Here is a 56,429-nt window from a genome sequence, read left to right on the forward strand (position 1 = left end):
TACCGGCCTGTCACGCCGGGGGTCGCGGGTTCGAGTCCCGTCCGCTGCGCCATATCTGCCTCAAGGCCCACTGAACGCCTTGAAGCACAAAGAAAGCCTTTGGCTGACTTTGATCCGATAGCAAAGGCCCTGGTCGAAAGACCGGGGTTTTTTGTTTCTGCGATTTGGCTTTCTGCTGCAAGAGCCGGCAAGCCGGCTCCCACTGCGTAGTCAGAACCCCAGTTTGTCCCGCAACCCGTAATACCAGGCGCCCAGCGCCGCAAACGGCGTGCGCAACAGTTGCCCGCCCGGGAACGGGTAGTGCGGCAGGTCGGCAAACGCATCAAAACGCTCCGCCTGACCTCTCAGTGCCTCCGCCAGCACCTTGCCTGCCAGGTGCGTGTACGTCACGCCATGGCCGCTGCAGCCTTGTGAGTAATAGATGTTGTCGCCCAGACGACCCACCTGCGGCAAGCGCGACAGGGTCAGCAGGAAATTGCCGGTCCAGGCGTAATCGATTTTCACGTCCTTGAGCTGCGGGAAGGCCTTGAGCATCTTTGGGCGGATGATCGCTTCGATGTTGGCCGGGTCACGTGCGCCGTACACCACGCCGCCGCCGAAGATCAGGCGCTTGTCGCGGGTGAGGCGGTAGTAGTCGAGCAAGTAGTTGCAGTCTTCGACGCAATAATCCTGGGGCAGCAGCGTCTTGGCCAGTTCATCACCCAGCGGTGCCGTGGTGATGACTTGCGTGCCGCAAGGCATTGATTTGGCCGCCAGCTCCGGCACCAGGTTCCCCAGATAAGCGTTGCCCGCGACGATGATGAACTTGGCCCTGACCTTGCCTTCGGCGGTGTGCACCACCGGGTTCGCGCCGCGCTCGATGCGCACCGCGGCCGATTGCTCGTAGATCGTGCCGCCCAGGGATTCAACGGCAGCCGCTTCGCCCAGTGCGAGGTTGAGTGGGTGAATGTGCCCGCCGCTCATGTCGAGCAAGCCGCCGACATAGTTGTCACAGGCCACCACTTCGCGGATACGGCGTTCGTCCAGCAACTCGAGTTGCGTATGCCCGTAGCGTTCCCACAAGCGTTTCTGCGATTCCAGGTGGCCCATGTGCTTGCTGTTGAGGGCGGCGAAAACGCCGCCATCCTTCAAGTCGCACTGGATCTGATATTTGGCCACGCGCTCGCGAATGATCCTGCCGCCCTCAAACGCCATCTGCCCCAGCAGCTGCGCTTGCTTGGGGCCGACGCTGCGCTCGATCACATCGATGTCGCGGCTGTAGCTGTTGACGATTTGCCCGCCGTTACGGCCCGACGCACCAAACCCCACCTTGGCGGCTTCCAGCACGGTGACGCGAAAACCGTTCTCCAGCAGAAACAGCGCGCTGGAAAGGCCGGTGTAGCCGGCGCCAATCACACACACATCGGTTTCGACGTCACCTTGCAGTACCGGGCGTGGCGGTGCCGCATTCGCGGACGCGGCGTAATACGACTGGGGGTAGGGGGTGTTCGCCATCCTGGAACCTCTGTTTTATATTTTTTACGAGTGCGCCGATCCTACCTGAGTTGAAAATTGCCTGCCAGCCACCCGAAAATCACCGGTGCACCCGGCGCAAATAAATAATTCGCATATTCATAGGGTTAGCTGCAAAAAAGATGTTGACACCCCTCCGGAATTCCGTAGAATGCCGCCTCACAGCAGGCACGTAGCTCAGTTGGTTAGAGCACCACCTTGACATGGTGGGGGTCGTTGGTTCGAGTCCAATCGCGCCTACCAAACAAAATCCGCTCTGCTGGGCGGTCTAGAAGGGCTCACCGAAAGGTGGGCCCTTTTTTGTTGTCTGCCATTTACTCACGCCCCGTTCGGCGCCCGCCTTCTTGTTCAAATCGCCCCGAGTGCATCGGTGCTGATCACACGCTGCGCCGATGTGATTGAGGTTTACTCAAAATAGCCGATACCGGTGTGGGCTCGATTCCACCGACGCGGAAAAGCTCACCTATTTATCCATCTGGTTTGTCGTTGTCGGCTTTATTTTCGGCTTTCGCCTGTTTGTTGAGCTAGGCGCGCGTCTGGCCCGATACGCCAAGGCCTTGAATGGTCTGGCGGGGTGTTAAAGCCCTTGAGGCCTATTATTTAAGATCTTCAGCGCGAATGCGGCCCCCGCGCGGTTATACGCAGCGGTGGTTGAAAGGCAGGCAGTACTGATGGGTCAGCAGAACAGCGTGGCAACCGACAAAAGGCAGATGATTTGAACAACCATCTGGCAGCGTATTTCACCATTTGTTGTCGTCATATTCATTTGTCCTGCGTACATAGCGGCTACCTCTTGGTCGGCAATACTGCCGTGAGCGGTGCGCAAAACGCGCAACAGCTCAAGTGAGTATAGGTCTGGAACAGGATTCTTCACGGTCCCGTCGTTTTAGCGCGATTCAGCACGTTTTCGCCGGCGCCCATCGGTAAACGATACACGTCAATCAATCCCACGAGCCCAAGCAGCGCCACGCCCACGAAGGCCACCCGAAAGTCCCCGACGGCCGCGTGCACGGCGTGCCCTTGCACAGCCATCGACGCCCGTAACAATAGCGCCGCCATGGAGACCCCCAGACCCATCGCCAGCTGGAACGCCATGCTGAACAGCGCCGACGCCTCGCTCATCCGCGCCTTGGGGACGTCGGCGAAGCCGATTGAGTTGTAGCAAGTAAACTGCATCGACCGTGACAGCCCACCCACGAACAGCACGGCCGCAATCAGCGGTAAGGGCGTTTGCACCGTGAACAAGGCACAGGTTGCAACCAATGCGACGCCAATAGCGCCATTGACCAGCAGCACGGGGCGGAACCCGAAGCGTTGCATGATGGGCGTCGTGAAGGGTTTCATTACCAGGTTGCCGGCAAACACCGCCAGCACCAGCAAGCCGGCATCCACCGCAGAAAGGCCAAAACCCACTTGAAACAACAGGGGCAGTAGAAAGGGCAGGGCGCTGATGGCGAGACGGAACAGCGACCCGCCAAGAATACTCACGCGAAAGGTGCCGATGGACAGGGTCTGAAGCGGTAATAACGGTTCGGCATGCTGGCGGCAATGACGCACGGCCCATGCCGCGAGCAACGTGCCCGTGGCCACCAGTACAAAACCCGGGATCAGCGTTTCGCTGGTCTGGTTGCCCAGCCATTCCAGCCCGCCCAGCACTGCCACACACGCACCTGCCAGCAGCACAAAGCCTTTGGCATCGAATCGCCGTACGCTGGCCTCGCGCCCCTTGGGCACAAGCCACAATGCGGCAACCAAGGCCAGCACTCCCAGAGGCAGATTTACGTAAAAAATCCACGGCCACGTTGCGTGGGTCACGATCAAACCACCCACCAACGGCCCTAGAATCGGCGCGACCAGTCCGGGCCAGGTGATCACCGCAATCATGTTCACCAAGTCTTTTTTGTCGGTATTGCGCAGCACCGCCAGGCGCCCCACCGGCACCATCAGCGCGCCGCCTACGCCTTGCAGCACCCGGGCGATCACGAACATCTCAAGGCTTTGGCTCAACCCGCAAAGCAGCGAAGCCAGGGTGAAGATGATGATCGCACCGGCGAACACCCGGCGTGCGCCAAAACGGTCGGCGATCCAACTGGACAGCGGGATGAAGATCGCCACGGCAAGAATGTACGCGGTGATGCCGATATTCATGTCGACCGCCGTGACCCCGAACGCGGACGCCATGGTGGGCAAGGCGGTGGCGATGACGGTGGCATCGAGGTTCTCCATGAAAAAGGTCACGGCGACCACCAGGGCGATCAAACGGGTTTGCACGCTTGAAACAGGTGTAACGGATGAAGTCACCGGTGTTGGCCTTTTTTCAGTGAAGGTCGATCGCACTCGACAATACCGGGTCAGCCCTGGGCCCGCACGCTCGAATTACCGCGTCTGCGTCACCTTCTTCAAATACCGCGGCTGATCCGGATTGCGCCCGCGCGTCACAGCCAGCTGCGCTGCGCTCACATAGAACCCTTGGATCATCGTGAAGGGCTCCAGTAGCGCATGTGCGGTCGGCACGCTGGGCAACAGGCCTTCGCAAGCCGTGGCGCGCCGCGATCAATCACAATTGAACGCCTCTATTGCGTCGCCAGCGAGCTGACGAATTTTGTGCACCTGTCTATCGGCAGCGGTCTTGGTGCCGGTTTGTACCTGGTAACCGCCGGTATTCCGGCCACTGGCACAATGCTGGTGAGATCGGGCACATGATGGTGATTCCGGGTGGCAAGGCGTGTTCCTGGGGTAACCAAGGGTGTTGGAGCACCTGGGGCCGCTGGGCAGGACGCAGTGCCATTGGGGGCGGCAGCCTTGATGATGCTGGCGCAGATCAGCCCGGATTACGAGGCTGGTCAAGCCGCAGTAAGCCTGCATACTGGTCGCCGACTCAATTCATACCAGGGAGCACGCTATGGAAGTGTCAATGGAAGTGTCGTTCGACGTAACGGCGCAGGAGCGTGAGGCCATCCTCAAACCGCTGAGGGCGTACAACCTCGGTCACACGGGCAACATGGCGTTCGAAACCATCGGGATTTTGTTGCGAGACCCCGCTACACAAGAGGTTGTCGGTGGCCTTTATGGAAAAATTTCCTACGGATGGATGTTCATTGAGCTGTTGAGCATCCCGGATCAGATGCGTACCCAAGGTACCGGCACGCGGTTGATGCGCGCCGCCGAAGAGTTGGCCCGTGAGCGGCAATGTGTCGGGATTTGGCTAGACACCTTCAGCTTCCAGGCGCCGGGGTTTTATCGAAAGCTGGGCTTCAGTGAATTTGGCCATATCGCTGATTACCCGGCGGGTCACCAGCGGCACTTTTTCCAGAAACGCCTCGGCTGAATCTTCGTACGGCGCCGGATCGCCCGGCGCCAATCATCCACAAAATTTATTGGTTTGCAGCAACAATTTTTCTTGTTGGACACCTCCCGCCCCCAGGCAGCAAAGTTGCCGCCACTGACGCTCGACCTATCGGGTCAACAATAAAAACCGCGCCGGGCTGCATGCCACTTTCATGCTGTGAACCCTTTGTTCACATCCTGCTGTAATGGCGCCGCAGCGCGCATTCAAGGACCTCTTCGTCATGCAAACTGTTGTGAACCTATGGCCGTTGATCGGCGTACTTGTCATCGTGGTTGGCTTCGTCTTGCGCTTCAATCCGCTGTTGGTGGTCACCGCCGCCGCCATTGCCACCGGGCTGGCTGCCCACTTCCCGCTGGAAAAAATTCTCGCCAGCATGGGCGATGGTTTCCTTCAGACCCGCGCGCTGCAACTGATCCTGTTATTGCCCCTGGCTGTTATTGGCCTGCTGGAGCGCCATGGCCTGCGCTTGCATGCACAAAACTGGATCGCGCGTTTCGAGCGAGCCACGGTCGGGCGCCTGTTGATCATCTACCTGTTTGTACGCGAGTCCACCGCCGCCATGGGCCTGACCAGCCTGGGCGGGCATCCGCAAATGGTGCGGCCGTTGCTGGCGCCCATGGCCGAAGGGGCGGCGGAAAAGCGCTACGGCAAACTGCCGGATACGTTGCGCCACAAAGTGTTGGCCATGTGTGCGGCAACCGATAACGTCGGGCTGTTTTTCGGTGAGGACATCTTTGTCGCCTTTGGTGCGATCGCGTTGATGCACACCTTCCTGCTGGGTTCGGGGATTGATGTGGAGCCACTGCACATTGCGGTGTGGGGCATCCCGACGGCGATTTGCGCCTTTGTCATCCACGCCATTCGCCTGCACCGGTTTGATCGCAGGCTGACGCGCGAGATGACGCCCGCCGCCACGCCGGTGGAGGCTGCACAATGATCATCTCCATTGAGTACCTGTACTGGCTTGCCGGTGTTCTATTGCTGATAACTGCAGGAATGATCCTGCTGGATCGAACCCACCCTAAACGCTGGTCAACCGCGCTGTTCTGGCTCTTGTTTGCCGTTCCATTCCTGGTGGGGGAGCGCTTGCCGTCGGTGGTCATTGGTGTTGGCGTGGTGGTGATGGCGCTGATCGCAGGCTTGGGTGGCGTCGGCCGCGGCAAGCATGCCGAACTGCATGACAAGGCCTCCCGCGCGAGTGCCGGGCGCCTGGGGCATAAATTGTTTATTCCCGCGCTGGCCATTCCCCTGACCACCGTGATTGGTTCGGTGTTGCTCAAACACACCGAGATCGGCGGCGTACCGCTGCTGGACCCGAAAAACACCACCTTTGTATCCTTGGGCATCGGCTGTCTGATCGCCCTCGGCCTGGCTTGCTGGCTGACCCGCGATACTCCGGTGCAAGCCTTGCGTGAATCCCGGCGCCTGACCGAGGCCCTCGGCTGGGCCATGGTGTTGCCGCAGATGCTTGCAATGCTGGGGCTATTGTTTAATGAAGCCGGAGTGGGCACGGCCGTTGCGCATGTCACCACTACCTACATCAACCTTGATTTCAAGTTGGTGGCGGTGATGGTCTACGTGCTGGGTATGGCGCTGTTCACGGTGATCATGGGTAACGGCTTTGCGGCGTTTCCGGTGATGACCGGCGGTGTCGGCGTACCGGTGTTGGTGGGCGTGTATGGCGGCAACCCGGCGGTGATGGCGGCGATCGGCATGTTCTCCGGCTATTGCGGCACGTTGATGACGCCCATGGCTGCCAACTTCAATATCGTCCCGGCGGCGTTGCTGGAGTTACCGGACAAGAACGCGGTGATCAAGGCTCAACTGCCGACGGCGTTGATGATGCTGGTGGTCAATATCGTGCTGCTCTACCTGTTGATGTGAGGCCAAAAATGCAAACTGTGTTGCTGACGGGCTTCGAGCCCTTTGACCAGGACCTGATGAACCCGTCCTGGGAGGCATCGCGCCAGTTGGACGGCGTGCGACTGAGTGAAGATGTGCACATTGTGGCGCGTCGACTGCCCTGTGCGTTTGCCACGGCGGGGGCGTGCCTGACGCGGTTGATCGCCGAATTTGACCCGGTGATGGTGATTGCCACAGGCCTCGCCCCCGGCCGTAGCGATTTCTCCATGGAGCGGGTGGCGATCAACGTGAACGACGCACGCATCCCTGACAATCTGGGAGCCCAACCGGTCGATACCCCAGTGGTGGTCGGGGGGCCGGCGGCCTACTTCACGACCTTGCCGATCAAAGCGATGGTCAAGGCTGTGCGCGAGGCCGGGATCGCGGCGTCGGTATCACAGACGGCGGGGACCTTTGTGTGTAATCAGGTGTTTTACCTTTTGCAGCATGCCCTGGCCGGCACGGCGATACGCAGTGGCTTTATCCACGTACCCCCCAGCCTTCCGGATCAGGTCTCTGGTGCGGTGCAGCCCTCTATGGCACTGGTGACAATGGTTGAAGGTTTGCGGGTTGCGCTACAGACGGCGTGGGATACGCAGGTGGATATCGTGCAAACCGGTGGGCAGGTCAGTTGACCTGCCAGGCTTGCCTCAACCGGCCAACGCTCGGGTCAGCCCGAAGGTAATGGCGCAGGCCAACCCCGTCATCGCGAACGCAGTGGCCACATACCATTTGATCAGGTTCAGCTCTGTGGTTGCCAGGTCCGCGCGGGTTGCATAGTGTTTTTCATGGGTGGTGGAGTGCCTTTCAATGGCTTCTGCCCTGTTCGAAACGGCGATCAGCTTCTCTTTCATGTCAGCCAGCCCTTTTTCCAGTAAACCCAAGCGTTTTTCCATACCAGAATCTCCGTTATTACCTGCACCGGCTCTACCCTGAGCCAGCGTGTTCGTCCCGCCTGATTGATGCTGTTTGTTCTCCAAAGCGTGACACCTTTTTTGAATGATCTGAGAGAGCGCTCTGGGCAAGAGTAGAGGCAGATGGGAACGGCTGCGACCTACAAAACTTTGCAAAATAACACCAGGGTTCTGGCACGCACTGCTCAGTGTTCCCGCTTCGGAAAAATCAGCTCAAAACATGTCAATGCGCCTTCACTGGTGACGCTGTAGCGGCCGTTATGCAGCTGCATGATGGTCGCGACGATCGATAAACCCAGCCCGTTGGACTGGGCCGAGCGTTCCCGCGATTCGTCCACCCGATAAAACCGTTCGAACAGCCTGGGCAGGTGTTCGGCGGGGATGGTCTCTCCCTGATTGCTGACGCTCAGGCGGATGCCTTCGGCATTTGGCGTGGCTTGAATCACCAGCTCCGAACCGGGGGCGCCGTATTTGATGGCATTGGCACACAAATTTGCCAGCGCCCGGCGCAGCAGCATCGGTTCAGCCCAGATCACGCCTTCGCCTTGCGCGAGGATGCTGATATTCACATCGCTCGCCAACCCTTCGAAGTAATCAGCCATGCGTTGCACTTCATCCGCCGCACTGAGCTCCTGGCGCTGGCGCAAGGCGCTGGCCGGATCGGTGCGGGCGAGAAACAGCATGTTGTCGAGCATCCGTGCCAGGCGTTCGAGCTCTTCGACATTGGAGGCCAGCAATTGCTGATAGCTTTCGATGCTGCGGCTCTGCTGAAGCGCGACCTGGGTTTCGCCCAGCAGGTTGTTGATCGGCGTGCGCAGTTCGTGGGCCATGTCGGTCGACACCTGGCCCAGTTGCACAAAACCCTTGGCCAGCCGCTCGAGCATGGTGTTGAAAGAGTCGATCATCGGCAGAAGTTCTTTCGGCGCACCGTGGCTGTCGAGTCGTTCGGCAAGGTTACCCACGCCGATGCCTTGCGCGTGTGTGGCCAGGCGCCGCAGCGGCAGCAGGCCTCGGTACACCAGCAGGTAACCGACCAGGGCGAGGATAATCGCCGCGATGCTGGCCAGGATAAATACGCTCAGGCGATAGCTGGCAAGCATGGCGGTACGTTCGGTCATCAAGCGTCCCGTGGTGACTTGCAGGCTTCCCAGGTCTCCGGAATCAATGGAGGCGGCGACGGTGGCGAAGGGTACGCCGTTCACTCCAGGTAAGTGGTGCACGTCGGAAAAGCCCAGTTCATGGTCCTTTGGCACGGGCGTTACGTTCGGCATTTCAATGTTGCCCGGGTTGACCAGCAATAACGGCTTCTGCCCCGGCGCCGCGATACTCAGCACCGACTCGCTGTTGCCCAGCATGTTCCGGAACAGCTCCGGCTTGGTCTTGATCAGGTCCAGGGTGTTGCTGTCGTTGAGCAGGTTGCGCAGCTGGTCGGCGCGATAGATCAGCGCGGCATCGTCACGCTTGATCAGTTCACGCTCAAGTTCGCGGTACAGCGCCACGCCCAGGGTGGCCAGCAGGGCAAAGGCGAGCAGGGCGAAGATCAGCGCCAGTCGCAGGGTCAGCGAGTAGTGGCGGCGGTTGTTCATGGCTGAGTGTCGAAGCGGTAGCCAATGCCCCGCACGCTGTGGATCAACTTGAGCTGGAACGGGTCGTCGATTTTCAGGCGCAGGCGCCTCACGGCGACGTCGACTACATTGGTGTCGCTGTCGAAGTTCATGTCCCAGACGCGCGAGGCGATCATCGAACGTGACAGCACCTGGTCCTGATGGGTCGCGAACAGATGCAACAGGGCGAACTCTTTATTGGTCAGGGTAATGCGCGTGCCGGCGCGGGTGACGCGGCGTTTGAGCACGTCGATCTGCAGGTCGGCGATGTGCAGCTGTTCTTCTTCGCGGCTCGGGCCGCGGCGGGTCAAGGTGCGCAAACGCGCGACCAGCTCGGCGAAGGAGAACGGCTTGATCAAGTAATCATCGGCACCCAGTTCCAGGCCCTTGATGCGGTCGGCAATGTCGTCGCGGGCGGTGAGAAACAGCACCGGCGTGTCGGCCTCCTTGCGCAGGCGGCGCAGCACTTCCCAACCGTCCATTTTCGGCATCATCACATCCAGCACGATCACGTCGAATGACGTTTCCAGCGCCTGGTGCAACCCGTCCACACCGTCACGGGCAAGGCTCACGGAGTAACCCAGTTCCTGCAGCCCATTGAGCAGGTAATTGCCGGCCTTGGGTTCGTCTTCGACTACAAGGATATTCATGGGAAGTGCCCTGGTTCTGTGCGTGGCGCAAGTGTAGCCCGATCAATTGTCACTGGCGCAACCGATGCCCTGTACCTGGTAGTCCAGCACATGTTCGCGGCCCTGGTGGTCGAGGTAATCGAGGCGGGCAGGGACGATGCCGCACTGCCCGTAGGTGTCGGTGCTCGACAGCACTTTGTCGACGTCCAGGTGCACGAAGAAGCCGGTCTTGTCGTGGATCACGTTGTTGGCGGAAGAGGTGTCGGCGGCAAATGCGGAACCGGTGGCAAGCAGCGCGGCGAAGCCCAGGATAAACAGTTTCATGGCAGTAGCTCTCTTAAAGGGTCGGCTGCCGGGATTGGCAGTGAGTTCACAGTAACCAGGCGCCCCAAACAGCCAACCAACAGGATCATGACAAGTTCGTAATCAACGGATTCAAGGCTGGCGACCGGACGCTTCGAGGATCAGGTCGGTGATTTCCTTGGCGTGGGACACCAACGACAAGTGGCTCGAAGGCAGCTCGATGGTGGTGGCGTTCATGCGCTTGGCGAGGAAGCGTTCCAGCTCCGGGTTGATGGTCTGGTCATTGCTCGACACGGCGTACCAGGACGGCTTGGTGTGCCAGGCGGCATTCACTGTGCGACCACTGAACAGCGTCTTGGTAATCGGTTGTTGTACGGCGTACAGCTCCAGTGCCTTGGCGCGGGGCACGTCGGCGGCGAAGTACTTCAGGAAAGCGTCCTGGTTCAGGGTCAGGTAACCGTCTTGCTCTTCAACGCCGGCTCGCACCGGCATGCTCGGGTATTTGGCGGAGAGCGCGAGGAAGTCTTCATTGGCGTCCGGTGCGCGGGCTGCCACATACACCAGAGAGCTGACCTTCGGGTTCGCGCCGGCGTCGCTGACCACGGTGCCGGCGTAGGAATGGCCGACCAAGACGGTAGGACCGTCCTGTTGATCGAGTACGCGGTTGGTGGCGGCGACGTCATCGGCCACCGAGGTCAGCGGGTTCTGTACGGCGGTGACATGCAGGCCGGCGGCCTGAAGACGGGTGATCACCTCGGACCAGCTCGAGCCGTCCGCCCAGGAGCCGTGCACCAGGACCACGTTGTTGGCTTTGATCGGTGCGACGGTGCCGGCCATGGCGGTACCGGTGCCCAGCATCAACAAGCTGGCGGCGATCAGGCAGAGTGTGCTTGCAGGTTTCATCGTGCGGCCCTTCATCAGTGTGCAGGTGTGTCACCCGGTGGGGGTGACTGACGACGTCACTGTATGAAGTGAGGGTGCTGACAAGACTTACAGCTTCATTACATGCTTGTAATGCAAAGGGGGAGGGCAGTGCTCTGCAACGTTTACAAGTGTTGACGTGATCCGTAGATTGCATCGGAGTCAGCATTTGTCAGCGATAAAAAGGAAACCCCGCAGTGTCTATTCAAGGTCCAGCCGCATTTACCCAACGCTACCGCGCCTTTTTATTCGATATGGACGGGACCTTGCTCAACTCTATCGCCGCCGCCGAACGGGTCTGGGGTATCTGGGCTGAACGCCACGGCCTGGAGGTGGCGGCTTTTCTGAGTACCATTCACGGCGCACGAGCCATTGATACGATCACCCGACAGGCATTGCCAGGCGTGGACGCTGAAGTTGAAGCGCAGTGGATAACCGAGGCGGAAATCAACGATGTCGAGGGTGTCGTCGCGATTCCAGGCGCTGTCGAGTTTCTGAACAGTTTGCCTGGCGATCAGTGGGCGCTGGTCACGTCTGCCCCCAGGGAGTTGGCGTTGCGCCGCCTGCAAGCGGCGGGCATTGCGCCGCCGGCAGTGCTGGTAACAGCCGAGGATGTCGCCAGCGGCAAACCGGATCCGGCTTGTTATGTGCTGGGTGCGCAGCGTCTGGGCGTACCGGTGCAGGACTGCCTGGTGTTCGAGGATGCGACGGTGGGGATTCGCGCCGCGGAGGCGGCGGGGGCTGACGTGGTAGTCGTGACCTCGACGCACTTGCAGCCCATGGTCACGGTACATGCGTCGATTCAGGGGTATGAGCGCGTGTGCGTGCATCGTAACGATGACGGGTTGCTGAGTTTATCGGTCGTCGTGGCTTGATACACGAAAGCCAAACCCGTTATCGCTCCTGATTTCATCAGTTGCCGGGTCGGTCCGACTTACGCTGTTTTCCGGCAGGGCCTGCAGTCGGCTGCTGCGAAGGCCCTGTCGGGACATCACCATTTCTCTGAGGATTTCGTTCGCCAGCCGGGCTATCGCTTCTGCGCCGCGATAGTGCGCGCGCACGATACCGGTGATTGCAAAGTGGTCGGTTTCAGGGCCGCTGAGAACAGCCGACAATGTGCCGTCAGCGTGCAGTGTGCAGGCGATTGTGTAACTGGGCAGGCGGGCCGCCAGCGCAGTTTCAATTTCGGATTTACTCAGGGTATCCATCTGTTTCAGCCCTTAATACTGACCGTGCAAGCCCAAGCATAGGTCTTGCTGCGACACTGTAAATGCCGGTGATCTGATAGCCCGCAAGGAGGCGTCATCGTGCAGTTTTGTGGTGCGTTCGTTGAGCGGCGCGTTGACACAACTTGCGCAGAATCGCCTTCTGAATAGGCTTGAGGCAGAACGCAAACAGGTAACCGCACAGAAACAGCGCCAGATCAGGCCAAGAGCTACCATGGGAGGCGCTGCTACTTTCAATTTCGTATCTCAGGCCATAACCCAGCGTCACGAAGACCAGCCCTATCAGCAGGACGATCCACCAGGACTTGGAAACTAGGGGCTTGGGGGCGGCGTGCCTCATCGACGTGCTCCTGAATGCACTCGGACGGCAGGATAAGAGTCAGAAGATTCGGCTGTGGATTACGCAACAAGTTCAAGTCGTCAAGACAGTTTCATCTTGGGGCGAAGCGCAAGGCGCAAAGCGTGCTGTTCACGCAAGAGACGCGAGCAGGCTTTAAGGGTCTTCGCCAGCCGTTACAGTGAACGAAAGGGCTGGCTACTGAGAGTGCGTCAAGGAGTCTGGTTTTTGTCCGGAGCCGTCAGGCCAGCCTGGATACGCTGGTAAATCTCCTCGCGATGCACGGCAACGTCCTTGGGTGCGTTGATGCCGATTCGTACTTGCTGGCCGCTGACGCCCAGAATGGTGATCGTGATGTCATCACCGATGTTTATGCTTTCACCGACTTTGCGGGTGAGTATAAGCATGGACTTCTCCTTGATTACTTTTAAGGACACATGTTTCAGACAGGGCAGATGTCGGATGTGTGTAGCTTACTGCTAAGCGCTTCCCTGTGACTGCCTCTTTTAGGACGCATAGAGGCGACATTAATTCCCATGGCGGCATCATACAGGTCTGCGATACATCATTCGCATTGTTTAAGCCAACGTTTATGACGGCCAGAATAGACAGTGAATGATAAAGTTGCCTCTTTATCCTCAAAGGAGCAGGGCAGTGCGTAAAGTAGCGATGGCAATTGCGGTGTTGGCATTGGCCGGTTGCGGTGAAGGCAAACCTGTCGAAGCGCCCAAGGCCAAGCCTGCCGTGACTGAAAGCCAGCCAGACACCGGCGCGATTGCCGCTCAGGAATGGGATGTGTGGGTCGGCCCGCCGGACCACAAGCTCCAGGCAATCACTGACTTGACTGCCTGGTTGCTGGAACATGGGTTTAATTTTTATATCGTGAAAACAGACGGCAAGGACGATGTCCTGTTGGGGCCGTTCGCCAGTAAGGCCGAAGCCGAAGCCAAGCAGGCGCAACTGACCGAAAAACTGGCCCGCGCCAAGAAAAATGACACCGAGTCCCAGGTGATTGAACACAAGGTTGCACAGTAACCAACAGATCGGGCGGGAGCTCCTCCCGCCTTCAACCGCAGGCTTTCAGGTTAACCGGGCCGACAAACTCGTTGCCCCGCCCCATCACGCAGGCCACGGTCTGGTTGCGCTGGCGCTCCCAGGTTTGTACCGGGTAAGTCTTGTTCCAGGCTTCATACAGTTGGCGGTCCTGTTTCGACAGGCGCAAGCCATATTGTTTGCTCATGTAAAAGTAGGTCCGGGCAATCATTCCGCGAATAGACGGGCGCGGCATGACCTTTTTTGCCTTGAAGTCCACTTGGGTCAAACATGAGCCGTACTGTCCGGTTTGTACCGGCAGCCAACCAAAACTGAAGTTATTGCGATCACCATTGACCTCCCCGATGCTCGGCACCAGGTTGTGCAAGTCGGCCTCTGCACGCTTGAACACATCATCGCGGCGCGTACAGTTCTTGCGTCCACCGTTCTGCCAGCATTGACGCTGATGGCCGATCTGCCAGGCTGGAACGATATGCTCCCATTCGATGCGTGCGGCACGGTTGGCATTTTTGCGTGGAATATACCCGCAGGCTTTTAAATCCACCCGGTTGCCGGTGTATTTGCAGCCGCAGTAAAACTCTGTGGATTGTGGCGCATAGAGCTTCCAGGCAACTTTCTTGGCTTCGCTGAAGGTTCGAGGCGCCTGAGCGTTGGCAGTAATGGCAAAAAACAGACAAAACAAAGCAGTAAAGCGAACACTCATTGAATCAATCTTCCTTCGGCACAACCCAGAAAATCTGCACACCACCGTCGTCCCGATAAGCGAGGGTCACGTTGTCGTTCTCCGCAATTTCTTCCAGCAAGCGCGCCCATTCATCTTCGGGCTCTTCGGGTAAACGGAAGATCAAGGCTGCCTTGGCTTTCTGGGCATTGGTCGAATTGATAATTTTTTGCACACGAACGGCCAAGCGTGCGTAAGCGTCAGGCGGGGTTGGGGCTGCGGAAGAGGACTTTGCCACGGAGCATTCCTTAGTTTGCTGTATGTGTATACAGTATTTAACTATAAGGAATTTCGCAACTGCTTAAAACTCAGGACTTGCGCGGGGAGTTGTGGCGGGGAAGTTTCAAGAGAAGATAGAGGCGAGTAAACCCGCCTCCACAGTGTTATCAGAAATCAATATTCCCAGAACATCCGTTGCAGCTCTTTGCTGTCTTGGGTCTTGGTCAGCGCAACCATCGCCAGGATCCGCGCTTTCTGCGGGTTCAGGTCATGGGCAACCACCCAGTCGTACTTGTCGTCAGGCTGTTCGGCGTTACGCAGCACGAAACCGCCGGCGTTCACGTGGGACGAGCGAATGATCTGCACCCCTTGTTTGCGCAGTTCCTGCAGGGCAGGGACGACCTTGGAAGACACCGAACCATTGCCAGTGCCGGCATGGATGATGGCTTTGGCGCCAGCCTGAGCCAGGGCCTTGACGGCGGTGTCGCTCACATTGCCGTAGCCATAAGCGATTTCAACGTCCGGCAGGCTTTTAATGGTTTTGATATCGAATTCAGAATCCAGGGTGTGGCGCTTGGCCGGCAGGCGGAACCAATAGGATTTGCCTTCAACCACCATGCCCAATGGCCCCCATGGGCTCTTGAACGCTTCGGTCTTGATATTGATCATCTTGCTGACGTCACGACCCGACTGGATCTCATCGTTCATGGTGACCAGCACGCCCTTGCCGTGTGCATCCTTGCTGCCGGCGACGGCGACGGCGTTGTACAGGTTGAGCATGCCGTCCGCCGACATGGCGGTGCCCGGACGCATCGAGCCGACCACCACGATTGGCTTGTCGGTTTTTTCCACCAGGTTAAGGAAGTAGGCGGTTTCTTCGAGGGTGTCGGTACCGTGCGTAATCACGATGCCGTCGACGTCCTTGCTGTCGGCCAGTTCGGCAACGCGGCGACCCAGTTGCAGCAGGTTTTCATTGTTGATGCTTTCGGACGCAATTTGCATCACTTGCTCGCCGCGCACATTGGCAATCTGGCTAAGCTCAGGAACACCAGCGATCAATTGCTCGATGCCGACCTTGGCCGCCTGATAAGTGGCGCTGTTGGCAGCGCTGGCGCCAGCGCCGGCAATAGTGCCGCCGGTGGCAAGAATCACCACATTGGACAGTTTGGTCTTGGTTTCAACTTCCTTTGCCTGAGCGGCAACGGGGAACAGCAGCAGGAGGGCGAGTGCGCCCGGAACAAAAGACTTCAGTGCAGATTTCATTATTTTTCTCTCTGGTTTTTGATGAGTGCGGTCGCAGGTTCATCTAGAACACCCGGGCGGTTCTGAACGCCACGAGGTGCCAGGAAAGAGCAGGATTTGTACCAAGCTGATTGTGTTCGTGCTTATAAATTAAGGTATTGATTTAAAACAATATTTACAGATATCTCAGAAGGCATGAAAAAGCACCCGTCCGGCTTTCCGAACGGGGAGGCAGTATCGTGTTCGGTTGTCCGAAAGCCATCAGGGCATATCGACGGGTTGCGTATGACATGAGTGTCACAGGCTGTCGTTTTAGAGAACGGGCGGGCGAGGGCGATGTTTAGTCACATCCACCGAATGGGGCGCAATGGCAGGTAGCAATGGGGTTGGATGAAAGGCGTTTTTCACCCGTTGACAAATCTCGACAAGGTTCTCATAGTTTGACTAACGCAAACGTTTGCGAGACGGTCTGCCGTGCAAGCGTTGCTCACAATAATCATAAGATCGGAGTGAACCCATGAAGCTGCCATTTGCTGGACGTCTTCTTGCTGTCGCTGTGCTTGCCGCTGCATCCGCTGCTCTGCCCCTTTCCTCTGCTTTTGCCGATGACGCCGCCGCCAAACCCAAGGTCGGCCTGGTGATGAAGTCCCTCGCCAACGAATTCTTCGTGACCATGCAGGACGGCGCCAAGAAGTATCAAAAAGACCACGCCGGTGATTTCGACATGATCACCAACGGGATCAAGAACGAAACCGATACCAGCGCGCAGATCGATATCGTCAACCAGATGATCCTCGCCAAAGTAAACGCTATTGTGATTGCTCCGGCTGATTCCAAGGCGTTGGTCACCGTGTTGAAGAAAGCTTCCGATGCGGGCATCAAGGTCGTCAACATCGACAACCGCCTTGATCCGGATGTATTGAAAAGCAAAAACCTCGATATTCCGTTCGTAGGCCCGGATAACCGTAAAGGCTCCAAGCTGGTCGGTGACTACCTGGCCAAGCAACTGGCCGCGGGTGACAAGGTCGGCATCATCGAAGGTGTCCCGACCACCACCAACGCGCAGCAGCGCACCGCAGGCTACAAGGACGCGATGGACGCAGCCGGCATGAAGATCGTCTCCACTCAGTCGGGCAACTGGGAAATCGACCAGGGTCAGAAAGTCGCCTCCGCCATGTTGAGCGAATACCCGGACCTCAAGGCACTGTTGGCGGGTAACGACAACATGGCCTTGGGCGCTGTCTCTGCCGTGCGCGCTGCGGGCAAAGCCGGCAAAGTGCTGGTCGTAGGCTACGACAACATCGAAGCCATCAAACCAATGCTGCAAGATGGCCGTGTGCTTGCGACCGCTGACCAGGCTGCCGCCCAGCAAGCCGTGTTCGGTATCCAGAACGCGCTCAAGCTGGTCAAGGGTGAGAAAGTCGATGCCAAAGACGGTGTGATCGAAACCCCGGTCGAACTCGTCCTCAAGAAGTAATCCTGGCAGCACCCAACAGCGCCCGCTCGTCCTGAGTGGGCGCCTGGAGATTTTCCTATGTCATCTTCCGCCCCGAACGCTGTCCTCTCGGTCAGCGGTATCGGCAAGACCTATGCCCAACCGGTTCTGTCCGACATCACCCTGACGCTCAATCGTGGGGAAGTGCTGGCGCTGACCGGTGAAAACGGCGCAGGTAAAAGTACGCTGTCGAAAATCATCGGCGGGCTGGTCACGCCGACCACCGGGCATATGCAGTTCAATGGTCAGGACTACCGTCCCGGCAGCCGCACCCAGGCTGAAGAGCTGGGCGTGCGCATGGTCATGCAGGAACTCAACCTGCTGCCAACGCTGACCGTGGCCGAAAACCTGTTTCTGGATAACCTGCCCAGCAAATGTGGCTGGATCAGCCGTAAGCAACTGCGCAAAGCCGCGATCGAAGCCATGGCCCAGGTCGGCCTGGATGCGATTGACCCCGACACGCTGGTCGGCACCTTGGGCATTGGCCATCAGCAAATGGTCGAAATCGCCCGCAACCTGATCGGCGACTGCCACGTACTGATTCTCGACGAACCCACGGCGATGCTTACCGCGCGCGAAGTCGAAATGCTCTTTGAACAAATCACTCGCCTGCAGGCTCGGGGCGTGGCGATCATTTATATTTCACACCGGCTCGAAGAGCTGGCCCGTGTTGCCCAGCGTATTGCGGTATTGCGCGACGGCAAACTGGTCTGCGTCGAGCCGATGGCCAATTACAACAGTGAGCAACTGGTCACCCTGATGGTCGGTCGCGAGCTGGGTGAACAGATCGATCTGGGCCCGCGCACTATTGGCGGCCCCGCCTTGACCGTGAAAGGGCTGACCCGCTCGGACAAGGTGCGTGATGTGTCCTTTGAAGTGCGCGCCGGTGAGATCTATGGCATCTCCGGCCTGATCGGCGCCGGCCGCACCGAGCTGTTGCGCCTGATCTTCGGCGCGGACCTGGCGGACAGCGGCACTGTCGCCTTGGGGTCGCCGGCTCAGGTGGTGAGCATTCGTTCCCCGGTGGATGCGGTGGGCCATGGCATTGCCCTGATCACCGAAGACCGCAAGGGCGAAGGCCTGCTGTTGACCCAGTCGATCAGCGCCAACATTGCTTTGGGCAACATGCCGGAAATTTCCGGCGGCGGCGTGGTGAACAGCCGCGACGAAACCGCCTTGGCCAAGCGCCAGATCGACGCCATGCGCATCCGCAGCTCCAGTCCTGCGCAGTTGGTGTCTGAGCTGTCGGGCGGTAACCAGCAGAAAGTCGTGATCGGCCGTTGGCTGGAGCGCGATTGCGCGGTGATGCTGTTCGATGAGCCGACCCGAGGCATCGACGTCGGCGCCAAGTTCGACATTTATGCCTTGCTCGGCGAATTGACGCGCCAGGGCAAAGCGCTGGTGGTGGTGTCCAGCGACCTGCGTGAGCTGATGCTGATCTGTGACCGCATCGGTGTGCTGTCCGCCGGGCGCCTGATCGAAACCTTCGAGCGCGACAGCTGGACCCAGGACGAATTGCTCGCCGCCGCTTTTGCCGGCTACCAAAAACGTGACGCGCTGCTCAACGATGCAGCGCTTAGGGATACCCCATGAAAACCACAACTTCCCCGGGTAAAACCGGCGGCAACTTCTACGGCCTGGGCACTTACCTGGGTCTGGCTGGCGCCTTGCTGGCGATGATCGCGCTGTTCTCAGTGTTGAGCGATCACTTCCTGTCCTATGACACCTTCAGCACCCTGGCCAACCAGATACCGGACTTGATGGTATTGGCGGTGGGCATGACGTTCATCCTGATTATCGGCGGCATCGACCTGTCGGTTGGCTCGGTGCTCGCATTGGCCGCGTCGGCGGTCAGTGTGGCGATTCTCGGCTGGGGCTGGAGCGTGCTGCCGGCAGCGTTGCTGGGCATGGGCTGTGCGGCAGTGGCAGGCACCATCACCGGCTCGATTACTGTGGCCTGGCGAATCCCCTCGTTTATTGTGTCCCTCGGCGTGCTGGAGATGGCGCGCGGCGTGGCGTACCAAATGACTGGCTCGCGTACCGCCTATATCGGTGATTCGTTTGCCTGGCTGTCGAACCCGATTGCCTTCGGAATTTCGCCGTCGTTCATCATTGCCTTGCTGGTGATCATTGCCGCTCAGTTGGTGTTGACGCGCACGGTGTTTGGTCGCTACCTGATCGGTATCGGCACCAACGAAGAGGCCGTGCGCCTGGCCGGGATCAATCCCAAGCCCTACAAAATCCTGGTGTTCAGCCTGATGGGGCTGTTGGCCGGTGTGGCGGCACTGTTCCAGATTTCGCGCCTGGAAGCGGCGGACCCGAATGCCGGCTCCGGCCTGGAGCTACAGGTGATCGCCGCTGTGGTGATCGGCGGCACCAGCTTGATGGGCGGACGCGGTTCGGTTATCAGCACCTTTTTCGGCGTGTTGATCATTTCGGTACTGGCCGCTGGCCTGGCGCAGATCGGTGCTACGGAGCCCACCAAACGCATCATCACCGGTGCTGTGATCGTGATTGCCGTGGTCCTCGACACTTACCGCAGCCAGCGCGCCAGCCGGCGAGTCTGAACCATGGCGACGATCAAGGATGTGGCAGCGCTTGCGGGTATTTCCTACACCACCGTGTCCCATGTGGTGAACAAGACGCGGCCGGTGAGTGAGCCTGTACGGATCAAGGTCGAAGCGGCAATCAAGCAGCTCGATTATGTGCCCAGTGCGGTCGCGCGATCGCTCAAGGCCAAGACCACCGCCACCATCGGCCTGTTGGTGCCGAACAGCCTCAACCCGTATTTTGCCGAGTTGGCCCGCGGGATCGAGGATTACTGCGAGCGTAATGGCTATTGCGTGATCCTCTGCAACTCCGATGACAACGCTGAAAAACAGCGCAGCTACTTGCGCGTGTTGCTCGAAAAGCGCATCGACGGCTTGATCGTGACCTCGGTAGGGGGCGACGACAGTGGCCTTGCCGCTGGCTTGAGCGCGGTGCGCACGCCCATGGTGATCGTCGACCGTGCGCTGGATGGCATCGATGTCGATCTGGTGCGCATCGACCACGAGGAGGGCGCCTACCTGGCGACCCGGCACTTGCTTGAACTCGGTCACCGCGACATCGCCTGCATTGGTGGCCCCGGCCACACCCGCGTGGCGCAAATGCGTCTGGCGGGGTATCACCGGGCGCTGCGTGAGGCGGGCGTGCAAGTGGCGGCCAATCGCACTCAAGAGAGCGATTTCACCAGCATCGGCGGGTATGCCGCAGCCGTGCAGTTGCTGTCGGACAATCCGCCGAGCGCGATCTTTGCCAGTAACGATATGATCGGTTTCGGCGTGTTGCGCGCTGCGGCAGAGCGCAATATTCGCGTGCCCGGCGAATTGTCGGTGATTGGTTTCGATGATATTCAAATGGGCCGTTACGTGTACCCGGCGCTGACCACGGTCGGGCAGTCGATCGTGCAACTGGGCGAAACGGCGGCCGAGCTTTTGCTGCGAAGAATTGCAACCCCCCAACTGCCGATCGATCAACGTATCGTGACGCCGAGTATTGTTTTGCGTGAGTCGACGGCGCCGGTCGCCGGTGTGTTCGCCCAATACCGCTGAACCGAATTGATGAGTACTGATGTATGCCAGCAAAAGTAGTGGTAATAGGCAGCTTGAACATGGACCTGGTCACCCGCGCCAGTCGGTTGCCGCGTGCCGGTGAAACCCTGATCGGCCAAACGTTCTCTACCGTCCCCGGCGGCAAGGGCGCCAACCAGGCAGTGGCTGCTGCGCGTCTGGGCGCTGATGTGGCGATGGTCGGCTGTGTCGGCACTGATGCCTACGGCGCTCAATTGCGTGATGCGCTGGTGGTGGAGGGCATTGATTGTCAGGCCGTGAGCACGGTAGACGGCTCCAGCGGCGTGGCGTTGATTGTGGTGGATGACAGCAGCCAGAACGCAATTGTGATCGTGGCCGGTGGCAACGGTGCGCTGACGCCAGCCTCGTTGCAACGGGCTGACGCAGTGTTGCAGGCCGCCGACGTCATCGTCTGCCAGCTGGAATCGCCGATGGACACGGTAGGCCAGGCCCTCAAGCGCGGACGTGAACTGGGCAAGACGGTGATCCTCAATCCGGCACCCGCCAGCGGCCCTTTGCCGGCCGAATGGTATGCCTCGATTGACTACCTGATTCCCAATGAAAGTGAAGCCGCCGCCTTGAGCGGCGTGACGGTCGACTCTCTCGACAGTGCCAAGGTCGCTGCGACGCAGTTGATCAAGGCAGGCGCGGGCAAGGTCATCATCACCCTCGGTGCCCAGGGCGCATTGTTTGCCGATGGCCAAGGCTTTGAGCATCTGGTGGCGCCGAAGGTCAAAGCGGTGGACACCACGGCGGCGGGCGACACCTTTGTCGGCGGGTTTGCCGCCGCGCTCGCCAATGGCAAGAGCGAAGCCGAGGCCATCCGCTTTGGTCAGGTGGCCGCAGCGCTGTCTGTGACTCGCGCCGGTGCGCAACCCTCTATTCCCACGCTGCACGACGTTCAAGGTTTTGTGCCCTCATGAAAAAGACACCGCTGCTCAATATTGCCCTGTCGCGTGTCATTGCGTCTCTCGGTCACGGTGACGTCCTGGTGATCGGCGATGCCGGCTTGCCCGTGCCGCCGGGTGTCGAGCTGATCGACCTGGCGCTGACCCAAGGTATTCCTGACTTCATCAGCACCCTGCGCATTGTGCTCAGCGAGATGCAGGTGGAAAGCCACGTGCTGGCCGAAGAAATCCTGCTCAAGCAACCGCCTGCACTCACTGCGCTCAACACCCTGACCGAGCAGGCAGCCCTGGGCGAGCGACGCCTGGTCAGTCACGAAGAATTCAAGCAACTGAGCCGCAAGGCTCGCGCCGTCGTGCGCACCGGCGAGTGCCAGCCTTATTGCAATATCGCGCTGGTGTCCGGCGTAACCTTCTAGAGATTTCCTACGACAAGGAGTGTTTCATGCAACGTGGTCTTCCATCCCTGAAAAACCTGTTTCGGAGTGTCCTGCTTTTGTCCGCGCTCACAGCAGCCAGCGCCCACGCGGCGGAAAAAATCGACCTGATCATCGACACCGACCCGGGTGCTGACGATGTAGTGGCCTTGCTGTTTGCAATGGCCTCTCCACAGGAATTGAATATTCGTGCGCTGACCACCGTCGCCGGTAACGTGCGCCTCGACAAAACCTCCCGCAATGCGCGCCTGGCCCGCGAATGGGCGGGGCGTGAGGATATTCCAGTGTACGCAGGGGCGCCAAAACCGATGCTGCGCACGCCGATCTACGCCGAGAATATTCACGGTAAAGAGGGTATTTCGGGCGTTACCGTGCACGAGCCGAAAAAAGGCCTGGCCGAAGGCAATGCCGTTGATTACCTGATCAAGACCCTAAGCACCGCCAAGCCCCACAGCATCACCATCGCCATGCTCGGCCCACAGACCAACCTGGCGCTGGCGTTGACCCAGGCTCCGGAAATCACCCAAGGCATCAAGGAAGTGGTGGTGATGGGCGGTGCGCACTTCAACGGCGGCAATATCACGCCGGTGGCCGAATTCAACTTGTTTGCCGACCCTATTGCGGCTGAGGTCGTGCTCAAAAGCGGCGTCAAGTTGACCTACCTGCCACTGGACGTCACCCACAAGGTGTTGACCAGTGAAGCGCGCCTCAAGCAAATCGCCGATATCAACAACAACGCGAGCAAGGTCGTCGGCGATATTCTGAATGAATACGTCAAAGGCGATATGGAGCACTACGGCATTCCAGGCGGCCCGGTTCACGATGCCACCGTTATTGCCTACCTGCTCAAACCTGAGTTGTTCAGCGGCCGTGAAGTTAATGTGGTGGTGGATAGCCGTGAAGGCCCGACCTTCGGCCAGACCATCGTCGATTGGTACGATGGCCTGAAGCAGCCGAAGAATGCCTTCTGGGTCGAGAACGGCGATGCTCAGGGCTTCTTCAATCTGCTGACCGAGCGTCTGGCGCGTCTGAAGTAATGTGTGTGCCGGTCGGCGTTCGTCGGCCGGTTCTTATTCGCGCTCGGGGTTGTGTGCGCCCATGTGATCGGCCGGGTATTTTTCGAATACCTGGCCGATGAAGGCTTGTGCAGCCTGAGTGCCGAGTTCCTTGACCAGCAGGTCGATTCCGATGATTGCCAACTCCTCCGGGCTTCCGGGGCTGTAGGAACTTTGTCCTTGGGGCCACTTGGCTTTGATGTCGGCTTGGAGGGTAACAGTGGTCATGGGTGTCTCGCGGAGTTGGAAGTACTGGGCAGTGCGCTGAAACGCGGCTTTTACCGGCGCAGTTAACCATTTTTGGGTGGCGTTTGGCACTGCTACTTAGGCATGAGGCATGTGCTGTGCGACACTGTGGCCCTGTTTAATTGCCGGGGAACGCCAGGTGCAGATCGATTTGAACAACCCCGAGAACCTGACGCTGGAAGCTGTTCGTCAGCTGCTGGCCAGCGCCAGCGATGACCAGCATACCCAGCTGCGGGTAACCAAGGCCGGGATTGCCTACATTTCGTCAGGCGTGGTGGGCGGCACTGATATCGCCGGCTTGCTGTTTCGCCTTGAGACCTGGGCCAAAGGCTCCGGTTATGTCGGTAACGTAGCGGCCAGTGATGAGGTCTGGGTCATGCAGATATTCAATGCGCTCAAGCAGAACTGGCCGAAGCCGCCGTTCGACTACATCGACATCTACTGAATACATTCATATCTGGTGACGATTGACCGAGCGAATGCTCGGTCTGAGTCAGGCAGACTTGCCTGCGGGCGATTCACGTCTTGAAACCAATCCCCCAGATCGCTGTCGCACGATCTCTGTCCATTTTTATCATAGGAGGCTCCATGCCTTGGAAGCTCGCATCATTCGGTACTTTGTTGGCAGCATTCGCGTTGGCGGGTTGCAGCACCCCGGGTACCACTGAGCCAGCCAAAGACGCCGCCGTGGCCGATGCCGGTCATAGCCGCTGTGAGGCGAAGGCCGCCGAGTTCGCGATCGGCCAGAAAGCCTCGCCCCAGTTGCTGGAGCAGGCGCGTACACGTGCCGGTGCGCAGAACGCACGTATCCTCAAGCCTAATGACATGATCACCCTGGAATACCGCTCCGACCGCCTGAACCTGAACACCGATGACAATCTGGTGATCACGCGAGTCAACTGCGGCTAAGAACCTCGGCACTTTTGTAGCGCCCATAAAAAACCCCGTCGCATGGACGGGGTTTTTTTAGCTCAGCGGAGAATTACTCGCCGCGAACCTGTGCAGCTTGCATACCCTTTTGGCCTTTCTCAGCCACGAAGGAAACGGTTTGGCCTTCTTTCAGGCTTTTGAAACCGTCGCTTTCGATAGCTTTGAAGTGTACGAACAGGTCGTCACCGCCACCTTGAGGAGTGATGAAGCCGAAGCCTTTTTCATCGTTGAACCATTTAACGGTGCCGGTTTGGCGATTAGACATGGTGTATCTCCAAGAAACATATATTTTCAGTAGTGCTGTGCTGCTCAGGCCAACTGGGCACACTTGGCTATCATAGTCGAAATGTTCGACTTGGGAGCCCCCCCAAGGCATTGTTTGCTAATCAATAGCGTTGCATTTGCTGCCTGGGCTGGCTGAAAGCCCCGATTTACGGGGCTTTGGTGCGAAATATCAGCTGTTAAAAAAAGCCGTAAAAGCTGCGTAATTTGTGCGAAATGGCAGTTTTCAGGCTGTTTTTTCAGCGCGACGGCCGTCTGATCAGTGGTCGTTCTGATTATTTCTTCACGACTTTGCAGGACGAAATAGCCGCGACAGCTTTGTTCTTAAGCGCCGGATCTGCGTTCTGGTTGGTCATGAGCTCCTTGATCTCTGCGGTGCTCAATTCGGCGTTGATCTTGTCAGCGCCACATTCGCAATGGTCTTTGGCAGTTTTGGCGTCCACGCTTTGCTGGGCTGCCGAGCTGCAATCTTTGATGAAGTTGTCGCGAGCGCCGGTTGGCCAGTTCGATGGGGCGGCTGCCTGGGCGCCGAGCGACAGGAAGGCCAGGGAAGCAGCGAGAGCGAGGGTCGAGGTGAAACGCATCATGTGGATGCTCCTTTGGGTCGAGGACGAACAGCGATTCTCGGTGTGTTTGAGGCATGGCGTACAGCTCAAGTTCACTTTTGCACCTATAAAGCCTCGAATTTGTCTTTCAGAAAGGCGGCGCCAGCACGATGACCGTTCATCTGTGCTAGCATCCTCGGCCTGGCTATTTCCAGGCGTGCCAAATTGCCGCCTTGCCATGTTCTTTTTAGCTCACTCCAGTCACTCTGGTTCGATTATCGGTTGGCCGAAAGGCTCCTGCCGCTGTAAGGCAGGCGTTCATCATTGAACGGCCTGGTGTTGGATCTTGTACTGGCTCATCCCAACCCACGTGACCTTTGGTAGGGGTCACCACTAGGAGAGGAGGCGCCATGCCAACTATTACTCTTCCCGACGGCAGTCAACGTTCATTCGATCATTCGGTATCCGTAGCCGAGGTCGCCGCTTCTATCGGTGCAGGCCTGGCCAAGGCCACCGTAGCCGGCAAAGTCGACGGCAAGCTGGTTGACGCCAGCGACCTGATCACCAGCGACGCCAGCCTGCAAATCATCACGCCCAAGGATCAAGAGGGGCTGGAGATCATTCGCCACTCTTGCGCGCACCTGATTGGCCATGCGGTCAAACAGCTGTACCCCACCGCAAAAATGGTGATCGGTCCGGTTATCGATGAAGGCTTCTATTACGATATCGCCTACGAGCGTCCTTTCACTCCGGACGACCTGGCCGCTATCGAAGCGCGCATGCACGCGCTGATCGAAAAAGATTACGACGTAATCAAGAAGGTCACGCCGCGCGCCGAGGTGATCGACGTGTTCACCGCGCGTGGCGAAGACTACAAGCTGCGTCTGGTGGAAGACATGCCGGACGAGCAGGCGATGGGCCTGTACTACCACGAAGAATACGTCGACATGTGCCGTGGCCCGCACGTGCCGAATACGCGCTTCCTCAAGTCGTTCAAGCTGACCAAGCTGTCCGGCGCTTACTGGCGCGGCGATGCAAAGAACGAGCAACTGCAGCGTATCTACGGCACTGCCTGGGCTGACAAAAAGCAGCTGGCGGCCTACATCCAGCGCATTGAAGAAGCCGAAAAACGCGACCACCGCAAGATTGGCAAGCGCCTGAACCTGTTCCACCTTCAGGAAGAAGCGCCTGGGATGGTGTTCTGGCACCCGAACGGCTGGACCCTGTACCAGGTGCTTGAGCAGTACATGCGCAAGGTTCAGCGCGAAAACGGCTACCTGGAGATCAAGACTCCGCAGGTCGTTGACCGCAGCCTGTGGGAAAAGTCCGGGCACTGGGCCAACTACGCCGACAACATGTTCACCACTCAGTCGGAAAACCGCGACTACGCCATCAAGCCGATGAACTGCCCATGCCACGTGCAGGTGTTCAACCAGGGCCTGAAAAGCTACCGCGAGTTGCCGATGCGTCTGGCCGAGTTTGGTGCCTGCCACCGTAACGAGCCATCGGGTGCGCTGCACGGCATCATGCGCGTGCGCGGCTTTACTCAGGACGATGCACACATCTTCTGCACCGAAGAGCAGATGCAGGCTGAATCCGCCGCGTTCATCAAGCTGACCATGGACGTTTATCGCGATTTCGGCTTCACCGAAGTCGAAATGAAGCTGTCCACTCGTCCGGAAAAACGCGTCGGCTCCGACGAGCTGTGGGATCGCGCCGAAGCTGCACTGGCCGCAGCCCTAGACAGCGCGGGCCTTGCGTACGATCTGCAGCCGGGTGAGGGCGCCTTCTACGGTCCGAAAATCGAGTTCTCGCTGAAAGATTGTCTTGGTCGTGTCTGGCAATGTGGTACTTTGCAGCTCGATTTTAACCTGCCGATCCGTTTGGGAGCCGAATACGTCTCCGAAGACAACAGCCGGAAACACCCGGTTATGTTGCACCGAGCGATCCTTGGTTCGTTCGAACGGTTTGTCGGAATCCTGATCGAGCACTACGAGGGTGCGTTCCCTGCGTGGCTTGCTCCGACCCAGGCAGTGATCATGAATATCACTGATAAACAGGCAGATTTTGCGGCTGAAGTTGAAAAAACTCTCAACGAAAGCGGATTTCGTGCCAAGTCCGACTTGAGAAATGAAAAGATCGGCTTTAAAATCCGCGAGCATACTTTGCTCAAGGTTCCCTATCTTTTGGTTATCGGAGATCGGGAAGTCGAGATGCAGACTGTCGCTGTGCGTACTCGTGAAGGTGCTGACCTGGGCTCGATGCCCGTCGCCCAGTTCGCTGAGTTCCTCGCGCAAGCGGTTTCCCGGCGTGGTCGCCCAGATTCGGAGTAATTATTATTAAGCGTGAAATGAGACAAGATAAACGAGCTGCACCGAAAGCCCCGATCAACGAGAATATCTCGGCACGCGAGGTTCGGTTAATTGGCGCTGACGGCGAGCAGATTGGCATCGTCTCGATTGATGAAGCGCTTCGTATTGCTGAAGAGTCCAAATTGGACCTGGTGGAAATCTCCGCCGATGCAATCCCACCCGTTTGCCGGGTGATGGACTACGGCAAGTCGATCTTCGAGAAGAAGAAGCAGGTTGCCGCAGCGAAGAAGAACCAGAAGCAGATTCAAGTAAAAGAAATCAAGTTTCGTCCAGGGACGGAGGAAGGGGATTACCAGGTAAAACTGCGCAACCTGGTACGTTTCCTGAGTGATGGGGACAGGGCCAAGGTATCCTTGCGATTCCGCGGCCGTGAGATGGCCCACCAGGAGCTGGGGATGGAACTCCTCAAGCGGGTTGAAGCTGACCTGCTGGAGTACGGTTCCGTCGAGCAGCATCCTAAGATGGAAGGACGCCAGCTGATTATGGTCATCGCCCCGAAAAAGAAGAAGTAATCAACAGGGCACGGCAGGCCTTCTGATTATGTTTATCAACTGAATGCGGAGTATCCGAACATGCCAAAGATGAAGACTAAAAGTGGTGCTGCTAAGCGGTTTCTGAAAACTGCTAACGGTATCAAGCACAAGCACGCTTTCAAGAGCCACATCCTGACCAAAATGTCGACCAAGCGTAAGCGTCAACTGCGCGGTAGCAGCTTGCTGCATCCGTCTGACGTGGCAAAAGTCGAGCGCATGCTGCGCCTTCGTTAATTTTTGGATCAAGACTAGAGGAAGTAACTCATGGCTCGTGTAAAGCGTGGCGTCATTGCCCGTAAACGTCACAAAAAAATTCTGAAACTCGCTAAAGGCTACTACGGCGCACGCTCACGCGTATTCCGTGTTGCCAAGCAAGCGGTAATCAAGGCAGGCCAATACGCCTACCGTGACCGTCGTCAGAAAAAACGTCAGTTCCGCGCTCTGTGGATCGCTCGTATCAATGCTGGTGCTCGTGTTAACGGTCTGTCCTACAGCCGTTTCATCGCTGGCCTGAAAAAAGCGTCCATCGAAATCGACCGTAAGGTTCTGGCTGAACTGGCCGTGAACGATAAAGCGGTGTTTGCTGCGATTGTCGAGAAAGCTAAAGCCACCTTGGCTTAAGTACCCCCGACAGTCACCCTGGGCTGCTCCTGCAGCTCAAGGTGGTAAACGTCATAAATAGGGGAAGAGCCTTCAAGCTCTTCCCCTATTTTGTATCTGGAGTCTGTACATGGAAAACCTGGACGCGCTCGTCGCTCAAGCCCTTGAGGCTGTGCAAAGCGCTGAAGATGTAAATGCCCTGGAGCAAATCCGGGTTCACTACCTTGGCAAGAAAGGTGAATTGACTCAGGTGATGAAGACCCTGGGGAATTTGCCGGCTGAAGAGCGTCCGCAAGTCGGTGCGCTGATCAACGTTGCCAAGGAGCGTGTCACAGAGGTTCTCAATGCGCGCAAGGCGTCGCTCGAGGAGGCCGATCTTGCGGCCAAACTCGCCGCCGAGTCCATTGACGTGACCCTGCCTGGCCGTGGCCAGGCCTCGGGCGGTCTGCATCCGATTACCCGGACTCTGGAGCGTATCGAGCAGTTCTTTACCCACATCGGCTACGGCATTGCCGAAGGCCCTGAGGTCGAAGACGACTATCACAACTTCGAGGCGCTCAACATCCCAGGCCATCACCCGGCCCGGTCGATGCACGACACCTTCTATTTCAACGCGAACATGCTGTTGCGCACTCATACCTCGCCGGTACAGGTCCGCACCATGGAAGCGACCAAGCCGCCGATCCGCATCGTCTGCCCAGGCCGTGTGTACCGTAGCGACTCGGATATCACCCACTCGCCGATGTTCCACCAGGTCGAAGGCCTGCTGGTTGATCGCGACATCAATTTTGCCGACCTCAAAGGCACCATCGAAGAATTCCTGCGGGTGTTCTTCGAGAAAGAGCTGGCGGTGCGTTTCCGTCCTTCGTTCTTCCCGTTCACCGAGCCGTCCGCTGAAGTCGACATGGAATGCGTGATGTGCAGCGGCAAAGGCTGCCGCGTCTGCAAACAGACCGGTTGGCTGGAAGTGATGGGCTGCGGCATGGTTCACCCTAACGTGCTGCGCATGTCCGGGATCGACCCGGAAGAGTTCTCGGGCTTTGCCTTCGGCATGGGCGTTGAGCGCCTGGCCATGCTGCGTTACGGCGTGAACGACTTGCGTCTGTTCTTCGACAACGACTTGCGGTTCCTCGCGCAATTTCGCTAGTCGTAACGAATCTTTAGGAGAGCAGGATGAAATTCAGTGAACAATGGCTGCGTGGCTGGGTAAGCCCGCAGGTAGATCGCGACGAGCTGGTTGCTCGTCTGTCGATGGCCGGTCTTGAGGTCGATAGCGTCACGCCGGCCGCCGGTGTTTTCAGCGGCGTCGTGGTGGGCGAGGTGCTGAGCACCGAGCAGCACCCGGATGCCGACAAATTGCGTGTGTGCCAGGTCAGTGACGGCGCGCAGACGTTTCAGGTCGTGTGCGGAGCGCCTAACGTGCGCCCGGGCCTGAAGATTCCGTTTGCCATGATCGGCGCCGAACTGCCGGGTGACTTCAAGATCAAGAAAGCCAAGCTGCGTGGCGTTGAATCCAACGGCATGCTGTGCTCCCAGGCTGAACTGCAAGTGGGCGAAGGCAACGACGGCCTGATGGAACTGCCGGCCGACGCGCCAGTGGGCCAGGACATCCGCGTTTACCTGGAACTCGAAGACGCCAGCATCGAGGTCGACCTGACTCCGAACCGTGGCGACTGTCTTTCCCTGGCCGGTCTGGCACGTGAAGTGGGTGCGTTGTATAACGTCCCGGTTACTCGTCCGGTGGTTGCCGCCGTGCCCGCTGTGCACGATGAAGTGCGCCCGATCGAGGTCTTGGCTCCCAACGCTTGCCCGCGTTACCTGGGCCGTGTGATTCGCAATGTCGACCTGTCCAAGCCAACCCCGCTGTGGATGGTTGAGCGCCTGCGCCGCGCCGACGTGCGCAGCATCGACGCTGCCGTCGACATCACCAACTACGTGATGCTGGAGCTGGGCCAACCGCTGCACGCGTTCGATCTCGCCGAAATCAACGGCGGCATTCGCGTCCGCATGGCCGAAGAAGGCGAGAAGCTGGTACTGCTCGACGGCCAGGAAGTGGCCCTGCGCGCCGACACCCTGGTGATCGCCGATCATTCCCGCGCCCTGGCCATTGCTGGCGTCATGGGCGGCGAGCACAGCGGTGTGTCCGCGACCACGCGTGATATTTTCCTTGAAAGTGCGTTCTTTGATCAGATCGCCATCGCTGGCAAAGCCCGTTCCTATGGCCTGCACACTGATGCTTCGCACCGCTATGAGCGTGGCGTGGACTGGAAGCTGGCCCGTGAAGCCATGGAGCGCGCCACTGGCCTGCTGCTGGAAATCACCGGCGGCGAAGCTGGCCCGATCACTGAAACCGTGAGCGAGCAGCACCTGCCATCCGTTGCACCGATCACTTTGCGCGCCAAGAGCGTCGAGCAAATGCTCGGCCTGGTAATCGAGCCGGCTCAGATCGAGCAACTGCTGTCGGCCCTCGGCCTGAGCATTGCCGCGAGCGCGGAAGGGCAGTGGCACGTCGAAGTGCCAAGCCATCGCTTCGATATCAGCCTGGAAGTTGACCTGATCGAAGAACTGGCCCGCCTGTACGGCTATAACCGTCTGCCGGTTCGCTACCCGCAAGCACGCCTGGCGCCGCAGCCTAAAGCTGAGGCCCGTGCGCACCTGCCGGAGCTGCGTCGCCTGCTGGTCGCCCGTGGCTACCAGGAAGCGGTGACCTACAGCTTCATCGATCCTAAACAGTTCGAGCTGTTCAACCCGGGCGTCGAGCCACTGCTGTTGGCTAACCCGATCTCGAACGACATGGCGGCCATGCGTTCGTCGTTGTGGCCGGGCCTGGTAAAGGCACTGTCCCACAACCTTAACCGTCAGCAAGACCGCGTGCGCATGTTCGAAAGCGGTCTGCGTTTTGTCGGCCAACTCGACGGCCTGAAACAAGAACCGATGCTGGCTGGCGTGGTGTGCGGCAGCCGCCTGCCTGAGGGCTGGGCCCAAGGCCGCGACGCCGTGGACTTCTTCGACGTCAAGGCTGACGTGGAAGCGGTATTGGGCTTTGCCGGCGCGCTTGACGATTTCACGTTCGTGCCGGGCAGCCACCCAGCGTTGCACCCAGGCCAGACTGCGCGTATCGAACGCGAAGGGCGCCTGGTGGGCTACGTAGGTGCCATCCACCCGGAGTTGTCGAAAACCCTCGATCTGGACCGTCCGGTATTCGTTTTTGAGCTGGTCTTGGCGGAAGTCGCGTCGGGCAAGATGCCTAAATTCAGCGAGTTGTCGCGCTTCCCTGAAGTGCGTCGTGACCTGGCCCTGATCGCCGATCGCGAAGTCGCCGCCACTGCCGTTCTGGATGTAATCCGTGAAAATGCAGGGGAATGGCTGACAGACCTCAGGCTATTTGACGTCTATCAGGGTAAAGGCATTGATCCGCATAGAAAAAGCCTTGCAGTTGGCTTGACCTGGCAGCATCCATCGCGCACTCTTAATGACGATGAGGTGAATACCACGACACAAAATATCCTCACCTCGCTTGAACAAAGGTTGAACGCCACGTTAAGGAAGTGACGTATGGGGGCTTTGACGAAAGCTGAGATGGCGGAACGTCTGTACGAAGAGCTGGGTCTGAACAAACGCGAAGCCAAGGAATTGGTCGAGCTGTTTTTTGAAGAAATCAGGCACGCTCTGGAAGACAACGAACAGGTCAAATTGTCCGGTTTCGGCAATTTTGACCTGCGGGACAAACGCCAGCGGCCTGGCCGCAATCCAAAAACGGGAGAAGAAATCCCGATCACGGCTCGCCGTGTGGTCACCTTTCGTCCAGGGCAGAAGTTGAAGGCCCGAGTTGAGGCTTATGCTGGAACCAAGTCATAACGACGAACTACCCGTCATCCCAGGCAAACGCTACTTCACCATTGGTGAAGTCAGCGAGCTCTGTGCGGTCAAGCCGCACGTGCTGCGCTATTGGGAGCAGGAGTTTCCTCAACTCAACCCCGTCAAACGCACCGGGAACCGTCGGTATTATCAGCGCCAGGATGTGCTGATGATCCGACAGATCCGTGCGTTGCTGTACGACCAGGGGTTCACCATCAGTGGCGCGCGCCAGCGCATGTCCGGTGATGAAGCCAAAGACGACACCACCCAATACAAGCAACTGATCCGCCAGATGATCTCCGAACTCGAAGATGTGCTGGTGGTTTTGAAGAAATAACGTCGGCTTTTAAAATACTTCCACATTTCAAAAGCTTGCGGTATATTCCGGATCGCTTCGTAGCGAAGCGAACCCAGTAACACGCCTAGTCGGGGCGTAGCGCAGTCCGGTAGCGCACTAGCATGGGGTGCTAGGGGTCGAGTGTTCGAATCACTCCGTCCCGACCATATAATTCAAAGGGTTGCGAGATTTTATCTCGCGACCCTTTTTTATTTTTTGTCGTTTTTACCCCTACAAAACGACTGGCTCTCAATGGAATTTCCGCCTTTTTCGAGCGCTTGAACATTGCGTTTTGAGCTAATCACGCTTCATATTTGCTACAGGAAAGCACTATCCGGTCGAGCGGATAGTTGAGGTGGATAATGCAGACTCGACACGTATAAACCTGACCTAGAAATTGTGTCGATCTCGTATAGGGCGTTGATAGCGCGCAATAAAAACCCGACACAAGGGTCGGGCTGCCTGTTTTTTTCGGGTCAGCCCCCAAATGAGAGGGAGTGGAGAGTTGCCCGGAAAAAGCAGAATAGCATCACGCCAAAGGTGGCTAATGGACCTCAAAAAAAATGGGGTGTAGTGGTCAACTAATTCCGGAGATAATGTTAAGTTTTCTCAGTCTGAGCGCGCGCCAGCCTGCCGTATTGCGAGCCCTGATTTGAGTCAAACAGCAGCCTTTAAGGCCTAGAACGTTGCTCGCAAGCCATGTCTAACGCCTTGATGACTAGATCCGCACCCGGCTGTTTGATAGTGCCCTACCCACAATTCGGCGTGGGTAGAGATCCAGAACGACAGCTAGGTAATGCCATTTCCCTCGGCCCAGACGGTGATGTCGCCACAACTTGTTTGGGGTCCGACATATCAAACTCTCAATTCAAGATCTTCGGAATAGGCCAACTGACGCCGCCAGATTCCGATTGCTGAATCTCATATGCTGCCCTTTGCGTACAGGTCCAAACATCACATTAATTGAGGATTCTGTACTGGCTGAAATAAAGACCTAAAAATCTGTTAGGGCTACTAAACTGGCGAACGACTGGTACAGACGCTGGGCCCAACAAACCTGTGAGCGGTGCCATAACAAGGAGGTATACGTTGAATGTCGGGAAGTATTGAAATGCCGTTAGTAGACCAAGAACTCGGCCCTGCGGAATCAATCGCGAAGCTGATGAATCAACGTATCTCGAATTACCTCGCTGCTCGCAACGATCCCAGCCTCTATCAGAGCGTACGGAATATGTCGCAGTTCGTCTCCGATGACTACGGCAACCGTTTTCTCGTAGAACTTATCCAGAATGCTCATGATGCTCACGATCCAACGCGTACAGATGGTGAAATTGCTGTAGTTCTAGACATTACTGAGGGCCATGGTTGTCTGTATGTTGCTAATCGTGGTGCCGGTTTTACTGGTAAAAACTTGCAAGCTATCACCAACATTGCGCTGAGTAGCAAACCCGTCAATGCCGGTATCGGAAATAAGGGACTGGGATTTCGAAGTGTGCTTCAGGTGTGCAGTTGGCCCGAAATCTATTCGGTTCGTGGCGAAGGGGGAGGAGCCACCTTCGACGGATTGTGCTTCCGGTTTGCGACCATTGATGATCTGCGTGCACACAAGGACGTGCACTCGGCCGATGCCTCTCAAGAGATGGCCAGCAACCTACCTTGTTGGCATATACCAGTACTCACTGAGCCCGATGACAAGGTCACACGATTTGCCGAGGCAGGCTTTGCCACCGTTGTCCGCTTACCTTTGAAATCGCTAGAAGCGCTGCAATCCGTAAGGGCGCAAATTGACGTACTGATGAGCTTGTCCACACCGCTTCAGTTATTTTTGGATCGGGTTGGACGTATTTCTATCGATTCTGGAATGAACGAGCCTTTCGTGCTGGAACGGTCGGTAGAGGAGACCTGGCCTGTAATACCCGAGGGCTTGAAGGTGGACTCGCCAATCACTGTGGCCAAGCTCTGCCTCGGCAATGCGAGGTTTGTCGCGGCTCATTGGGACATCGATGACCAGCTGTTCAGGCAGGCGTTGCACGCAAGCCTTGAGAGGGAAGAGATACCGGAAAGTTGGAGGGATTGGGACGGTATCGCGAGGATCAGCATCGCGGTCCCGCTGGGTGCCCCCTTGGAGATGGGAAGGCTGTATTGCTTCCTACCGCTTGGTGCGGAAGGCAAAGCACCGTTCTGCGGCTACATCAATGCCAATTTCTACACGAAGATGGACCGAAGAACTGTCGACGTATCGATTGGCCTCAACGAATTCTTTATGCGCACGGCCGCCTGGTTAAGCTGCCAACTGATCGACTTTATGGTCAATAGTGGGTGGGCGCAGGCGCCGAGTGCGGTCGTCAGCCTTCTATGTTGGGACGAAGCGTATCAACCCGCATTGAAGCTCGGCATGGGCGACGACGGCCAAGGCATCTTGAGTCGGGAGTTTCTCCCTGTACGTGGAGATGATGAAACGATTTCTTGGGCATCGCCCAAGGAAACGTATTCATGGATAGCTCCCGGCAATGCCTGTCTATCCACTAAGGCAATTTGCGAGATTGGAGGCGGAAAGGTATTAGTCGATTCGCTCACGCTGTCGCAGAGAGCAGCATTGGATCGATTGTATATACGACTTAGACAGTCCGACTTTAAACCTCCCGCCAAAGTGATCTCGGGCTGGATTGAGGCAATCGCCGTAAAAATGCATGAGCAGATCGCCGCCCCGGAGCGGTGGGCTGATTTTTATGATGAAGTGTCTACCGTGATGGCGGACCATGCTTCGTATCTTTCCGGCAAAAAGTTTCTGCTGAGCGTCAGTGGCGACTTAATCAGCAGTGAGTTACCTGCGAACACTAACTCCGGCCGCAGCCGGCGGGCAGCGGATGTCTATTTCGCGCCAGTACTGTCTGTCGACGCAGACGTCGACGATGAAGCTAGCAAGCGAACTTTACCTTTGGATCAACTCCCCGCAACGCTGCGTAAGGGATTCGCCTTGTTGAGCCGAGATATACCCTGGTTGAAGGACGATGGCGGCCATCGACCTGGCCGTTCCTTCCTCATTGCCGGTAAGCTGGCCCGCGAGTACGACACCCGAGACGTACTTCGCACCCTTGCCGGAGTGACTCGCTCATCCGTTCCTGACCGTACACGAGAACAGGCCCTCGAATGGGCCTTTAGATTATGGAGCAGTGGTCGGTCGCTTTCCGACAAGGAGACGCGCTCGGCTGATTTCTTTGTACCGACCGCCAACGACTGGGTTGATGCGAAGACAGCTATGTTTGGCGCCGGTTGGGAGGTTCCGAATGGCAGCAAGTTGCAAGCGTTGCTACGGATCACTGCCGATGACTCTGACGATATGAAGGTCTCTTTGGCACGCTTGGTGCCGGAATTCGTTGCGTGGCCAATTCGTTATGGAAGCCAATCCGAATGGGTTCGCTTTCTCAATGCCAGTGGCGTGGTTGATTGCCTGCGCCCCATTGGCGGTGAAAGCATCACCGCCAATCCTATTGGCTTTCCCGCACTTTTGCCATTAATCGTCACACGCGATTTGCCAGGAATCACCGAAACGTTGCGCTCCCACTGGAAAGCACAAATTACGCAAGACTGTTCCCAAATGTATTTTACACGCAATTACCGGGCAGAAATGCGGCCTTGGCGTATTCCTGGTCAGGGTGAATGCGAGTCCTTTCCGCCAGATGTCAGGAGAGACTTTGCAGTACAGGTTGCAATGGCTATGCGATCGTTTAGTGACGAACACCGTACATTCCGCGCCGTACGGACGGAGATCGGCAATGGAGAGGTACACCGGCTATCAACTCCCCTACTTGCCTTTCTAACCGGTGCTCAGTGGTTACCGGTGATTCACCCGGGAGGTAAGTTACGGTTCGTTAAACCCTCAGATGCATGGTATTTCAACAGCGAAGAGGAGCGCCCCCCGCGCTTCGTAGAGTTCGTGGCCCACCAAGTGGCAGTAGCGATTGACTCCCAATCGCTCGAATGGCTTCAACGCGAAGCGAAGTTTGGATTGTTCAATAATGAGTTGCATGCTGGGCGTGCGTTGCTCGCACTCATCGAATCAGCTTCTGGGGGAATCTCCGATATTCGGGACGTGCGGCGGTTTCAGGAGTGGTTTAGACGCCTATGGATCCACGCACGTAAGAAAGGTACACCTGAGGCTGGCACTTCTGTGCCAGTACGTATAGGCAATGAAATTCGAGTGCTCACCAGGACGATCGAAGAAGATATCGAGCCATACTTCGATGATGAGCGTGATGGGGTAAAGAAGCAGTTGTTGGAGGAGGTCGGAGAACCTATTTTCGACTTCGTGCCGGGAGACACCGCAGCTGCGTGGGGTTGGGTGAACAACAGTGTTCCGCAAAGGTTTCGACTCATCTCTGACGAGCCAGCTGAGGTTTACGTCGATGGCATCAGATTTGATGACCGTACGCCAAGTCGTCTTCTGAGCGATGTCATAGGGTCATGGTTTGTCGAGTTCCTTGTGTGTGTTGCAGAACACAAAAGCAGTGTATTCATGCAGTCAACCCAAAGAACACTTGGGCGAATTCGACGTGCGGCATTGTCGTTGGAGGTGGTTAGCGGGCAAAAAATTCAAATCGCCCACGGCAACAAATGGGTAGCCATGCCTTTGTCACTGCGTGGTTCACTTGTTCTCAATCGTGCGGCTGGTCCCGTACTGATAATCCAAGCTGAGCAGGAACCTTTGACACTAGAGCATGTTGCAGGAGCATCAGTCCAGTTGGCTGTTGCTCTGGGGGCGCGGGATTTGGCGCATGGTCTTGATGCTGCTTTGTTGCGCCTTGCCTCCACAATGCGGAATGGGGGCGAAGAAACTCCCGATGACACGATTTTGGCATCTGCTCTGGGGGTGGAACCGGAAGCAATCCGGCAAACACGGCTTCTCGCAAGTGGTGATTTGATTGGAATGCTCCATCTCGCGATACCGCTTTCGGCCTGTAAAGCGTCACCGCAAACCACGGCACGCCTCCAAGAGCTTTCGACACAGAGCGAACCTCAGGATGAAGATCTGCGTGCGGTATTTGAAGCGTTGGCATTCGAGGTTGGCATACCGCTTGCGAACCTTGAGGCTCGGATGATTCATCTGGCCGATTTGTCCGACCTCAAGGTGGAGTTCTTACTTCCGATCGCCGAACTCAATGAGGCCATTGCTGTTCTTGGCGACCAATACAAGCTCGCCAGCAATGAGCATATGCATCGAGAGGCCTGGATGCGCCATTTGCGCCTACAGCAGACAAACATAATCGAACGCTTGCGAGAGCGTAGCGTTGGTTTATTCGACCAGAAGCTGAGGTTGGATGCATACATTGCCGCTAGGGAAGGGGTACTTGCTATCGCTCCACAGCCAATCTGGTTCACAACGTATGACGAATTACCCGCAGCAGTGATGGATACCCAAATCGATAGCTGGATTGATGGAGCTATGCCTGCTAGCGCTTCGGATTCGTCAATGAACCTAACTCTGACTGAATGTCGAGCGTCCAACGGCGCAAGACTTCGTAATTTTTTGACTCATTACGCACCGATACTGTCGGCTTGGGTTCGCGCTGGCGGAATCACTGTAACCCTCTTGGTACGCCAGACATGGAGTACCCCAGAAGCGGCGCGTGACACATGCATCGCCCATGCGCGTGATTGTGGCTGGCTGGACTTCCGTTTATTGGATGATGGTGAGATCGTGCAGTGGTTGTCCCAAGCTGGTATCTGGCCTGTTGGAAAAGCCGCAAGCAAGGATTTGACGTATTGGGAGTTATCCGCGGAGAGCATGGTGAGCAATGAGGAGCGGGCGAAGAATATTCGGTTGGAACAGCAACGTCGGCGTATGCAGGTAGAGTTTGACGGTGTATCCATGTCCGCGATCACGGCAGGGTACATCGACATCGCCGCTGCAGTTGTTGCGGCGGCAGCCCAAGCACCCGCGTTAAATCATGTTTCATCGAAAGAGGCTACGCTACAAACGATAGACTTTTATAAGACAAGCGGGACTTCCAGCGGTGGTGGGAATGGAAGTATGCCCAAGCTTTCCGAGACGAGCATGTCTGATGAGCAGAAGCTCGCGGTAGGTTTAATGGGAGAGCTATGGGCCCGCGAATGGCTTCGCCGCCGACACAAGCTAGAGTCAGTTGACGAAAGCATATGGGTATCCCGCTATCGCGATGCAGTATTAAACACGAGCGGCGGTTCGGACAGTTTGGGATATGACTTCATTGTCGCGACCAAGAGCCGTACTTACTACTACGAGGTTAAGGCTAGTACTGGAAACCCATTGAGATTCGAGCTGGGGCCTACCGAAATCTTTGCGGCACAACGCTATCGTGTCGATAGCGAGCACAAGTACCGAATCCTATATCTCGCCAATGTGGGAGACCCCGCTCGGATGACTCCTACACTCCTTGCCAATCCTTTCTCGAGTAAAGGTGCTGGAACGTTTCGGGCGATTGGGAAGGGAAGCGTTGTGTACGAGTTCAATCCAAAATGAAACACGCTTGCGGAAACGGTCTGCTAGGACTTTAGGGCGACGACACAGCAGTCAGAGGGATGCGTGAGATTACGTAGAAATTGTCGTCCTTAATGCTGAACTTTGTGAAGTGTGTTCCCGGTACGCCTACGGATGTGCTGCAAAACGCCTTAAAACCTAAACGATCCATCGATACCAATTGAACAAGGACGAGCAAGAACATGGCGCTGTTCATTCAGAAACCCATCTTTTGGAACACAAACCAGTACCTTGCGCCTTCCGGAGTCCTTGGAACAAGTGGCTTCCCTGAAGCAAACGGATACGGCCATGAGGAGTGGAATAACTCTTCAAAAATGGTCCTTTTGCGTGGAAAGAATCGTTTTCGAGTGTTTCATACAGAGGGGGTGGGCGCGGCACCAGTTGACCAAAACGCGGGGCAGACATTCGTGTTTTTGACGACGTCGCATGACCGCATTCAACAGCTAGTTGGTATCGCAGGGAATGCAGTCGGACTGTTCGACGACCACCATCTTGCTCAGCGCGAAGAAATTGTTCGCGAGTTATCGCTAGGCGACTTTTGGGAGGACGCCTGGAATGTTGAAAATGTCCGAAAGCGGTTCGCTGGTAACCAAAAGAAATTCCTGAAAGCTTGGGAGAGGGACCTGCACTGGATTCCAAACTGGATCTGCCCAGAGGATTATTTCTGGTGGTTTGAAAAGCCAATTACTCTGGACCCAAGGATGATTACGGGAAAGGAGAGGTTGCTTGGAATGTACAGTACTTACACCGATCTGGATCTTCCGACGGTAGGGCGAATTCTGGACGCCATACCTGCAGCCCAGCGACATGAAAAATGGGATCGCCTGATTGACGCTATTCAATGCGCTCCTTCCGAGCCATTGCCGGCCGAGGACATCACCGAGGGAAGTGAACCCATCACAGAGGTGCTTACTCGAGTTAATGCCCGTCGCGGACAGGGTAGGTTTCGTGAGGACCTGATGCAGATTTGGGGCGGCGCTTGCTCCGTAACGGGGTTGGCGTGCAGGGAGATTCTTCGTGCTTCACATGTGAAACCTTGGATCGACTCTACTGCCAAACAACGCCTTGACCGCTACAACGGCCTTCTATTGTCTGCGAATTTAGACGCTTTGTTTGATAAAGGGCTAATTACATTCGATAGCTTGGGCCAAATGCACGTTTCAAAACGTCTTGATGGAAAACACAGAGAGGATCTAGGTCTGCCGAAGCCGCTGCGTTTTGTCCCGAAGGAACTGGTGCCTTACCTTAAATACCATGAGGAAGAAGTCTTTCAAGATAGCAGAAGCGGGATCACCTACTGATCAACGCTGTTGCTCGTGGCGGGCTGGACGCGGAGATGGGGTCTCGACTTTGCCCGATTCAGCGAAGCGCTTGACGCGACTCAATCGTACTCGAGAACTGTAGTGGTCTGCAGCCAATCTGACTGACAGCGAAAAATTGATCGCTGTTGGGGCTGCAAAGAACGCCAACCGGCGTTACCATGATGTCAAAATGTCATTGTTCTCATGAGCATAGTCAGGTACGACGGTTGACAATCCATAGCCAATACACGTGCGCCATTGAAGGCAGTCTACGTGTGCATGTCCCAGTTCGGCTTTATGAGCTAACACTCAAGCACCGCCTACTTGACCAGTTGGGTGGTTTTTCGCATTTGATTTTAGAAGCGCTCGATGTGATGCCTGATAGGGGTATCGGGTGGGTTATAGAACGGACAGCCCTCAATCCCCAGCAACTGCATCCTATTATTCGCCGACTCGAAGGGCTTGGGTTGGTGGAGAATTTCAATCTGACCGCTCGCGCCAAGCCTCTTCTCAAGGCTAAGCGGTTACTGCATGCGCAAACAAAATACCTGTGGCTCGACGGAGACTACAGGCGCCACTCGTTTTGCGGAGTACACACGCTGCAGACGTCAGAGCTTAATGACGAAACTGAGTTCGTGATTCGGTCATGGCATCGTGGGGAAGGTAAGCCACGTTTATGGCCGAGCAGTGACTGGGGAGAGGATTGTGAGCGGCAGAAAAACCGAATCTGGGATGTTCCCGAGCAGTATCTGCCGGTCGCTTTCGAGAGTTTCAACGAATGTTTTCGAGACCAGAAATTTGTCAGGTCAGATTGGGCTCTGTCCGTATGGGTGGCAGCGGAAATATCACGCGACGTCCGTGCTATTGAAGTTGAGCTCAAAACTGACTCTTTGCGACATGCGAGACCCAACGATTTTACGTTTGCTAGCCCAGTCGTTTGCCTTTCGACTCGATTCAATATGCCCGAAGGCGCGCCTGAGCATTTGAGCAGTTTGCTCCCCGCTAACCATTGCAGGTTCACCACGTTTGTTGATCACGATGATGAGTCAGTAGGAGAGCTAGAGCTTACTGATGATCCTAAAGCTTCCTGGGTGTGGCCAGTCGTCGAGCGAGCGACCAAAGATCAAGTCATCGAGCATCTCTTCCAAGAGCTGGCGTTGGCTGAGGAAAACGTCTCATCGGTTTTCAATCGTCACCATGCCCTAGAGGAGCGTTGGCAGCATCTAGGCTTTAACTGGGCAATGATTCAAGAAAGCTTGGATTTAGATGGCGTGTATCCAATTGAGGATGATCAATGAAGGTCGTTGATGTGTTCGCCAATATGGCTGAGCAAATGGTGGATGACGCCCAGGTTCGGCGTTACGGAACCATTTTGCTCACGCAAGGCGCAAGAGGACTGGGGAAGCTGAATCCCACTGTCGTGTGGGTTGATGCTGCAATCGCCGTCCTCGAAGCGACTGCCAGCTACCTGCGTTTCTGCGCGGCTCGTGAGGTCACAGCACAGCTGAGGGAGTTCAATAAAACACTCGAGGCAACGCTCGCACAAGACCTGCGCATTGGGGAAAAACAACTCCAACAGCTGCAGCGCGAACGTTCTGGGCGTAAGGAACAAATAACTCAGGTGTTGAAGCATTCCAATCAACAAAAATTGTTGACCCTCAAGAAAGTTCGCCAGCAACTCGATACCTTGAAACGAGTGCATGTGCTGCTTCAAAAGGAACGACAGGACCTAGGTAATTTCCAGCAGTTGATCGGCCTACAGATATGCCTTGATCAGTGCATTAACGCGACGTTGGCACTACTGCTCACCCCAACCGGAGAGAACGCATGAAAGCACCTCGCAAACCTACGCCCCCCAAGCCCACTCCGGGCAAATCCGCTCCTAAAAAAGGTGGAGGTGGATTCAATGTGAATCAAGCGATGCAGATGGCCAACACATCGATTGATGCATTCAAGTCGTTTGTTGATTACAAGAAAGAAGAAGAAGTCACCAAACGGACCGTGATTGAAGGGCAGCGACAAATTCTACTTGGGGAGCAGCAGCTGAAAGAAGCCGAGCTCGAAGATGATCAACACAAGCGCGATCATTGGGCAAGAATGCAAGAGCTTTCAAACCAGAGCCGAGAGGCCGATCAGCAGTACGACGTAGCAATGACCACGCTCGAGACTAAGGCTGATAGAGAGGACCGGGTACTCAAGCAGCTCGAGTCTGGAAAAATCACGGCAGAGGACGCTGCCATGTTGCTAGGTGGCGGACAGGAATAAGTTTATGGCAGCTCCACTCGTTGTCGGTATTGGCGTTGCGATTTTTGCGGTTGCTAAAGTCTTCAGCTGGCTAGCTAACAGCATGACTGAGGAAGAAGAGCGAAAACATGCGCAGGAGCACGCCCGTACGGACGAGATTCGACGCCGGGCAGCTGCCGCTCAGGCACGTCAAGAGCAAAGGGCGTGGGAAGAATACCGGGAGATGGTTCTTGAGCACGTTCAACTTTTACGTAGAGTTATCCGGGAAAACCGCGAGGCGATAGTTGGAATTCCAGAGGAGCTGAATAAGCTCGAGCAGATGGTTGCCCGGGAAATTTCTGATAAGACCTCCAGCCCCTACCGTAAGTCAGCACTTCGTCGAGAGTACGCACGTGTCGAAGATGCTGTAGTACGCATGAAAGAGTACGAGCGCTATCTGACATTCGCTGAGAATGAAGTCGACACCTTGCTTGTGGGTGAACATTACGCGCTGCTGCTAGCGCTTGACCCGGCAGACAAGCTTCTTCCTCTGGAATGGCTTTACCCAGGAAAGCTCGTATTGGTGGCGATGGAAGAAATTAGCAGGCCACTCCCACGCTTCGGGCATCGAATCTCGTTCGGTACTGACGACGTGTCTCAAAAGGCGTTAGCACTGCCGTTCAACGATGAGATACCCATACTGATCAAGTCTGCAACCAAGTGGGACAATGGATCCTTCTACGGCTGTGTCGCCCGAGGCGCGCTCTACTATAAACACATCATTACCGGTGAACCCGTACCTTTCATTGTTGAACGAAAGCAGAAGCAATCGATGATTGGGACGTTGTTTGATGGACTGATGCGCGCCACGCTTCCTGTCAGCCAGCTAAAGCATCCTGGCGTACGACTGCTCTCTGGCCAAAAGATCTTGGTGCATCCGACGCAGTACGATCTGTGTTTGCTACGTAATCCATTTGAGCAAGGACGCACCAATATAGAGGTCAGCGAGTTTAACTATCGCGCTCGTGGAGTTCAGTCCTATCAGCAGCTTTATTTGACCGTAGATGAGAAGTATCTAGAGGGTGTGACCGACCAACAGTTTTTCGAAGAGGACGAGCCTTGGACACTGCTCGGCTACTCTGGTTCGACGGGAGTGATTTCTCTGGGCAAAGCCTCAGTGAGGGTGGAGTGCGCGCCGACGACCAGTTTTAGCTTGCTCAAAGTCCATCAGGTTGTTCAGGCGGGGACTCTGCAGATTGGTCTCGATACCCCATTTCGGTTCACGCTTCTTAATCAGAAGCTGGCGGCGATGTCGCAGGTTGGATGGCGAAGCGGTGTAGAAGAGTTCCTTCGCTTCTGCTCTCAAACTGCAATGGATATGAAAGACTCACCTGAGCGCTTGGCTCACAGTCGTTTCTATCAGCGCTGGGAGCAGGTCATCGCGTATCAACGCAGCCAGGAAGAAGTTTCTGTACTGGATTTTTCAGCAAGCATGCTCCTTGTTCAAGAAGACGATGTACTTGTACTCCAACGAGACAGTCTCCCGCCGTCAGATCACGAGGCTTTCGAAGGCCTAGTCGAGAAGCTTCGCGAGGTGCTGTCAGATAAAAACTTCCTTAATCCTGACCACTGTGTCCGACTCTTGCTATGGGATGCGGACCGTTGTGAGTTTGTGCCTGTTGTCTCCCGCGATCGCCGCCGGCGTCCTTTGTACATTTGCACTAAGAGCAGTATTAGCATCGAGAGCGCTTTCTCGTTGCCAGAAGAGCCAAATGCAATGCTGCGTTTGGTTGTCACTGTACCCAGTGCTGCACTCAAGCGTCAGGCGCAAGCGTTAGAAGACTTTTTCAACGATCAACTGGTTAACCCGGCGCTCAAGAGCATCCTGCTTGCGCCAGAGCATTATCTCGCCGAACCGGTAGAGCGGAGTAGGGACATAACGTGGTCCGGGCCTCTGGATGAGAGTCAGAAACGAGTGGTGGAGTTAGCGCTGAGTGAGCGAAATGTCGCGTTAATTCAGGGACCACCTGGCGCTGGTAAGACAACGGCTATTGTTGAGATTTTGTATCAGCTTTACCGTCAGCGCTCTGATCTCCGAATTCTAGTGGTGTCGCAACAAAACTCTGCGGTGGACAACGCCCTGGAGAAGTTTCTAGCCGAGCATGCCGATGGCTTCGACCACGCGATTCGCACTATTCGGATAGGTAATCCTGAGAAGATGAGTAGCGTCATCAAACCGCTAGGGTTCGACAGCCAATTCCGTGAATACCTTACAGATCTCGAAGATCTCGCAATCGCCGGCGCCGTCAGCCTACCGGATAATGAAGCCGCGTTGTGCCACATGTGGCTTTCCTCGATCAAGCAAGCCTCACAGTCGCGCGCCAACCAGGACGAATTTTTTATTACGCTCTTGGCCGACCGCAACCTGGTCGGTGCCACCTGTGTGGGCTTGGCTACGAACAAGGGAGGTATAGATCAACTCCAGTTCGACGTAGCAATCATTGATGAGGCTGGCAGGGCCACCATCCCGGAAATCCTCATTCCAATCTTGCGATCAAACAAGGTGATTCTTGTAGGCGATCACTACCAGCTTCCACCAAGCATCGCTCCGTTGCTCCGAGAGGATGAAGCCGTAGAAGAACTTGGGTTCCTACGTGAAAATTTCTTGGATACCAGCTTCTTTGAATTGATGTTCGAGCGCCTTCCGCCAGAGTGCCGAGAGACTTTGAGTTTGCAGTATCGAATGGCGCCGGCGATCGGGGATTTGGTGGCAGAACTTTTCTACATGCGTGAAGGTAAACGTGTGCTTCACAATGGCCGAGATGACGCGTATTTCGAAGAGCGATATTTGTTCGAAAAATCGATTTACTGGGTCGACGTGAAAGGGCGTCAATCTCAGCCGAAAGGTTCGCAAAGCAAAGAAAATCGGGAGGAGGCGAAGGAGATAACTCAGTTTTTGGCTAATCTTGCGTACAGTACAACGAAGCCTATTTCGGTGGCTGTCATTACGCCGTATGGAGCGCAGAAAGAATGTGTGCGTGCGAGCTTGCGTAAGATTGGATGGGTAGAAGGGAAGCTTGGTCAATTATCGATAGCTGTTGATACAGTGGATGCGTTTCAGGGGAGTGAGGCGGACGTCGTTTGTTATTCTACTGTTCGCACCGAGGGGAATCTTAACTTTATCCTCGACCGGAAACGTCTCAACGTGGCTTGCTCTAGAGCGAAGCTTCACCTTCTATTTTTTGGTCATCGTGACTTTCTTCGACGTTGGAATTCAAAGAAAGGTGCTGAAGAGAACCTGTTTCCGAGGTTAATGCAGCATGCTTGGAATGTACCAGTATCATTAAAAGTTAATGATTTTGAAATGATGAAATGAAAGTCTAATTGACGCAGGAAAAGGGCTAGCGGCCCTGCATAATAAATCGGAATATGGCTCGCTTAATTCATAGATAGAGTAAATTTTTTTCGCATTAAGTCGGCCCGGTCCAGGGCCTGCCATTCATAGATAGATTGCAGGACTATTAGGGGGCGGTTATCTTGGGTTTTGCTTAGTGCAACATGGCTGCAGCGTTGATGAATAAGTTTTCCTCTGGTATGGAGTTGCGCGGTGGTTAGCATATATGAGGCTTTAGATGAGGGTATGGCAAGTTTTGATGAGAATGAAAAAAGAGAGGCATATTTAGGTTTTTTTAAAAATACTTTCCCATTCCTGTTATGCCCCGCACTGTTCAAGCGAAATGATGATTTGCCTTCTTTGAATTGGGTGAGAGTTAAGTATGACGACCATGCAGGGCATGATTTTCCTGAACAGCAAGGGGTGTATATGTTCATGGTTAGTGTTGAAAGTCAAAAGCTACCCATGAATTCCTACGTGATGTATGTTGGCAAGGCTGGGGATACGGATTCGTCAAATACAATTGCCAAAAGATTTATGGATTATGTGAATGTCTCTGGCTATAAAAAAAGACCGAAAGTTAAGAAGCTATTAAAATACTTCTCCGAACATCTTTTTTATTATTATTCTGTGGTGCCGGATGGTGATGCGACCTCAGTAGTAGAGCGGGCGTTGGCTGATATTTTTGTCCCACCCTGTTGCCAGATGGATTTTTCAGGTGAAGTCAGGAGTCTGTTGCGTAGAGTGCGGATCATATGAGTAAGCGATTGGTTTTGCCGTGTTTACGAGGGTACATGGGATCATGGGACACATATAGTTGCATGATGAGGCTTTCGGATGCCGCAGATTTGATAGGCTTTGCTGAAGAGCTGCATCAGATTGGCAAGCTGTCGGATAAAATACAGCGAGAATTGAATGAGGAAAGGGCAAAAGAAATATCTGATTACTTGTTAAGCAATGAAGACAGGTTTTTTAATTCGCTAGTTGTGGCGATTTATGACGGCGATCCAAACTGGCACGATGTAGAAAGTTTGCGACCTAATACCGAAGAGGCTTCACTTCTAGAAATTCCAGAGTATGCTGAAAATTGCCTGGGTTTTTTGTCAATAACCCGAGGTGAAAAGCTTTTTGCTCTAGACGGGCAACATCGCTTGGCAGGTATCAAATCTGCAGTAGAAAGCGATAAGCAGTTAGGCGCTGATTTGATTAACGTCATAATTGTAGCTCATTCGAATACCCCAAGTGGGAAAGTTAGATCTAGGAGGCTTTTTACAACCCTAAACAAGAAGGCAAAGCTAGTGAGTAAGGATGCGATAATCGCATTGGATGAAGATGATATTTCTGCGTGTGTAACCAGAGCATTGATCGAGTCAGATGAGTATCCTTGGTTTAATGAAAGCAATGTTTCATTCAGCTCGGGGCCTGTCAGGGATGGCACCAGCATTACTTCAATTGTTAATATATATGACAATATACAGAAGCTCGCAGCGTACAATCTCGGCGTAAAGGTCTCGGACCTAGATCGCTATCGCTTCAAGGGTAATGAGCAAATACTGAAGCAGGTGGTGGATTTTTTTAAGTATACGTTTGAATATTGTTCAGAGTTAAGCACGGTTATTAATAAGGGGGCGGAGGTTTCTGATTACAGAGGGGGCGATGATGGTGGGCACCTTCTGTTTAGACCTGTGGGTTGGGACTTATATACGGATATTGTGATATCTGGATTAAAATCAAATAAACGTGATGTGGAGTCAGTAATAAAAAATATCCTATCAAAGGATTTGTGCTTGGGTGGATCGATTTTGAAAGATAAGATATGGTCACAGAAGCGAGAAGTCATTATTAAGTTGAACGCGAAGAACCAGAAGATAATATCTCGAGAGTTTCTTTCGAAGTTGTCGGAAAAACAATGAGTCCTTGGCTTCCACAGGGTGACGGATGAATAAGTTTTACCCTTTCTATGCGTGTATAGGAGGACGTCCTATTATTTAGCCGTTTGCGGTGCCCGAACATCAGGTAAACGATGGATCTTTCTGCCTTGATGAATGGCTTCGTTGGAATCCTAGGCCCAGTTGCAGGTATTTCTTGGACTACCTGGGCTCTAGATGGTTTGGTGTGAAGCTTCGTTGTCGGATGAAAATGCTTGTGGTAGGGCGATCGCGTTTGTTTAAAAAACGCGGACAACATCACCCGAAATACTGGAGTTCGATAGGTGACTTGGCCGTGCGCTTGCGTACTTCGCGCAGAAGTGACTCCTTGATACATCCTTTAGGTAATTATACATCTCAATTGGATCATAATAAATTTACGATCTCATTCACCTCCGCTGAATCAGCACAGCATCTCCGCCAAGAGTCTTTGTACTCTGTAAAACTTAAATTCTCATGGCAGTTCCATTGATTCAGCATGCCTACACACGCCCATCCCGTTGACTGGGTGCTGAATCTATTATTGAAAAGATATCTAGCCACCACCCCATTAAGTTCCCGACTTTCAGAATTTCTTTCAAGCTCTTCGATATTGATAGCGAGCCACGAAATAAATGCATCTTGACTTTTAGGCACATAACCGGTCATCGAGTTAAGAGACTCAGCGTATTCTTTTATGCTGGCAGCATAATTATATCTATGCATACTGGTTTTATTCCACTGCTCACTCAACTCAATCAAAACTACAATCGAGCACATCTCACACAAGCTTTCTTCAAACCATTTATGTTTGTGACCTTTCGAGTCAGCGTAGTTACTGTGGAGATGGCATAATTCATGTGCGAGCTGATAAACGATCTGGCACCAGCTCAGACCAGATTTGACGCAGAGATGCACTTGATAGCATCCATCCTTCATATCATAACAAGCAAGTGGGTTTTTGGCGTCTGGGTAATTGGTAATCAATACTGGACTACGAAGCTTTTTGCCAAATAATTCCTCTATTATATCAAAAACAATATTTATCAATTCCTTCGTGATTTCGACATCTGCACCCGGCCATAGGCCTAAAAGATCAAATCTCACCACCGGTTTTTTTTTAGTATTCATACTCAATTCTCCCCGATGCTCATAATATCTTACGTTGTAACTCATAAACTTTTAAATGCAAAATATAGAGTCATTGTTGATCTTTTTTCGATGGCTAAATAAGAATATCACCATTTTAGTTACGGCAATAGAAGCTGCCAAGAGCTCGTATGCTCCCGGTGGCGGGGTGTAATAACATAATAGAGCTATTGGTTTTTCTGTATAATCATATTTATCCAGCTAATATCACCGCGACCTGCTGAATCTGACGTTGCCCATGATTTGATGATACTGGCATTTGTCAAGGTCGAGACGATTTCATGAAGATGTGACTTCGTAAAATAACTAAACAACCTTCCGTCATTAAGTCGAGTTTGACCTTCACCTTCCTTGAGAGAAATGTATAGGTAGCCTCCCGATTTTAGAGCCTTGAGGATTGCTTTCAAAGTTTTAACGAATAACGCCTTTTGGATATGTACTAAAGAAGCGCATGCCCATATCCCATCGTAGCTATCGATGAAGTTAATGTCTTCAGCCGCCATGTTGAAGATAGTGGCGTTAGTTTTGGATCTGGCGATTGCGGCCATTTTTCTTGAAGGCTCAATGCCATCAACTAAAAAACCTAGGTTCTGGAAATGTTTGATATCCCGCCCTGTACCACAGCCGACATCAAGAATTTTTGCACCTACATTTAACATGCTTGCGAAGCTATTCCACTGATCTGTAAGTTCAAGTTGAAATGTTTTTAAATCATAGGACTTTGCGAAGCTGTCATAGTACTCTATGGTTTGAGGGTCTGCTTTCATCGAGTTCAAAATTATCCCCTCTCAATAGGTTTAGCTTGATTTTCCCATACTTCAATCTGAGTATTTATCTCGTCATAGTCCTTCTTTGCTAAATCGTAGATTTGGCGGGGGAATACGGCGGTATACAATCTAGTCGGCTCAGATTGTCTCGGTTTCTTGGCCTGGGCATAAGCATCCTTTAAAGCTCGCAAGTGGGCCAAGTAAGTACCGAGACATCCACTTAACTCTAAGTTTTTAGGGTTTGCAAGGCCGGATGAGCGCTCAATTAGCGCAGAGAGCTGCTCGCCTACCTCAATAATTACCAAGACTTGGGGGAGTGAAGCTCTTATATGCTTACCTAAGTAAGGTAGGTCTTCTATTAATCTAAAGGGGGTGGCAGTACCTTCTGTAAAAATATGGAGTGCTTTCTTTGGCCGGGGCTCCATTAAGTTTGTTCTGTACTTATAGCGAGAGCAGTCAAATTTCTGAAGCTGATCATGTAACTGGGAGCTAAGCTCTTTGCTTTGGGCTAAAAGAACTAATAGTGGGCCATAGAAATCATTATTTTGCTTGTTTCTATATTCAAATATTTTTTGTTTTACTTCAAATGAGAACTTTTCTTTGCGCTCCTTAAGATTATGAGAAAGTTGACTTCTGTGAAGAAAAAAATTGATACCTCCGCCAATCAAAATACCTAGAAAACCGAATATTGCCGGATACAATTTTTCAAGTGTGGTTTGTTTTAGTGTCTCAATTCTTTTTACTATTTCGTCATTAGAACGTGAAATCGAATCCAATTTATCCACGAGGATGTGCTGAGGTTGGATAGAGATCTCTTTAGCTTCAAATTCTTCAGTTGAAGAAGGGGCTTCAAGCGGCTGGGGTGATGCAGATGATTGCTGTGACTCAGCGTTTTGAAACTGAGTGCTCAAGGGCTTTGATTCAGTTAACTGAATCGCAGTAGGTAACGGGTTTGATTCTGCTGACTGGGCACCGGGAGGGCTATTAACCGAAAGCGAAAGCTCGTCAGCTAGCAATGGGGTGCTCATGATCGTGAGAGAGAAGAATATCCGACAGTAAAATTTCATGGTGACCGGCTCAATTTGCACAAGCAGATATTAAGCCATGACTAAAAAAATTTGGCTACCGAAGATAGATGCTCGAGCATTTGTTAATGATGCGGTTTTTATGAAACTAGAGAATTATCATATGCATGATGAACGGGGGTGCAGGCGGAGATGGATGCTTATTTCTGTGGGAGGGGATACTTTAATATGTGTCCTAGCAAGTGGTCCAATTTCCTGCTGGCGGAGTGTTTCGCAACTATCATGCCAGAGATTTATTAATCCAAACTCAAAAAACCTGAGTTTGGATTAATTATAACTAGTTAAAATTACATTTTTTTAGTCGTTTGCAATAAGGCGCGCTACATCCTTTATTGATCGAACATGTCCAATTTTATGTAGGCCCACTTCAACCAGCGACGCCACGTGCCTGACGGGATCCCAATTCAGATTGTTTTGATGTGTAAATTGTCGGAGCAGCGCCTCATAGATATCCAGATGCTCTCCAAACAAAGTAGGAGCATTGAACTCCTGACCATCTAGGTCCGATACGCTGGCATTGCCTAAGCCACTGTCATCCGCAAGGGCGAGGGCAATGGCGTATCGACTTAAGATGTTAGGTGTAAGGCCCGTTTTTGATTTTAGATACTTTAGTTTCGCAGTGGAAGAAGCTGAAATTTTAAATTTGTGCGGAAATACGTTCATGCGTGTTGTGCCCACCGCCAGAAATAGCCTTCCTCTGCTTGAGTGGAACGAGTTTCTGGATTGTATACCAGGTGATAAGAGTGAGAAATGCTTCCTTGTAAGCCTTCGTAGAATGCATAATCAATTTCAGTATCCGTCGACAGGATAATCACTTGATGGCTAGTTTTGGGGAAGTAATTTTCCACGAGTTTTTTGCGATGAATAGAGTCGAGTCGGCCAAGCGGTGTATCAATGACGACTGGCAGGCTTCGCCCAGAGGTACGGGCTAAGGCCTCCAGAATGGAAATTGCAAAAATCTGTTTTTCACCTGCTGACAGCTCATCCTTACGAAGTGTTAAACCCTCATCATCAATAAGGACAACCTCGAAGGAAGTCGGATCTATCTGAATGCTCAGATTTCGATCTTCTTTACGAGCGAGACCATTGAAAGATGTGTAAAACTGTGATTCAAGTTCCTTCAGCTTTTCGATCCGTGCGCGAGTAGAAAATTCTTTTAGAACATCTCTGGCACTTTGAGCGAGCTCGGACAGCCTCTCTTCCTCTTGCGACTCGGAAATCTCTGTATATAACTGATCTAGATGGCGCGCTGCTGACGATAATTGATTAAGAATCGTCTTTGCTTCTTCAACAAGTACAGATTTTTGTTCCTCCAGAACGGACAAGCGCCCCTGTAGTTGCCCTTGTTCGTTGAATAGAGGCATCAGCACTTTTTCTTCTGGGGCTCTCCCGATATTTTCTTTTGCAGATTCGATCCCAGTGTCCGTGTCCTTAAGCGTCATCGCTAGGGCAGATGCGCGTTGCTGGAGTGAGCTCACATCGCTCGTCAGCCGATGAGCAATACTGGATCTCTGAGTATCAGAGAGTTCATGTACTGGCGGTTGGTTTCGATCGCTACTACCGAGTTCTGAACCGAATGTCCTAAGGAAAATTTCTTGAAGGGCAGGGCGCTGCTGCTTGCTAATTTTTAGCGTCGATTCAAGCTCAGCCAGAAAATTGCTTTGCTGACGTTCCAGATACTCAGAAAGTACCAGTGCTTTTTCCGTGCGCTGCTCAGAGTCCAATTGCACAAGAAGTTTTTCGTTGAGTTTGCGAGTAATGGCAAAGGGCAATAAGCCACCCAGCATCTCATGCAAGGTATGTTCTATCGCCTTTTTCTCACTAACCAATGAGTCGAGATTAGCAGCTTCTTGCTCTCTCGTAGCGCTCCAAGCGCCACCGCGTGCATTAATCTTCGCCTCGATATTGGCTAGATTCTTATTAGCCTCTACGGTACTTACGCGCATATGGACAAGCTTTTCGCGTGTCTCTGCGAGTTGCTTTTTTAGATCCTCGTACGTGCGCTCGGCCGTAGCTATCTTCTGCTTGCGATCATCGGAGACTTTTTTTACTGAGCGCCCTCTGATAATCACCGATAGATCGGAATGCAGTCTGTCGATCAGATCCAAACCTAGAAGCTTGTTTATAGAGTCTCGCAAGGCGTCTCCGGATGTTTCTTCTGCGAGGCTCGCGATTTTTTCTCCGTCGAAGAAGAACAACTCGGAAACGCCAATTGGGATCAGCTCGTTGAGGAAAGCCTGGGCTTGCTCATAGGAGAGTTCGGTCAGATGCTGACCGTCCTTTGAAATAATAAGGCCTTCCTTGATCTTGCCGCCATGATCAACAAACCAATCTCGAGTCAATTGATAGCTCGAAATCACTCCGTATTGCGCATAGCGAAATGTTAGATCGACGGACGCTCGTGTAGGTTTGGCAATGCTATTGTGTGCTCTATGAATGCAATCACGAAGATATTGGTGATAGTCTGCGATCGTAGCGCCAGACCCAAGCACGCCTTTGCCATACAAGGCAAGCTTCAGTGCGCTCAGAATGGTCGTCTTGCCGCCGCCATTTAAGCCACCAAACAAAACGATAGGCGCATTTTTGCCTCTTTTGATCTTGGGTACCAAGTCAAAGTTGTGTGCGCCGCTAAACACACGGAAATCTAGTACTGAGAGGGAGTCAATAATCATTGCAGCAAGCCATCTATTTCTGCTTTCAGGGATTCGAAAGAGGTTTTATATGTGTCGTTAACTTTAGGAACGGCGCGCCGCTCCATAGCCTCATCAAGCCCACCCCAGTCCTGCTCCAGGATCTTCTGCAATTCCTCCAGAATCCCTTTGCGGCGCGACAGGCCGGAGAACGACAGCTCAGTATCTATCAGCTTCATGATCAATACAGCTGGCACGCCATGTTCCGCTTCCAGTGCATTGAGGATGGCGGCATCAGGCTCAGTGAACGCGCCGGCATCATTCTTGATCCACTCCACCGTATCCGCGGGATAGACCTCGGCATAAATTTTTGGGAGCGAATCAATCCAGTCTGGCTCATTCGGATCCTTCAGCCATTGTTGGCGGATCACCTGCAGCTCATCCCGGCCAATCAGCTCAATATCACGATCGGTCTCACGGATGCCTTTTTCAATTTCCAAAAGCAGCTTGAGCCACTCTTTGCGATACTTCATCCAATACGGACCAGGAACGTACTTGGTTGCTGCATTTGTGTCGTCGTCGATTGCCCCTCTTGCGAAGGTGACTTTCCCTGTACGGCGTTTGTAGTTGCGGTACTCGGTTTTGTTCTCAGGAAGCGAGCTGGCATGCAACTGATTGCGGAACTGGAGCAACGGTAGCATCCAATCTTCACCGCTGTTTACGAGACCTTCGATCGCCTTGTCATGAGTCACCACGGTGCACGTCCAGCATCCGAAGCGGGAGTTACCGCAGGATGGGGTATTGGTGTCGATCACCAGTGGACACTCGCCAGCGTTGGAGTCCTTGTACAGCTCAAACAACACTCTATTTGAGCCACCCCATGGCCTGGCAGCACTCATGAGGTATTCCCACACATCATCGGCGTGCCATAGCTCAATTGGCATATAGGTGTATGCATTCGGCAGCGTGGTATGCCGACCCAATGCTGAGCCATCGATCTTGTGACGTGTGATTACCTGGGCGCGCGTGGAGCTTTCCTCCCGTCTCGAGCCAAGTACCACCACGACCTCACCGAAACGTGCCACCTTGTCTTTGATGAACTCGCTCACTGGGTCGATCTTCATCCGCTCTGTGCACCAACGGAATGCCTTGGTTGGAGCGGGGTAACCCTTGCCTAGAAGGTTGGCCCAGAAGGTCTCGCCCACTTTGGGAGTGACAGAGTGGGCTGTCATCGGAATCTGATCTTCAACTGCTTGAGCGTTCACCGAATCAAGCACTTGGCGGATCATGTCGACTACAACGGGTGTTTCCACTCGAGTATCGGAGGAGACGACGTACACATGCTTGTGGCGCTCCTCAGGTGGCAACATCTTTAAGGCGTAGTAGGTGAGCGAAAGGATTACTGTTGAGTCCTTTCCGCCGCTGAACCCCACTACCCAGGGGCGATTATCGGCCTTGTATATGCTTTGAAGCTCGCGGACAGCGTCCGCTAGCGGTCTTCCAGAAATGATCGCTTCTTGAACGAAATCATCGTGCGATGGGTAGAGGAATTGATCATTGCTCATTGTTGAGGAAACCTGTTTTCTAACTCTCGTTCAGCCGTTGACAGCGGGACGCCAAGTTTTTTCTTGATAAGACTAGCGGTGAGCGCCACGTTCGTTGTGGCTTTTGAGATCCGGCCGTGGACCATCGCGCGACCCTCCCATTCAGGGTTGGCCCTTGACCAATCGATTTGGCGGAGTTGGCTGAGGGTTGCTTTCCACTCGGTCTCCTTGCGGATAATCAGTTCAGCTCCCACAAGTCCCATTGCTTGGAGCATCACGCCGTGGGCATGAATGTAATTGTCCCGTAATTCGGACGTCGACAGCTCTTTATTTTTTGCTCTGATCCAGTCGGGCATCTGCAAGGACACCTCTTCCCAAAACGATTTTGCGAGCTCTCGTTCATTCTGTGCGATGAGATCGCCTTTCCCTTTTTTCAATAAGACTCGGGATGCGTTTTTTATGGCGCTGAGAGTAAAGAGCTTGGAGCTGCGAGGGGAGAGACTTGACTTCTCTAGCTCCGTCATTCTTGAGAAAACATCTACGTTTTTGGCCAGATAGCGGGCTAAATCGGAAATCAGGTCACGATGATCGTAAAGCGTGCTGATGGAGCTGCTCGGCCTCACGGCATGCTTGTTGAGGTCAGCGAACATTTGCTGGCTACGATTGAGGCCTTCATCGATGAAGAAGAGCACCGGGATATTGTCGTAGCCAAGCTCCGGGTTTTCTCGAATTGCTTGCTCAATGGCCGCACGTCGGTGCTGACCATCGTTAATC

The 56,429-nt window shown here is 54.6% G+C and carries 56 protein-coding genes, 2 tRNA genes and 1 pseudogene (1 of these 59 running past the window's edge); 34 read left to right on the forward strand and 25 right to left on the reverse strand.

Going from position 1 to position 56,429, the window contains the following annotated elements; translation table 11 throughout:
- Positions 1-210: 210 nt before the first annotated feature.
- The gene (locus tag FPT15_RS26810; RefSeq protein WP_145165825.1) at positions 211-1,494 is read right to left on the reverse strand and encodes an FAD-binding oxidoreductase; all 1,284 of its coding nucleotides are present in this window, start codon (positions 1,492-1,494) and stop codon (positions 211-213) included.
- Positions 1,495-1,678: 184 nt separating this feature from the next.
- Between FPT15_RS26810 and FPT15_RS26815 the strand changes: the two genes are divergently transcribed.
- Positions 1,679-1,755: transfer RNA gene (locus FPT15_RS26815), tRNA-Val, on the forward strand.
- A gap of 433 nt (positions 1,756-2,188) precedes the next feature.
- Here the strand turns inward: FPT15_RS26815 and FPT15_RS26820 are convergent.
- Positions 2,189-2,386, reverse strand: coding sequence for a hypothetical protein (locus tag FPT15_RS26820; protein WP_145165826.1), 198 nt, complete (start codon positions 2,384-2,386; stop codon positions 2,189-2,191).
- On the reverse strand, positions 2,383-3,738 hold the full coding sequence (locus FPT15_RS26825) for an MFS transporter (RefSeq protein ID WP_145165892.1): 1,356 nt from the start codon (positions 3,736-3,738) through the stop codon (positions 2,383-2,385). The genes FPT15_RS26820 and FPT15_RS26825 overlap by 4 nt, the downstream gene beginning before the upstream one ends.
- A 473-nt stretch (positions 3,739-4,211) precedes the next feature.
- Between FPT15_RS26825 and FPT15_RS30170 the strand changes: the two genes are divergently transcribed.
- The 5 genes from FPT15_RS30170 to pcp all read left to right on the forward strand — a co-directional run bounded on the left by FPT15_RS30170 (position 4,212) and on the right by pcp (position 7,398).
- On the forward strand, positions 4,212-4,448 hold the full coding sequence (locus FPT15_RS30170; RefSeq protein WP_256676524.1) for a hypothetical protein: 237 nt from the start codon (positions 4,212-4,214) through the stop codon (positions 4,446-4,448).
- Positions 4,415-4,840, forward strand: a complete 426-nt coding sequence (locus FPT15_RS26840; protein WP_145165827.1) for a GNAT family N-acetyltransferase — start codon at positions 4,415-4,417, stop codon at positions 4,838-4,840. The genes FPT15_RS30170 and FPT15_RS26840 overlap by 34 nt, the downstream gene beginning before the upstream one ends.
- A gap of 241 nt (positions 4,841-5,081) precedes the next feature.
- Positions 5,082-5,798, forward strand: coding sequence for a DUF969 domain-containing protein (locus FPT15_RS26845; protein ID WP_145165828.1), 717 nt, complete (start codon positions 5,082-5,084; stop codon positions 5,796-5,798).
- Positions 5,795-6,745, forward strand: a complete 951-nt coding sequence (locus tag FPT15_RS26850) for a DUF979 domain-containing protein (protein ID WP_145165829.1) — start codon at positions 5,795-5,797, stop codon at positions 6,743-6,745. The genes FPT15_RS26845 and FPT15_RS26850 overlap by 4 nt, the downstream gene beginning before the upstream one ends.
- A gap of 8 nt (positions 6,746-6,753) precedes the next feature.
- Positions 6,754-7,398: a pyroglutamyl-peptidase I gene (gene pcp, locus FPT15_RS26855; protein ID WP_145165830.1), complete on the forward strand. Its 645-nt coding sequence runs from the start codon at positions 6,754-6,756 to the stop codon at positions 7,396-7,398.
- 15 nt (positions 7,399-7,413) lie between these two features.
- Here the strand turns inward: pcp and FPT15_RS26860 are convergent, their stop codons facing one another.
- From FPT15_RS26860 to FPT15_RS26880, 5 genes are all read right to left on the reverse strand, one after another.
- A complete protein-coding gene (locus FPT15_RS26860) occupies positions 7,414-7,659 on the reverse strand; it encodes a hypothetical protein (protein WP_145165831.1) in 246 nt (81 codons plus the stop codon).
- 203 nt (positions 7,660-7,862) lie between these two features.
- Entirely contained in the window at positions 7,863-9,263 is a 1,401-nt protein-coding gene (locus FPT15_RS26865) for a heavy metal sensor histidine kinase (protein WP_145165832.1), read from the reverse strand.
- Complete coding sequence (locus FPT15_RS26870) at positions 9,260-9,931, reverse strand: heavy metal response regulator transcription factor (RefSeq protein WP_145165833.1); 672 nt, start codon at positions 9,929-9,931, stop codon at positions 9,260-9,262. The genes FPT15_RS26865 and FPT15_RS26870 overlap by 4 nt, the downstream gene beginning before the upstream one ends.
- 42 nt (positions 9,932-9,973) lie before the next feature.
- The gene (locus tag FPT15_RS26875; RefSeq protein WP_145165834.1) at positions 9,974-10,234 is read right to left on the reverse strand and encodes a DUF2790 domain-containing protein; all 261 of its coding nucleotides are present in this window, start codon (positions 10,232-10,234) and stop codon (positions 9,974-9,976) included.
- Positions 10,235-10,345: 111 nt separating this feature from the next.
- Positions 10,346-11,116, reverse strand: a complete 771-nt coding sequence (locus tag FPT15_RS26880) for an alpha/beta fold hydrolase (RefSeq protein WP_145165835.1) — start codon at positions 11,114-11,116, stop codon at positions 10,346-10,348.
- A gap of 215 nt (positions 11,117-11,331) precedes the next feature.
- Here FPT15_RS26880 and FPT15_RS26885 point away from each other — a divergent pair, with 215 nt between their 5' ends.
- Positions 11,332-12,009 (forward strand): HAD family hydrolase, encoded by a 678-nt coding sequence (locus tag FPT15_RS26885; RefSeq protein WP_145165836.1) that lies wholly within the window; start codon positions 11,332-11,334, stop codon positions 12,007-12,009.
- Here FPT15_RS26885 and FPT15_RS26890 read toward each other — a convergent pair.
- The 3 genes from FPT15_RS26890 to csrA all read right to left on the reverse strand — a co-directional run bounded on the left by FPT15_RS26890 (position 11,989) and on the right by csrA (position 13,104).
- Positions 11,989-12,342 carry a hypothetical protein gene (locus tag FPT15_RS26890; RefSeq protein WP_256676525.1) on the reverse strand — a complete coding sequence of 118 codons (354 nt, stop codon included), beginning with the start codon at positions 12,340-12,342 and terminating at the stop codon, positions 11,989-11,991. The two genes, FPT15_RS26885 and FPT15_RS26890, sit on opposite strands and share 21 nt — an antisense overlap.
- A gap of 94 nt (positions 12,343-12,436) precedes the next feature.
- Positions 12,437-12,700, reverse strand: coding sequence for a hypothetical protein (locus FPT15_RS26895; RefSeq protein ID WP_145165837.1), 264 nt, complete (start codon positions 12,698-12,700; stop codon positions 12,437-12,439).
- A gap of 209 nt (positions 12,701-12,909) precedes the next feature.
- Positions 12,910-13,104 carry a carbon storage regulator CsrA gene (gene csrA / locus FPT15_RS26900; protein ID WP_003192511.1) on the reverse strand — a complete coding sequence of 65 codons (195 nt, stop codon included), beginning with the start codon at positions 13,102-13,104 and terminating at the stop codon, positions 12,910-12,912.
- 262 nt (positions 13,105-13,366) lie between these two features.
- Between csrA and FPT15_RS26905 the strand changes: the two genes are divergently transcribed.
- Entirely contained in the window at positions 13,367-13,732 is a 366-nt protein-coding gene (locus FPT15_RS26905) for an SPOR domain-containing protein (protein ID WP_178119758.1), read from the forward strand.
- A 31-nt stretch (positions 13,733-13,763) separates the two neighbouring features.
- Here the strand turns inward: FPT15_RS26905 and FPT15_RS26910 are convergent, their stop codons facing one another.
- The 3 genes from FPT15_RS26910 to FPT15_RS26920 form a co-directional block, all read right to left on the reverse strand.
- The gene (locus tag FPT15_RS26910) at positions 13,764-14,453 is read right to left on the reverse strand and encodes an endonuclease (RefSeq protein ID WP_124418031.1); all 690 of its coding nucleotides are present in this window, start codon (positions 14,451-14,453) and stop codon (positions 13,764-13,766) included.
- A gap of 4 nt (positions 14,454-14,457) precedes the next feature.
- Positions 14,458-14,709 (reverse strand): DUF1654 domain-containing protein, encoded by a 252-nt coding sequence (locus FPT15_RS26915; RefSeq protein WP_106580525.1) that lies wholly within the window; start codon positions 14,707-14,709, stop codon positions 14,458-14,460.
- A 155-nt stretch (positions 14,710-14,864) separates the two neighbouring features.
- Positions 14,865-15,953 carry an asparaginase gene (locus FPT15_RS26920; RefSeq protein ID WP_145165839.1) on the reverse strand — a complete coding sequence of 363 codons (1,089 nt, stop codon included), beginning with the start codon at positions 15,951-15,953 and terminating at the stop codon, positions 14,865-14,867.
- Between the two features lie 496 nt (positions 15,954-16,449).
- Between FPT15_RS26920 and FPT15_RS26925 the strand changes: the two genes are divergently transcribed.
- The 7 genes from FPT15_RS26925 to FPT15_RS26955 are packed head-to-tail and all read left to right on the forward strand — an operon-like array spanning position 16,450 to position 23,417.
- Positions 16,450-17,409, forward strand: coding sequence for a sugar ABC transporter substrate-binding protein (locus FPT15_RS26925; protein WP_145165840.1), 960 nt, complete (start codon positions 16,450-16,452; stop codon positions 17,407-17,409).
- Positions 17,410-17,466: 57 nt separating this feature from the next.
- A complete protein-coding gene (locus FPT15_RS26930) occupies positions 17,467-19,020 on the forward strand; it encodes a sugar ABC transporter ATP-binding protein (RefSeq protein ID WP_145165841.1) in 1,554 nt (517 codons plus the stop codon).
- Positions 19,017-19,994: an ABC transporter permease gene (locus FPT15_RS26935; protein ID WP_145165842.1), complete on the forward strand. Its 978-nt coding sequence runs from the start codon at positions 19,017-19,019 to the stop codon at positions 19,992-19,994. Before FPT15_RS26930 ends, FPT15_RS26935 begins: the two co-directional genes overlap by 4 nt.
- Positions 19,995-19,997: 3 nt before the next feature.
- Positions 19,998-21,020, forward strand: coding sequence for a LacI family DNA-binding transcriptional regulator (locus tag FPT15_RS26940; RefSeq protein ID WP_145165843.1), 1,023 nt, complete (start codon positions 19,998-20,000; stop codon positions 21,018-21,020).
- Positions 21,021-21,043: 23 nt separating this feature from the next.
- A complete protein-coding gene (gene rbsK / locus FPT15_RS26945; RefSeq protein WP_145165844.1) occupies positions 21,044-21,961 on the forward strand; it encodes a ribokinase in 918 nt (305 codons plus the stop codon).
- On the forward strand, positions 21,958-22,362 hold the full coding sequence (rbsD, locus tag FPT15_RS26950) for a D-ribose pyranase (RefSeq protein ID WP_145165845.1): 405 nt from the start codon (positions 21,958-21,960) through the stop codon (positions 22,360-22,362). The genes rbsK and rbsD overlap by 4 nt, the downstream gene beginning before the upstream one ends.
- Positions 22,363-22,388: 26 nt before the next feature.
- A complete protein-coding gene (locus FPT15_RS26955) occupies positions 22,389-23,417 on the forward strand; it encodes a nucleoside hydrolase (RefSeq protein ID WP_145165846.1) in 1,029 nt (342 codons plus the stop codon).
- A gap of 33 nt (positions 23,418-23,450) precedes the next feature.
- On the opposite strand, the gene FPT15_RS26960 is transcribed toward FPT15_RS26955, so the two are convergent.
- Positions 23,451-23,663 carry a hypothetical protein gene (locus FPT15_RS26960; RefSeq protein WP_032886978.1) on the reverse strand — a complete coding sequence of 71 codons (213 nt, stop codon included), beginning with the start codon at positions 23,661-23,663 and terminating at the stop codon, positions 23,451-23,453.
- A gap of 157 nt (positions 23,664-23,820) precedes the next feature.
- Between FPT15_RS26960 and FPT15_RS26965 the strand changes: the two genes are divergently transcribed.
- Positions 23,821-24,126 (forward strand): hypothetical protein, encoded by a 306-nt coding sequence (locus FPT15_RS26965; protein ID WP_145165847.1) that lies wholly within the window; start codon positions 23,821-23,823, stop codon positions 24,124-24,126.
- 143 nt (positions 24,127-24,269) lie between these two features.
- Complete coding sequence (locus tag FPT15_RS26970) at positions 24,270-24,590, forward strand: I78 family peptidase inhibitor (RefSeq protein ID WP_145165848.1); 321 nt, start codon at positions 24,270-24,272, stop codon at positions 24,588-24,590.
- 73 nt (positions 24,591-24,663) lie between these two features.
- Here FPT15_RS26970 and FPT15_RS26975 read toward each other — a convergent pair whose 3' ends face one another.
- Positions 24,664-24,876, reverse strand: coding sequence for a cold-shock protein (locus FPT15_RS26975; protein ID WP_003234260.1), 213 nt, complete (start codon positions 24,874-24,876; stop codon positions 24,664-24,666).
- Between the two features lie 292 nt (positions 24,877-25,168).
- Entirely contained in the window at positions 25,169-25,480 is a 312-nt protein-coding gene (locus FPT15_RS26980; RefSeq protein ID WP_106580537.1) for a hypothetical protein, read from the reverse strand.
- Positions 25,481-25,848: 368 nt separating this feature from the next.
- On the opposite strand from FPT15_RS26980, the gene thrS reads away from it, so the two are divergent.
- From thrS to FPT15_RS27025, 9 genes are all read left to right on the forward strand, one after another.
- Entirely contained in the window at positions 25,849-27,771 is a 1,923-nt protein-coding gene (gene thrS / locus FPT15_RS26985) for a threonine--tRNA ligase (protein ID WP_119742672.1), read from the forward strand.
- Positions 27,771-28,322, forward strand: a complete 552-nt coding sequence (infC, locus tag FPT15_RS26990) for a translation initiation factor IF-3 (protein ID WP_015884933.1) — start codon at positions 27,771-27,773, stop codon at positions 28,320-28,322. The genes thrS and infC overlap by 1 nt, the downstream gene beginning before the upstream one ends.
- Before the next feature lie 60 nt (positions 28,323-28,382).
- Complete coding sequence (gene rpmI / locus FPT15_RS26995; RefSeq protein WP_002553160.1) at positions 28,383-28,577, forward strand: 50S ribosomal protein L35; 195 nt, start codon at positions 28,383-28,385, stop codon at positions 28,575-28,577.
- 30 nt (positions 28,578-28,607) lie between these two features.
- Entirely contained in the window at positions 28,608-28,964 is a 357-nt protein-coding gene (rplT, locus tag FPT15_RS27000; protein ID WP_053257052.1) for a 50S ribosomal protein L20, read from the forward strand.
- Between the two features lie 109 nt (positions 28,965-29,073).
- The gene (pheS, locus tag FPT15_RS27005) at positions 29,074-30,090 is read left to right on the forward strand and encodes a phenylalanine--tRNA ligase subunit alpha (protein WP_057721572.1); all 1,017 of its coding nucleotides are present in this window, start codon (positions 29,074-29,076) and stop codon (positions 30,088-30,090) included.
- A gap of 26 nt (positions 30,091-30,116) precedes the next feature.
- Positions 30,117-32,495 carry a phenylalanine--tRNA ligase subunit beta gene (gene pheT, locus FPT15_RS27010; RefSeq protein WP_145165849.1) on the forward strand — a complete coding sequence of 793 codons (2,379 nt, stop codon included), beginning with the start codon at positions 30,117-30,119 and terminating at the stop codon, positions 32,493-32,495.
- A gap of 3 nt (positions 32,496-32,498) precedes the next feature.
- Positions 32,499-32,801 carry an integration host factor subunit alpha gene (ihfA, locus tag FPT15_RS27015; RefSeq protein WP_002553164.1) on the forward strand — a complete coding sequence of 101 codons (303 nt, stop codon included), beginning with the start codon at positions 32,499-32,501 and terminating at the stop codon, positions 32,799-32,801.
- Complete coding sequence (locus tag FPT15_RS27020; protein ID WP_003174972.1) at positions 32,782-33,138, forward strand: MerR family transcriptional regulator; 357 nt, start codon at positions 32,782-32,784, stop codon at positions 33,136-33,138. The genes ihfA and FPT15_RS27020 overlap by 20 nt, the downstream gene beginning before the upstream one ends.
- Positions 33,139-33,228: 90 nt before the next feature.
- Positions 33,229-33,305 (forward strand) — tRNA-Pro (locus tag FPT15_RS27025).
- Positions 33,306-33,812: 507 nt separating this feature from the next.
- Here FPT15_RS27025 and FPT15_RS30175 read toward each other — a convergent pair.
- Positions 33,813-33,981, reverse strand: a pseudogene (locus FPT15_RS30175) (DDE-type integrase/transposase/recombinase); the annotation flags it as partial.
- A gap of 250 nt (positions 33,982-34,231) precedes the next feature.
- Between FPT15_RS30175 and FPT15_RS27030 the strand changes: the two are divergent.
- The 8 genes from FPT15_RS27030 (at position 34,232) to FPT15_RS27065 (ending at position 48,486) form a co-directional block, all read left to right on the forward strand.
- Entirely contained in the window at positions 34,232-39,637 is a 5,406-nt protein-coding gene (locus FPT15_RS27030) for an ATP-binding protein (RefSeq protein WP_145165850.1), read from the forward strand.
- Between the two features lie 200 nt (positions 39,638-39,837).
- A complete protein-coding gene (locus FPT15_RS27035; RefSeq protein ID WP_145165851.1) occupies positions 39,838-40,956 on the forward strand; it encodes an HNH endonuclease in 1,119 nt (372 codons plus the stop codon).
- 275 nt (positions 40,957-41,231) lie between these two features.
- Complete coding sequence (locus tag FPT15_RS27040; protein WP_145165852.1) at positions 41,232-42,254, forward strand: hypothetical protein; 1,023 nt, start codon at positions 41,232-41,234, stop codon at positions 42,252-42,254.
- On the forward strand, positions 42,251-42,787 hold the full coding sequence (locus tag FPT15_RS27045; protein WP_145165853.1) for a hypothetical protein: 537 nt from the start codon (positions 42,251-42,253) through the stop codon (positions 42,785-42,787). Before FPT15_RS27040 ends, FPT15_RS27045 begins: the two co-directional genes overlap by 4 nt.
- On the forward strand, positions 42,784-43,221 hold the full coding sequence (locus FPT15_RS27050) for a hypothetical protein (protein ID WP_058431203.1): 438 nt from the start codon (positions 42,784-42,786) through the stop codon (positions 43,219-43,221). Before FPT15_RS27045 ends, FPT15_RS27050 begins: the two co-directional genes overlap by 4 nt.
- A 4-nt stretch (positions 43,222-43,225) precedes the next feature.
- Positions 43,226-46,555, forward strand: coding sequence for a DEAD/DEAH box helicase (locus FPT15_RS27055; RefSeq protein ID WP_145165854.1), 3,330 nt, complete (start codon positions 43,226-43,228; stop codon positions 46,553-46,555).
- 231 nt (positions 46,556-46,786) lie between these two features.
- A complete protein-coding gene (locus FPT15_RS27060) occupies positions 46,787-47,332 on the forward strand; it encodes a hypothetical protein (protein WP_145165855.1) in 546 nt (181 codons plus the stop codon).
- Positions 47,329-48,486, forward strand: a complete 1,158-nt coding sequence (locus FPT15_RS27065) for a DGQHR domain-containing protein (RefSeq protein ID WP_145165856.1) — start codon at positions 47,329-47,331, stop codon at positions 48,484-48,486. The genes FPT15_RS27060 and FPT15_RS27065 overlap by 4 nt, the downstream gene beginning before the upstream one ends.
- Before the next feature lie 381 nt (positions 48,487-48,867).
- On the opposite strand, the gene FPT15_RS27070 is transcribed toward FPT15_RS27065, so the two are convergent.
- The 7 genes from FPT15_RS27070 to dndB all read right to left on the reverse strand — a co-directional run.
- The gene (locus FPT15_RS27070) at positions 48,868-49,611 is read right to left on the reverse strand and encodes a hypothetical protein (RefSeq protein ID WP_145165857.1); all 744 of its coding nucleotides are present in this window, start codon (positions 49,609-49,611) and stop codon (positions 48,868-48,870) included.
- A gap of 185 nt (positions 49,612-49,796) precedes the next feature.
- Positions 49,797-50,396 carry a class I SAM-dependent methyltransferase gene (locus FPT15_RS27075; RefSeq protein ID WP_145165858.1) on the reverse strand — a complete coding sequence of 200 codons (600 nt, stop codon included), beginning with the start codon at positions 50,394-50,396 and terminating at the stop codon, positions 49,797-49,799.
- Between the two features lie 11 nt (positions 50,397-50,407).
- On the reverse strand, positions 50,408-51,463 hold the full coding sequence (locus FPT15_RS27080; RefSeq protein ID WP_145165859.1) for a hypothetical protein: 1,056 nt from the start codon (positions 51,461-51,463) through the stop codon (positions 50,408-50,410).
- 315 nt (positions 51,464-51,778) lie between these two features.
- The gene (locus tag FPT15_RS27085; RefSeq protein WP_145165860.1) at positions 51,779-52,144 is read right to left on the reverse strand and encodes a DndE family protein; all 366 of its coding nucleotides are present in this window, start codon (positions 52,142-52,144) and stop codon (positions 51,779-51,781) included.
- Positions 52,141-54,153: a DNA sulfur modification protein DndD gene (gene dndD, locus FPT15_RS27090; RefSeq protein WP_145165861.1), complete on the reverse strand. Its 2,013-nt coding sequence runs from the start codon at positions 54,151-54,153 to the stop codon at positions 52,141-52,143. Before dndD ends, FPT15_RS27085 begins: the two co-directional genes overlap by 4 nt.
- Positions 54,150-55,676: a DNA phosphorothioation system sulfurtransferase DndC gene (dndC, locus tag FPT15_RS27095; RefSeq protein WP_145165862.1), complete on the reverse strand. Its 1,527-nt coding sequence runs from the start codon at positions 55,674-55,676 to the stop codon at positions 54,150-54,152. Before dndC ends, dndD begins: the two co-directional genes overlap by 4 nt.
- On the reverse strand, positions 55,673-56,429 hold the 3' portion of the coding sequence (gene dndB, locus FPT15_RS27100; protein WP_145165863.1) for a DNA sulfur modification protein DndB. The gene runs 326 nt beyond the window's last position; 757 of the gene's 1,083 nt are visible here — the last part of the coding sequence; its start codon lies off the right edge, out of view — the gene reads right to left on this strand; the stop codon is at positions 55,673-55,675. Before dndB ends, dndC begins: the two co-directional genes overlap by 4 nt.

The sequence above is a fragment of the Pseudomonas sp. RGB genome (assembly GCF_007713445.1).
In the GTDB taxonomy this organism is placed as follows: Bacteria; Pseudomonadota; Gammaproteobacteria; order Pseudomonadales; family Pseudomonadaceae; genus Aquipseudomonas.

What these genes read in the sequence shown, in the direction of transcription:
- FPT15_RS27050 (WP_058431203.1), top strand. Translation starts at nt 42,784, where the DNA reads ATGAAAGCACCTCGCAAACCTACGCCCCCCAAGCCCACTCCGGGCAAA.
- FPT15_RS26840 (WP_145165827.1), top strand. Translation starts at nt 4,415, where the DNA reads ATGGAAGTGTCAATGGAAGTGTCGTTCGACGTAACGGCGCAGGAGCGT.
- FPT15_RS26925 (WP_145165840.1), top strand. Translation starts at nt 16,450, where the DNA reads ATGAAGCTGCCATTTGCTGGACGTCTTCTTGCTGTCGCTGTGCTTGCC.
- FPT15_RS26920 (WP_145165839.1), bottom strand. Translation starts at nt 15,953, where the DNA reads ATGAAATCTGCACTGAAGTCTTTTGTTCCGGGCGCACTCGCCCTCCTG.
- rplT (WP_053257052.1), top strand. Translation starts at nt 28,608, where the DNA reads ATGGCTCGTGTAAAGCGTGGCGTCATTGCCCGTAAACGTCACAAAAAA.
- pheT (WP_145165849.1), top strand. Translation starts at nt 30,117, where the DNA reads ATGAAATTCAGTGAACAATGGCTGCGTGGCTGGGTAAGCCCGCAGGTA.
- FPT15_RS27065 (WP_145165856.1), top strand. Translation starts at nt 47,329, where the DNA reads ATGAGTAAGCGATTGGTTTTGCCGTGTTTACGAGGGTACATGGGATCA.
- FPT15_RS26875 (WP_145165834.1), bottom strand. Translation starts at nt 10,234, where the DNA reads ATGAAACTGTTTATCCTGGGCTTCGCCGCGCTGCTTGCCACCGGTTCC.
- rbsD (WP_145165845.1), top strand. Translation starts at nt 21,958, where the DNA reads ATGAAAAAGACACCGCTGCTCAATATTGCCCTGTCGCGTGTCATTGCG.
- FPT15_RS27085 (WP_145165860.1), bottom strand. Translation starts at nt 52,144, where the DNA reads ATGAACGTATTTCCGCACAAATTTAAAATTTCAGCTTCTTCCACTGCG.
- FPT15_RS26850 (WP_145165829.1), top strand. Translation starts at nt 5,795, where the DNA reads ATGATCATCTCCATTGAGTACCTGTACTGGCTTGCCGGTGTTCTATTG.
- FPT15_RS27055 (WP_145165854.1), top strand. Translation starts at nt 43,226, where the DNA reads ATGGCAGCTCCACTCGTTGTCGGTATTGGCGTTGCGATTTTTGCGGTT.
- FPT15_RS27035 (WP_145165851.1), top strand. Translation starts at nt 39,838, where the DNA reads ATGGCGCTGTTCATTCAGAAACCCATCTTTTGGAACACAAACCAGTAC.
- FPT15_RS27080 (WP_145165859.1), bottom strand. Translation starts at nt 51,463, where the DNA reads ATGAAATTTTACTGTCGGATATTCTTCTCTCTCACGATCATGAGCACC.
- dndC (WP_145165862.1), bottom strand. Translation starts at nt 55,676, where the DNA reads ATGAGCAATGATCAATTCCTCTACCCATCGCACGATGATTTCGTTCAA.
- FPT15_RS26980 (WP_106580537.1), bottom strand. Translation starts at nt 25,480, where the DNA reads ATGATGCGTTTCACCTCGACCCTCGCTCTCGCTGCTTCCCTGGCCTTC.
- FPT15_RS26970 (WP_145165848.1), top strand. Translation starts at nt 24,270, where the DNA reads ATGCCTTGGAAGCTCGCATCATTCGGTACTTTGTTGGCAGCATTCGCG.
- rbsK (WP_145165844.1), top strand. Translation starts at nt 21,044, where the DNA reads ATGCCAGCAAAAGTAGTGGTAATAGGCAGCTTGAACATGGACCTGGTC.
- rpmI (WP_002553160.1), top strand. Translation starts at nt 28,383, where the DNA reads ATGCCAAAGATGAAGACTAAAAGTGGTGCTGCTAAGCGGTTTCTGAAA.
- FPT15_RS26935 (WP_145165842.1), top strand. Translation starts at nt 19,017, where the DNA reads ATGAAAACCACAACTTCCCCGGGTAAAACCGGCGGCAACTTCTACGGC.
- FPT15_RS26860 (WP_145165831.1), bottom strand. Translation starts at nt 7,659, where the DNA reads ATGGAAAAACGCTTGGGTTTACTGGAAAAAGGGCTGGCTGACATGAAA.
- FPT15_RS26895 (WP_145165837.1), bottom strand. Translation starts at nt 12,700, where the DNA reads ATGAGGCACGCCGCCCCCAAGCCCCTAGTTTCCAAGTCCTGGTGGATC.
- FPT15_RS27020 (WP_003174972.1), top strand. Translation starts at nt 32,782, where the DNA reads ATGCTGGAACCAAGTCATAACGACGAACTACCCGTCATCCCAGGCAAA.
- FPT15_RS27070 (WP_145165857.1), bottom strand. Translation starts at nt 49,611, where the DNA reads ATGAATACTAAAAAAAAACCGGTGGTGAGATTTGATCTTTTAGGCCTA.
- FPT15_RS26890 (WP_256676525.1), bottom strand. Translation starts at nt 12,342, where the DNA reads ATGGATACCCTGAGTAAATCCGAAATTGAAACTGCGCTGGCGGCCCGC.
- FPT15_RS30170 (WP_256676524.1), top strand. Translation starts at nt 4,212, where the DNA reads ATGATGGTGATTCCGGGTGGCAAGGCGTGTTCCTGGGGTAACCAAGGG.
- FPT15_RS26810 (WP_145165825.1), bottom strand. Translation starts at nt 1,494, where the DNA reads ATGGCGAACACCCCCTACCCCCAGTCGTATTACGCCGCGTCCGCGAAT.
- FPT15_RS26930 (WP_145165841.1), top strand. Translation starts at nt 17,467, where the DNA reads ATGTCATCTTCCGCCCCGAACGCTGTCCTCTCGGTCAGCGGTATCGGC.
- ihfA (WP_002553164.1), top strand. Translation starts at nt 32,499, where the DNA reads ATGGGGGCTTTGACGAAAGCTGAGATGGCGGAACGTCTGTACGAAGAG.
- FPT15_RS26975 (WP_003234260.1), bottom strand. Translation starts at nt 24,876, where the DNA reads ATGTCTAATCGCCAAACCGGCACCGTTAAATGGTTCAACGATGAAAAA.
- FPT15_RS27045 (WP_145165853.1), top strand. Translation starts at nt 42,251, where the DNA reads ATGAAGGTCGTTGATGTGTTCGCCAATATGGCTGAGCAAATGGTGGAT.
- FPT15_RS26865 (WP_145165832.1), bottom strand. Translation starts at nt 9,263, where the DNA reads ATGAACAACCGCCGCCACTACTCGCTGACCCTGCGACTGGCGCTGATC.
- FPT15_RS26910 (WP_124418031.1), bottom strand. Translation starts at nt 14,453, where the DNA reads ATGAGTGTTCGCTTTACTGCTTTGTTTTGTCTGTTTTTTGCCATTACT.
- FPT15_RS26960 (WP_032886978.1), bottom strand. Translation starts at nt 23,663, where the DNA reads ATGACCACTGTTACCCTCCAAGCCGACATCAAAGCCAAGTGGCCCCAA.
- FPT15_RS27075 (WP_145165858.1), bottom strand. Translation starts at nt 50,396, where the DNA reads ATGAAAGCAGACCCTCAAACCATAGAGTACTATGACAGCTTCGCAAAG.
- FPT15_RS26955 (WP_145165846.1), top strand. Translation starts at nt 22,389, where the DNA reads ATGCAACGTGGTCTTCCATCCCTGAAAAACCTGTTTCGGAGTGTCCTG.
- pheS (WP_057721572.1), top strand. Translation starts at nt 29,074, where the DNA reads ATGGAAAACCTGGACGCGCTCGTCGCTCAAGCCCTTGAGGCTGTGCAA.
- csrA (WP_003192511.1), bottom strand. Translation starts at nt 13,104, where the DNA reads ATGCTTATACTCACCCGCAAAGTCGGTGAAAGCATAAACATCGGTGAT.
- FPT15_RS27030 (WP_145165850.1), top strand. Translation starts at nt 34,232, where the DNA reads ATGTCGGGAAGTATTGAAATGCCGTTAGTAGACCAAGAACTCGGCCCT.
- FPT15_RS26940 (WP_145165843.1), top strand. Translation starts at nt 19,998, where the DNA reads ATGGCGACGATCAAGGATGTGGCAGCGCTTGCGGGTATTTCCTACACC.
- thrS (WP_119742672.1), top strand. Translation starts at nt 25,849, where the DNA reads ATGCCAACTATTACTCTTCCCGACGGCAGTCAACGTTCATTCGATCAT.
- FPT15_RS26845 (WP_145165828.1), top strand. Translation starts at nt 5,082, where the DNA reads ATGCAAACTGTTGTGAACCTATGGCCGTTGATCGGCGTACTTGTCATC.
- dndD (WP_145165861.1), bottom strand. Translation starts at nt 54,153, where the DNA reads ATGATTATTGACTCCCTCTCAGTACTAGATTTCCGTGTGTTTAGCGGC.
- FPT15_RS26880 (WP_145165835.1), bottom strand. Translation starts at nt 11,116, where the DNA reads ATGAAACCTGCAAGCACACTCTGCCTGATCGCCGCCAGCTTGTTGATG.
- pcp (WP_145165830.1), top strand. Translation starts at nt 6,754, where the DNA reads ATGCAAACTGTGTTGCTGACGGGCTTCGAGCCCTTTGACCAGGACCTG.
- FPT15_RS26905 (WP_178119758.1), top strand. Translation starts at nt 13,367, where the DNA reads ATGGCAATTGCGGTGTTGGCATTGGCCGGTTGCGGTGAAGGCAAACCT.
- FPT15_RS26825 (WP_145165892.1), bottom strand. Translation starts at nt 3,738, where the DNA reads ATGGAGAACCTCGATGCCACCGTCATCGCCACCGCCTTGCCCACCATG.
- FPT15_RS26870 (WP_145165833.1), bottom strand. Translation starts at nt 9,931, where the DNA reads ATGAATATCCTTGTAGTCGAAGACGAACCCAAGGCCGGCAATTACCTG.